The organism is Streptococcus oralis (assembly GCF_016028255.1).
Taxonomy (GTDB): Bacteria; Bacillota; Bacilli; order Lactobacillales; family Streptococcaceae; genus Streptococcus; species Streptococcus oralis_AC.
In genome coordinates this window covers 173,014-228,979 of sequence record NZ_CP065707.1, presented here as the reverse complement: position 1 = coordinate 228,979, position 55,966 = coordinate 173,014, and the positions used below count along the sequence as shown (strand labels likewise).

The 55,966-nt window shown below is 42.1% G+C and carries 70 protein-coding genes, 1 pseudogene and 1 riboswitch (2 of these 72 running past the window's edge); of the genes and pseudogenes, 70 read left to right on the top strand and 1 reads right to left on the bottom strand.

The window, feature by feature from the left end; translation table 11 throughout:
* From I6G42_RS01145 to I6G42_RS00865, 57 genes are all read left to right on the top strand, one after another.
* Positions 1–758: the 3' portion of a M24 family metallopeptidase gene (locus I6G42_RS01145; RefSeq protein ID WP_038804649.1), read on the top strand. It extends 304 nt beyond the left edge of the window; only the last 758 of its 1,062 coding nucleotides appear in the window; the start codon falls outside the window, past its left edge; its stop codon occupies positions 756–758.
* 55 nt (positions 759–813) lie between these two features.
* Positions 814–965, top strand: a riboswitch (M-box (ykoK) riboswitch).
* A gap of 195 nt (positions 966–1,160) precedes the next feature.
* Entirely contained in the window at positions 1,161–3,821 is a 2,661-nt protein-coding gene (gene mgtA, locus I6G42_RS01140) for a magnesium-translocating P-type ATPase (RefSeq protein WP_038804647.1), read from the top strand.
* Between the two features lie 134 nt (positions 3,822–3,955).
* A complete protein-coding gene (spx, locus tag I6G42_RS01135) occupies positions 3,956–4,354 on the top strand; it encodes a transcriptional regulator Spx (RefSeq protein ID WP_000591165.1) in 399 nt (132 codons plus the stop codon).
* A 63-nt stretch (positions 4,355–4,417) separates the two neighbouring features.
* Complete coding sequence (locus I6G42_RS01130) at positions 4,418–4,987, top strand: SP0191 family lipoprotein (protein WP_038804646.1); 570 nt, start codon at positions 4,418–4,420, stop codon at positions 4,985–4,987.
* Between the two features lie 87 nt (positions 4,988–5,074).
* Complete coding sequence (locus I6G42_RS01125) at positions 5,075–5,341, top strand: IreB family regulatory phosphoprotein (protein WP_000507060.1); 267 nt, start codon at positions 5,075–5,077, stop codon at positions 5,339–5,341.
* Between the two features lie 3 nt (positions 5,342–5,344).
* The gene (ruvX, locus tag I6G42_RS01120) at positions 5,345–5,764 is read left to right on the top strand and encodes a Holliday junction resolvase RuvX (RefSeq protein WP_038804645.1); all 420 of its coding nucleotides are present in this window, start codon (positions 5,345–5,347) and stop codon (positions 5,762–5,764) included.
* Between the two features lie 15 nt (positions 5,765–5,779).
* The gene (locus I6G42_RS01115; protein WP_000017624.1) at positions 5,780–6,085 is read left to right on the top strand and encodes a DUF1292 domain-containing protein; all 306 of its coding nucleotides are present in this window, start codon (positions 5,780–5,782) and stop codon (positions 6,083–6,085) included.
* A gap of 256 nt (positions 6,086–6,341) precedes the next feature.
* Complete coding sequence (locus I6G42_RS01110) at positions 6,342–7,592, top strand: bifunctional folylpolyglutamate synthase/dihydrofolate synthase (RefSeq protein ID WP_038804644.1); 1,251 nt, start codon at positions 6,342–6,344, stop codon at positions 7,590–7,592.
* A gap of 91 nt (positions 7,593–7,683) precedes the next feature.
* A complete protein-coding gene (locus I6G42_RS01105) occupies positions 7,684–8,139 on the top strand; it encodes an SP_0198 family lipoprotein (RefSeq protein ID WP_038804642.1) in 456 nt (151 codons plus the stop codon).
* A 185-nt stretch (positions 8,140–8,324) separates the two neighbouring features.
* Positions 8,325–9,476, top strand: a complete 1,152-nt coding sequence (locus I6G42_RS01100; protein WP_038804641.1) for an iron-containing alcohol dehydrogenase — start codon at positions 8,325–8,327, stop codon at positions 9,474–9,476.
* A 193-nt stretch (positions 9,477–9,669) separates the two neighbouring features.
* On the top strand, positions 9,670–11,202 hold the full coding sequence (gene cls, locus I6G42_RS01095) for a cardiolipin synthase (protein ID WP_038804640.1): 1,533 nt from the start codon (positions 9,670–9,672) through the stop codon (positions 11,200–11,202).
* Between the two features lie 74 nt (positions 11,203–11,276).
* Positions 11,277–11,420 carry a hypothetical protein gene (locus I6G42_RS01090; protein ID WP_000934190.1) on the top strand — a complete coding sequence of 48 codons (144 nt, stop codon included), beginning with the start codon at positions 11,277–11,279 and terminating at the stop codon, positions 11,418–11,420.
* A gap of 36 nt (positions 11,421–11,456) precedes the next feature.
* Positions 11,457–13,013: a damage-inducible protein CinA gene (locus tag I6G42_RS01085; protein ID WP_038804639.1), complete on the top strand. Its 1,557-nt coding sequence runs from the start codon at positions 11,457–11,459 to the stop codon at positions 13,011–13,013.
* Between the two features lie 116 nt (positions 13,014–13,129).
* A complete protein-coding gene (gene nrdD / locus I6G42_RS01080; RefSeq protein ID WP_038804802.1) occupies positions 13,130–15,337 on the top strand; it encodes an anaerobic ribonucleoside-triphosphate reductase in 2,208 nt (735 codons plus the stop codon).
* An 11-nt stretch (positions 15,338–15,348) separates the two neighbouring features.
* Positions 15,349–15,489 (top strand): hypothetical protein, encoded by a 141-nt coding sequence (locus tag I6G42_RS01075; protein ID WP_038804638.1) that lies wholly within the window; start codon positions 15,349–15,351, stop codon positions 15,487–15,489.
* A gap of 43 nt (positions 15,490–15,532) precedes the next feature.
* A complete protein-coding gene (locus I6G42_RS01070) occupies positions 15,533–16,033 on the top strand; it encodes a GNAT family N-acetyltransferase (protein ID WP_038804637.1) in 501 nt (166 codons plus the stop codon).
* Positions 16,034–16,038: 5 nt separating this feature from the next.
* The gene (gene nrdG, locus I6G42_RS01065; protein ID WP_038804636.1) at positions 16,039–16,635 is read left to right on the top strand and encodes an anaerobic ribonucleoside-triphosphate reductase activating protein; all 597 of its coding nucleotides are present in this window, start codon (positions 16,039–16,041) and stop codon (positions 16,633–16,635) included.
* Positions 16,632–17,258: a uridine kinase family protein gene (locus tag I6G42_RS01060; protein ID WP_038804635.1), complete on the top strand. Its 627-nt coding sequence runs from the start codon at positions 16,632–16,634 to the stop codon at positions 17,256–17,258. Before nrdG ends, I6G42_RS01060 begins: the two co-directional genes overlap by 4 nt.
* Before the next feature lie 266 nt (positions 17,259–17,524).
* Positions 17,525–17,833: a 30S ribosomal protein S10 gene (rpsJ, locus tag I6G42_RS01055; protein ID WP_001284513.1), complete on the top strand. Its 309-nt coding sequence runs from the start codon at positions 17,525–17,527 to the stop codon at positions 17,831–17,833.
* Positions 17,834–18,049: 216 nt separating this feature from the next.
* Positions 18,050–18,676: a 50S ribosomal protein L3 gene (rplC, locus tag I6G42_RS01050; protein ID WP_000160197.1), complete on the top strand. Its 627-nt coding sequence runs from the start codon at positions 18,050–18,052 to the stop codon at positions 18,674–18,676.
* A gap of 24 nt (positions 18,677–18,700) precedes the next feature.
* Positions 18,701–19,324, top strand: coding sequence for a 50S ribosomal protein L4 (gene rplD / locus I6G42_RS01045; protein WP_000024537.1), 624 nt, complete (start codon positions 18,701–18,703; stop codon positions 19,322–19,324).
* Complete coding sequence (locus I6G42_RS01040) at positions 19,324–19,620, top strand: 50S ribosomal protein L23 (RefSeq protein WP_001055347.1); 297 nt, start codon at positions 19,324–19,326, stop codon at positions 19,618–19,620. The genes rplD and I6G42_RS01040 overlap by 1 nt, the downstream gene beginning before the upstream one ends.
* A gap of 17 nt (positions 19,621–19,637) precedes the next feature.
* Positions 19,638–20,471 (top strand): 50S ribosomal protein L2, encoded by an 834-nt coding sequence (gene rplB / locus I6G42_RS01035; RefSeq protein ID WP_000512905.1) that lies wholly within the window; start codon positions 19,638–19,640, stop codon positions 20,469–20,471.
* Positions 20,472–20,574: 103 nt separating this feature from the next.
* Positions 20,575–20,856: a 30S ribosomal protein S19 gene (rpsS, locus tag I6G42_RS01030; RefSeq protein WP_000533766.1), complete on the top strand. Its 282-nt coding sequence runs from the start codon at positions 20,575–20,577 to the stop codon at positions 20,854–20,856.
* Between the two features lie 11 nt (positions 20,857–20,867).
* Entirely contained in the window at positions 20,868–21,212 is a 345-nt protein-coding gene (rplV, locus tag I6G42_RS01025; RefSeq protein WP_000818137.1) for a 50S ribosomal protein L22, read from the top strand.
* Between the two features lie 12 nt (positions 21,213–21,224).
* Positions 21,225–21,878: a 30S ribosomal protein S3 gene (gene rpsC, locus I6G42_RS01020; protein ID WP_000529936.1), complete on the top strand. Its 654-nt coding sequence runs from the start codon at positions 21,225–21,227 to the stop codon at positions 21,876–21,878.
* A gap of 3 nt (positions 21,879–21,881) precedes the next feature.
* On the top strand, positions 21,882–22,295 hold the full coding sequence (gene rplP / locus I6G42_RS01015) for a 50S ribosomal protein L16 (protein WP_000960948.1): 414 nt from the start codon (positions 21,882–21,884) through the stop codon (positions 22,293–22,295).
* A 9-nt stretch (positions 22,296–22,304) separates the two neighbouring features.
* On the top strand, positions 22,305–22,511 hold the full coding sequence (gene rpmC / locus I6G42_RS01010) for a 50S ribosomal protein L29 (protein WP_000772918.1): 207 nt from the start codon (positions 22,305–22,307) through the stop codon (positions 22,509–22,511).
* 24 nt (positions 22,512–22,535) lie between these two features.
* Complete coding sequence (rpsQ, locus tag I6G42_RS01005) at positions 22,536–22,796, top strand: 30S ribosomal protein S17 (RefSeq protein ID WP_000440801.1); 261 nt, start codon at positions 22,536–22,538, stop codon at positions 22,794–22,796.
* Between the two features lie 25 nt (positions 22,797–22,821).
* Positions 22,822–23,190 (top strand): 50S ribosomal protein L14, encoded by a 369-nt coding sequence (rplN, locus tag I6G42_RS01000; RefSeq protein ID WP_000616548.1) that lies wholly within the window; start codon positions 22,822–22,824, stop codon positions 23,188–23,190.
* A gap of 77 nt (positions 23,191–23,267) precedes the next feature.
* Positions 23,268–23,573, top strand: coding sequence for a 50S ribosomal protein L24 (gene rplX / locus I6G42_RS00995; RefSeq protein WP_000497691.1), 306 nt, complete (start codon positions 23,268–23,270; stop codon positions 23,571–23,573).
* Positions 23,574–23,596: 23 nt separating this feature from the next.
* Complete coding sequence (rplE, locus tag I6G42_RS00990) at positions 23,597–24,139, top strand: 50S ribosomal protein L5 (protein WP_000013542.1); 543 nt, start codon at positions 23,597–23,599, stop codon at positions 24,137–24,139.
* A 17-nt stretch (positions 24,140–24,156) separates the two neighbouring features.
* Complete coding sequence (locus I6G42_RS00985) at positions 24,157–24,342, top strand: type Z 30S ribosomal protein S14 (RefSeq protein ID WP_001085697.1); 186 nt, start codon at positions 24,157–24,159, stop codon at positions 24,340–24,342.
* Positions 24,343–24,626: 284 nt separating this feature from the next.
* Entirely contained in the window at positions 24,627–25,025 is a 399-nt protein-coding gene (gene rpsH / locus I6G42_RS00980) for a 30S ribosomal protein S8 (RefSeq protein WP_000245504.1), read from the top strand.
* Positions 25,026–25,191: 166 nt separating this feature from the next.
* The gene (locus I6G42_RS00975) at positions 25,192–25,371 is read left to right on the top strand and encodes a hypothetical protein (RefSeq protein WP_000648250.1); all 180 of its coding nucleotides are present in this window, start codon (positions 25,192–25,194) and stop codon (positions 25,369–25,371) included.
* Positions 25,372–25,433: 62 nt separating this feature from the next.
* Positions 25,434–25,970 (top strand): 50S ribosomal protein L6, encoded by a 537-nt coding sequence (gene rplF, locus I6G42_RS00970; RefSeq protein ID WP_038804634.1) that lies wholly within the window; start codon positions 25,434–25,436, stop codon positions 25,968–25,970.
* 83 nt (positions 25,971–26,053) lie between these two features.
* Positions 26,054–26,410, top strand: a complete 357-nt coding sequence (gene rplR, locus I6G42_RS00965; protein WP_000624044.1) for a 50S ribosomal protein L18 — start codon at positions 26,054–26,056, stop codon at positions 26,408–26,410.
* A gap of 17 nt (positions 26,411–26,427) precedes the next feature.
* On the top strand, positions 26,428–26,922 hold the full coding sequence (gene rpsE, locus I6G42_RS00960) for a 30S ribosomal protein S5 (protein WP_000874204.1): 495 nt from the start codon (positions 26,428–26,430) through the stop codon (positions 26,920–26,922).
* 13 nt (positions 26,923–26,935) lie between these two features.
* Positions 26,936–27,118, top strand: a complete 183-nt coding sequence (rpmD, locus tag I6G42_RS00955) for a 50S ribosomal protein L30 (RefSeq protein WP_000057241.1) — start codon at positions 26,936–26,938, stop codon at positions 27,116–27,118.
* A 144-nt stretch (positions 27,119–27,262) separates the two neighbouring features.
* A complete protein-coding gene (gene rplO / locus I6G42_RS00950) occupies positions 27,263–27,703 on the top strand; it encodes a 50S ribosomal protein L15 (RefSeq protein ID WP_000766092.1) in 441 nt (146 codons plus the stop codon).
* Positions 27,704–27,714: 11 nt separating this feature from the next.
* The gene (secY, locus tag I6G42_RS00945; protein WP_000465380.1) at positions 27,715–29,025 is read left to right on the top strand and encodes a preprotein translocase subunit SecY; all 1,311 of its coding nucleotides are present in this window, start codon (positions 27,715–27,717) and stop codon (positions 29,023–29,025) included.
* 146 nt (positions 29,026–29,171) lie between these two features.
* Positions 29,172–29,810 carry an adenylate kinase gene (locus tag I6G42_RS00940; RefSeq protein ID WP_038804633.1) on the top strand — a complete coding sequence of 213 codons (639 nt, stop codon included), beginning with the start codon at positions 29,172–29,174 and terminating at the stop codon, positions 29,808–29,810.
* Positions 29,811–29,926: 116 nt separating this feature from the next.
* On the top strand, positions 29,927–30,145 hold the full coding sequence (infA, locus tag I6G42_RS00935; RefSeq protein ID WP_001029883.1) for a translation initiation factor IF-1: 219 nt from the start codon (positions 29,927–29,929) through the stop codon (positions 30,143–30,145).
* Positions 30,146–30,169: 24 nt separating this feature from the next.
* Positions 30,170–30,286, top strand: coding sequence for a 50S ribosomal protein L36 (rpmJ, locus tag I6G42_RS00930; protein ID WP_001808836.1), 117 nt, complete (start codon positions 30,170–30,172; stop codon positions 30,284–30,286).
* 17 nt (positions 30,287–30,303) lie between these two features.
* On the top strand, positions 30,304–30,669 hold the full coding sequence (gene rpsM / locus I6G42_RS00925) for a 30S ribosomal protein S13 (RefSeq protein WP_000090781.1): 366 nt from the start codon (positions 30,304–30,306) through the stop codon (positions 30,667–30,669).
* A 17-nt stretch (positions 30,670–30,686) separates the two neighbouring features.
* Complete coding sequence (gene rpsK / locus I6G42_RS00920; RefSeq protein WP_001118385.1) at positions 30,687–31,070, top strand: 30S ribosomal protein S11; 384 nt, start codon at positions 30,687–30,689, stop codon at positions 31,068–31,070.
* A 42-nt stretch (positions 31,071–31,112) separates the two neighbouring features.
* Entirely contained in the window at positions 31,113–32,048 is a 936-nt protein-coding gene (locus tag I6G42_RS00915; protein WP_000568993.1) for a DNA-directed RNA polymerase subunit alpha, read from the top strand.
* 11 nt (positions 32,049–32,059) lie between these two features.
* Complete coding sequence (gene rplQ, locus I6G42_RS00910) at positions 32,060–32,446, top strand: 50S ribosomal protein L17 (RefSeq protein ID WP_000331495.1); 387 nt, start codon at positions 32,060–32,062, stop codon at positions 32,444–32,446.
* Between the two features lie 263 nt (positions 32,447–32,709).
* Positions 32,710–32,976, top strand: coding sequence for an ACT domain-containing protein (locus I6G42_RS00905; RefSeq protein ID WP_000644108.1), 267 nt, complete (start codon positions 32,710–32,712; stop codon positions 32,974–32,976).
* A gap of 9 nt (positions 32,977–32,985) precedes the next feature.
* Positions 32,986–34,323 (top strand): PFL family protein, encoded by a 1,338-nt coding sequence (locus tag I6G42_RS00900; protein ID WP_038804632.1) that lies wholly within the window; start codon positions 32,986–32,988, stop codon positions 34,321–34,323.
* Positions 34,324–34,557: 234 nt separating this feature from the next.
* On the top strand, positions 34,558–35,250 hold the full coding sequence (locus tag I6G42_RS00895) for a histidine phosphatase family protein (RefSeq protein ID WP_038804631.1): 693 nt from the start codon (positions 34,558–34,560) through the stop codon (positions 35,248–35,250).
* 159 nt (positions 35,251–35,409) lie between these two features.
* Entirely contained in the window at positions 35,410–37,911 is a 2,502-nt protein-coding gene (leuS, locus tag I6G42_RS00890; protein WP_038804630.1) for a leucine--tRNA ligase, read from the top strand.
* Positions 37,912–38,106: 195 nt separating this feature from the next.
* Positions 38,107–38,802 carry a GNAT family N-acetyltransferase gene (locus tag I6G42_RS00885; RefSeq protein WP_038804629.1) on the top strand — a complete coding sequence of 232 codons (696 nt, stop codon included), beginning with the start codon at positions 38,107–38,109 and terminating at the stop codon, positions 38,800–38,802.
* A gap of 11 nt (positions 38,803–38,813) precedes the next feature.
* Complete coding sequence (locus I6G42_RS00880; protein WP_038804628.1) at positions 38,814–39,230, top strand: GNAT family N-acetyltransferase; 417 nt, start codon at positions 38,814–38,816, stop codon at positions 39,228–39,230.
* 384 nt (positions 39,231–39,614) lie between these two features.
* The gene (gene ruvB / locus I6G42_RS00875; protein ID WP_080641282.1) at positions 39,615–40,613 is read left to right on the top strand and encodes a Holliday junction branch migration DNA helicase RuvB; all 999 of its coding nucleotides are present in this window, start codon (positions 39,615–39,617) and stop codon (positions 40,611–40,613) included.
* Positions 40,594–41,166 (top strand): nucleotidyltransferase family protein, encoded by a 573-nt coding sequence (locus tag I6G42_RS00870; RefSeq protein WP_038804626.1) that lies wholly within the window; start codon positions 40,594–40,596, stop codon positions 41,164–41,166. Before ruvB ends, I6G42_RS00870 begins: the two co-directional genes overlap by 20 nt.
* 431 nt (positions 41,167–41,597) lie before the next feature.
* Entirely contained in the window at positions 41,598–42,602 is a 1,005-nt protein-coding gene (locus I6G42_RS00865; protein WP_038804625.1) for a sugar transferase, read from the top strand.
* Positions 42,603–42,865: 263 nt separating this feature from the next.
* Here I6G42_RS00865 and I6G42_RS00860 read toward each other — a convergent pair whose 3' ends face one another.
* Entirely contained in the window at positions 42,866–43,279 is a 414-nt protein-coding gene (locus I6G42_RS00860; RefSeq protein ID WP_038804624.1) for an EamA family transporter, read from the bottom strand.
* Between the two features lie 215 nt (positions 43,280–43,494).
* On the opposite strand from I6G42_RS00860, the gene glmS reads away from it, so the two are divergent.
* The 13 genes and pseudogenes from glmS to I6G42_RS00795 form a co-directional block, all read left to right on the top strand.
* Positions 43,495–45,303 carry a glutamine--fructose-6-phosphate transaminase (isomerizing) gene (glmS, locus tag I6G42_RS00855; protein WP_038804623.1) on the top strand — a complete coding sequence of 603 codons (1,809 nt, stop codon included), beginning with the start codon at positions 43,495–43,497 and terminating at the stop codon, positions 45,301–45,303.
* Positions 45,304–45,414: 111 nt separating this feature from the next.
* A pseudogene (locus tag I6G42_RS00850) lies at positions 45,415–46,466 on the top strand (LLM class flavin-dependent oxidoreductase).
* Between the two features lie 218 nt (positions 46,467–46,684).
* Positions 46,685–47,689: a uroporphyrinogen decarboxylase family protein gene (locus I6G42_RS00845; protein ID WP_038804622.1), complete on the top strand. Its 1,005-nt coding sequence runs from the start codon at positions 46,685–46,687 to the stop codon at positions 47,687–47,689.
* Between the two features lie 11 nt (positions 47,690–47,700).
* Positions 47,701–47,904 (top strand): hypothetical protein, encoded by a 204-nt coding sequence (locus tag I6G42_RS00840; RefSeq protein ID WP_038804621.1) that lies wholly within the window; start codon positions 47,701–47,703, stop codon positions 47,902–47,904.
* 2 nt (positions 47,905–47,906) lie between these two features.
* Positions 47,907–48,905 carry a uroporphyrinogen decarboxylase family protein gene (locus I6G42_RS00835; protein WP_038804620.1) on the top strand — a complete coding sequence of 333 codons (999 nt, stop codon included), beginning with the start codon at positions 47,907–47,909 and terminating at the stop codon, positions 48,903–48,905.
* Between the two features lie 11 nt (positions 48,906–48,916).
* Positions 48,917–49,795, top strand: a complete 879-nt coding sequence (locus tag I6G42_RS00830; RefSeq protein WP_038804619.1) for a transporter substrate-binding domain-containing protein — start codon at positions 48,917–48,919, stop codon at positions 49,793–49,795.
* 32 nt (positions 49,796–49,827) lie between these two features.
* Positions 49,828–50,520, top strand: coding sequence for an amino acid ABC transporter permease (locus I6G42_RS00825; RefSeq protein ID WP_000255460.1), 693 nt, complete (start codon positions 49,828–49,830; stop codon positions 50,518–50,520).
* A 3-nt stretch (positions 50,521–50,523) separates the two neighbouring features.
* Positions 50,524–51,246 (top strand): amino acid ABC transporter permease, encoded by a 723-nt coding sequence (locus I6G42_RS00820; RefSeq protein ID WP_000350571.1) that lies wholly within the window; start codon positions 50,524–50,526, stop codon positions 51,244–51,246.
* Between the two features lie 9 nt (positions 51,247–51,255).
* On the top strand, positions 51,256–52,020 hold the full coding sequence (locus I6G42_RS00815; protein WP_000942258.1) for an amino acid ABC transporter ATP-binding protein: 765 nt from the start codon (positions 51,256–51,258) through the stop codon (positions 52,018–52,020).
* Between the two features lie 415 nt (positions 52,021–52,435).
* Positions 52,436–53,194 carry an isoprenyl transferase gene (locus I6G42_RS00810; RefSeq protein WP_038804618.1) on the top strand — a complete coding sequence of 253 codons (759 nt, stop codon included), beginning with the start codon at positions 52,436–52,438 and terminating at the stop codon, positions 53,192–53,194.
* 8 nt (positions 53,195–53,202) lie between these two features.
* On the top strand, positions 53,203–54,006 hold the full coding sequence (locus I6G42_RS00805; protein ID WP_038804617.1) for a phosphatidate cytidylyltransferase: 804 nt from the start codon (positions 53,203–53,205) through the stop codon (positions 54,004–54,006).
* Between the two features lie 15 nt (positions 54,007–54,021).
* A complete protein-coding gene (rseP, locus tag I6G42_RS00800; RefSeq protein WP_038804616.1) occupies positions 54,022–55,278 on the top strand; it encodes an RIP metalloprotease RseP in 1,257 nt (418 codons plus the stop codon).
* A 16-nt stretch (positions 55,279–55,294) separates the two neighbouring features.
* Positions 55,295–55,966, top strand: the 5' end (the start) of a protein-coding gene (locus I6G42_RS00795) for a proline--tRNA ligase (RefSeq protein WP_038804615.1). 1,182 nt of this gene lie beyond the right edge of the window; only the first 672 of its 1,854 coding nucleotides appear in the window; the start codon lies at positions 55,295–55,297; its stop codon lies off the right edge, out of view.

Sequence of the window (55,966 nt, the reverse complement as noted above, 5' to 3'; positions counted from 1 at the left end):
ACCACCGTATGCAGGCAGCTTTTGCAGGAATTGACTTGCTTCCACAGACTCAGTTTGTTGAAGCGCTTCGTATGATTAAAGATGAGAAAGAGATTGCGACTATTCGCAAGGCTTGTTCTATCTCAGACCAAGCTTTTCGCGATGCGCTTGATTTTATCAAACCAGGAAAAACTGAAATTGAGATTGCCAACTTCCTTGATTTCCGCATGCGGGAGCTAGGAGCGGCAGGCTTGTCTTTTGATACCATTTTAGCAAGTGGCATCAACTCTTCTAAGCCCCATGCTCATCCAATGCACAAACCGGTTGAAGCGGGAGAAGCTATTACCATGGACTTCGGCTGTCTCTACGACCACTATGTCAGTGATATGACACGGACCATCTACCTCGGTCATGTCAGTGACGAGCAGGCAGAAATATACAATACGGTTCTGAAAGCCAACCAAGCTCTGATTGATCAAGCTAAGGCTGGCTTAGGTTTCCGTGACTTTGACAAAATTCCTCGTGATATTATTATCGAGGCAGGTTATGGCGACTACTTTACACACGGTATCGGACACGGTATCGGACTGGATATCCACGAAGAACCTTACTTTAGCCAAACTTCCAAAGAAGTCATTAAATCCGGTATGGTCTTGACTGATGAACCAGGTATTTATATTGAAGGAAAATACGGCGTTCGTATTGAAGATGATATCTTAATTACAGATAACGGTTGCGAATTGTTGACTCTAGCGCCGAAGGAATTAATTGTTATTTAAGAAAATTATGATAAATCGTTGACTTTTATATTTTAAAGGTTTATACTGATAGACGAAAACGGTAGGTGAGGCTACCATAGGGATACGGATGACTACCGCAAAGCAGTGGAGACACTACTCGTTGGTCAACAGTCCTGGTCGCGAAGGCCAAGACTAAGCTCATTTCATTGCCCTATGGAGTTAAAGCTTGAACGAAAAAACAGATAATTAGTTTTTTAATCCTGCCATTTTATGGTGGGATTTTCTACTGTTTTAGAACAAGGAAAGGAGACAGACGATGCAAATTGACGATCACCCAGAACCGCACATACACAGCCAATCGCTGATTTGTGTCGTTCTGCCCTTATAAAGTGATTGGTCTCTGTGTATGAAACACATCATTCATACAGATAGGAGAAACCAATGAAAACTACAAAAGAAAGATTAGCAGTAGCTATTCACACACCTTTAAAAGAAACTCTATCTTTTTACAAGACAAGCCTAACAGGCTTGACTGAGGAGCAGGTGGAGAAAAATCGTGACCTATATGGCGAAAACACCATCACCAAGGGTCAAGAAGACAGTATCCTCAAAAAGATTTACGAATCTATCATTAATCCATTTACTATCATCTTGCTAGTTATCGCCATGATTTCCATGGTGACCAATGTCTGGTTGGCGAAGCCTGGACAAGAAGATCCGACAACCTCTATCATCATCGTCGTTCTCGTATTGATCTCTGGTGGCATACGCTTTGTCCAAGAATTACGGAGCGATAAAGCTGCGACCAATCTATCAAAAATGATTGTGAACACAGCCACAGTTATTCGCGAAGGCCAGAGTTTAGAGATCGCGATTGAGGATTTGGTCGTTGGAGATATGGTCAAGTTGAGTGCTGGAGATATGATTCCAGCAGATCTCCTTTTGATTGAATCGCGCGATTTCTTTGTCCAACAGTCAGGCTTAACAGGCGAAAGTGATTCAGTTGAAAAACTAGCCTTGTCAAAAATGAGTCAGTCAAATTTTGACAGCTTGCTAGAAGCAGAAGCGCTTGCTTTCATGGGAACCAACGTAATATCAGGAAGTGCCAAGGCTTTGATTCTAGCGGTCGGTGATGACACCATGATGGGGGAAATAGAGCAGACTCTCAATACTTATGACGAGCCCACCTCTTTCGAACGGGATATGAACAGTATCTCCTGGCTTTTAATCCGTTTGATGTTGGTCATGGTTCCCATCGTATTTCTTTCCAATGGTTTGACGGATGGAGATTGGTTAGAGGCTGGCGTATTTGCTTTGAGCGTGGGTGTCGGGCTTACACCTGAGATGCTTCCCATGATCATCACGGCCAGTCTAGCAAAAGGCTCCATTATTATGGCAAAGGAAAAAGTCGTTATCAAAAAACTCAATGCCATACAGGACCTAGGTGCTATTGATATCCTGTGTACGGATAAAACCGGAACCCTTACCCAAGACGAAATCGTCCTTGAATATCCTTTGGATATACATGGAGATTTGGATTTGTCTGTGTTGAGACGGGCCTACCTCAATTCCTATTTTCAAACCGGTTTGAAAAACTTGATGGACCGTGCTATTATCAGTAGAACTGAAAAAGAAGCTAAAGAACACGCTGTTCTACAAAATTTGGATACTAGCTTCCAAAAAATCGATGAGCTTCCATTTGATTTTGAACGTAGACGGATGAGTGTCATCGTCAAGGATGAGAACGAAGTTGTTAGTTTGGTAACCAAGGGTGCCCTAGAGGAAATGCTTGCGATTTCAACCCATGTGGAATATCAAGGTCAGATTAGTCCTTTGACGGATGATATCCGAGTGGAAATCTTAAAAGAAGTGGACCAACTCAATCAACAGGGCTTACGAGTCTTGGGAGTCGCTTATAAAACAGGTCTAAAAGAAGGTTTTGCTTACTCCGTTGAAGATGAAAAGGAAATGATTCTAACAGGATATCTTGCCTTTCTAGATCCACCAAAACCATCTGCAGCCCCTGCTATCCAAGCTTTATTAGAGTATGGTGTTCAAACCAAGATCTTGACTGGGGATAATGAGAAGGTGACCCAAGCAGTATGCGAAAAAGTTGGTTTAGACGTTGATCAAATCTTGTTGGGTTCTGATATTGATGCCATGACGGACGAAGAGTTGTCCCAAGCAGTTGAGAAGGTGACGGTCTTTGCCAAACTCTCTCCGGATCAAAAAGCACGAATCATTTTACAAATCAAATCTAATGGACATTGTGTCGGCTATATGGGAGATGGGATCAATGATGCCCCATCTATGAAAGTAGCCGATGTGGGGATTTCTGTTGATACAGCAGTAGATATTGCCAAAGAAACGGCTGATGTCATTTTGCTAGATAAGGATTTGATGGTGCTTGAAAAAGGGCTGGTTGAAGGACGGAAAGTCTATGCTAATATGACCAAATACATCAAGATGACGGTCAGCTCTAATTTCGGGAACATTTTCTCTCTGTTAGTGTCTGGTATCTTTTTACCTTTCCTTCCTATGGCTCCGATTCACTTGATTGTGTTAAACCTAGTCTACGATCTTTCTTGTATCGCCTTGCCATTTGATAATGTGGATGAAGACTTCTTGAAGCATCCTCATAAGTGGGAAGCTCAGTCCATTACTCGCTTTATGATTTGGATGGGACCGATTTCTTCTGTTTTCGATATTTTGACCTTTATCTTGCTCTATTTTGTCATTGTGCCAATGGCGACAGGCCAAGCCTATGTTCATGGAGCAGATTCTGCAAGGGGCTTTATCATCTTGTTCCAGACTGGTTGGTTCATTGAATCCATGTGGTCCCAAACCATGGTTATCCATATGCTTCGTTCAGCAAAGCTTCCTTTCTTACAAAGTCGTCCATCATGGTTTGTTCTTGGAACAACCTTGCTAGCAGCTAGCTTTGTGACCTTCCTTCCCTACTCTTCAATTGCTAGCCTGCTTCATTTAACCCCTTTGGAACCAATTTATTTCCTCTTTTTGCTTTTGATAATCGTTCTCTATATGATCAGTGTTACAGTTGTGAAACGTTTATATATCAAAAAATTTAAAAGTTGGCTATAAATTGATTTTGTCAAGAAAAAAGTACGAAAATCGCTAAAAAAGTTAAATTTTTTTAAAAATAGGTCGCAAGTCGGATGTTTTTTATGGTATAATAGACTAAACTGATAGTAACATGTAGCGAAAGGGGTAGGCACATGATTAAGATTTATACCGTCTCCAGTTGCACAAGCTGTAAGAAAGCGAAGACTTGGCTCAACGCACACCAGTTAAGTTATAAAGAACAAAACCTTGGTAAAGAAGGGATTACGAGAGAAGAACTACTCGATATTCTGACAAAGACAGATAATGGAATTGCCAGCATTGTATCATCAAAAAACCGCTATGCGAAAGCTTTAGGAGTTGACATCGAAGATTTGAGTGTCAATGAAGTACTCAACTTAATCATGGAAACACCACGGATCTTAAAAAGTCCTATTCTAGTTGACGAGAAGCGTTTGCAGGTCGGTTACAAAGAAGATGATATCCGTGCCTTTTTACCACGCTCTGTCCGTAATGTAGAAAATGCAGAAGCACGTTTGCGTGCAGCTCTATAAACATCGAGGCTGGGGTATCTCCTAGCCTTGTTCATTTTTTATCAAAAAATTATGTGAGGAATTATGAAAAAGATAGTAATTGGCGCAGCTACTCTCCTCCTGCTACTTGCAGGATGTGGCCAAAAGAAGGAAACGACATCCAGTTCAAAAAGTGAATCCGAAACACTCCAGTCTACTCTGCCCGTTTTGGAAAATGCGGAAAAGAATACGGTTGTGACCAAGACTTTGATTTTCCCTGAGTCAGGAGATGGTGTCAAGCAAACGCAAACCATTACCTATAAAGGGAAACAATTTCTAAAATTGGTTATTCGGCAAATACGGCCCTTAAGTGAGGAATTGAAATCCTTTATCGCTGACCACGGTCTTGAAGAAACTCAAAAAGCTCTTTTAGAAGCAGAAGAAAAGGATGAAATACTTCAGGAAGCGCGCAAATTGGCAGGTTTTACACTTGAAACCAAACTGCTCAGTGAGACTGAAATCCAGACCACAACGACCTATGATTTACAAGTCTTGGATGTCAAAAAGGCGTCACAGACAGATTATTTGAAAAATCTTGGCTTAGAGACTCTTTTGAAAAATGAACCAAGCCAATATATCGCAGACAGAGTGGCAAATGGTGCGACAGAACAGTAAGAAAATCCAAATAAATGGATTGACTTAATTGTAGAACGTAAGGAAATATGCTATAATAGTACTATTCTAAGGAAAGAGGGTGTTAGAATGGGATTTACTGAAGAAACTGTACGTTTTAAATTGGATGATTCCAACAAAAAAGAGATTAGCGAGACGTTGACAGATGTCTATGCTTCTTTGAATGAAAAGGGTTATAATCCGATAAATCAAATCGTCGGTTATGTATTGAGTGGAGACCCTGCCTACGTTCCTCGTTACAATAATGCACGAAATCAAATTCGTAAGTATGAGCGTGATGAAATTGTTGAAGAATTGGTGCGCTATTACCTTAAAGGACAAGGAGTCGATCTATAATCTATGAGAATTATGGGATTGGACGTCGGTTCAAAAACAGTGGGTGTTGCGATTAGCGATCCACTAGGCTTCACCGCTCAAGGACTTGAAATCATCCAGATTAATGAGGATCAGGGCCAGTTTGGTTTTGACCGTATCAAGAAATTGGTTGACAGCTATAAGGTGGAACGCTTTGTAGTAGGCTTGCCTAAAAATATGAACAATACCAGTGGTCCGCGAGTAGAAGCCAGTCAGGCCTACGGAGCAAAACTAGAGGAACTTTTTGGTTTGCCAGTAGACTATCAAGATGAGCGTTTGACGACGGTCGCTGCAGAACGTATGTTGATTGAACAAGCAGATATCAGTCGCAATAAACGCAAGAAAGTTATTGATAAGTTGGCTGCTCAGCTGATTTTGCAAAATTATTTAGATAGAAAATTTTAAGACAGAGGAGAAACTATGTCACACGATCACAACCATGACCACGAAGAACGTGAATTGATTACACTAGTAGATGAGCAAGGAAATGAAACCTTGTTTGAAATTCTTTTGACCATCGACGGGAAAGAAGAATTTGGTAAGAACTATGTTCTTCTAGTGCCAGTTAACGCAGAAGAAGATGAAAACGGTGAAGTTGAAATCCAAGCTTACTCATTCATCGAAAATGAAGACGGAACAGAAGGCGAATTGCAACCAATCCCAGAAGACTCAGAAGACGAGTGGAACATGATTGAAGAAGTCTTCAACAGCTTTATGGAGGAGTAAAAACATCCAGTGGATGTTTTTAGCCCTGCGCCAGAAATTAGAAACGTAGGAACGTCCGGGGGACGTTTTTAGCCCAGATCCTTGAAATAAGAGAGAGCTGGTGAGTCTGGGAGACATTTTTAGCTTACGTTGAAATTCATAGTAGCTAGTGATTAGCTAACCAGGTAAGAGGTCGGGATTTTTGTCCCGACCTCGCTTTTTATTTGCAATCATACTTTGATGCAGTAGTTGATTGTACTTTTGTAAGGAGACATGTATGTTTGAAGTAGAAGAATGGCTCCATAGTCGGATTGGTTTAAACTTTAGATCTGGACTTGGACGAATGCAGCGAGCAGTGGATTTGCTGGGGAATCCTGAGAAGACTTATCCTATTATCCACGTAACAGGGACTAATGGTAAAGGGTCAACTATTGCCTTCATGAGGGAGTTGTTTGTTTCTCATGGTAAAAAAGTTGGTACTTTTACCTCTCCTCATATCATCAGTATCCATGATAGAATCTGTATTAATGGGCAACCGATCGTAGATGAAGACTTTACCCGTATAGCTAACCAAGTCAAGGAGATGGAAAAAACTCTTTTGGAAACACATGACCAATTGTCTTTCTTTGAGTTGTTGACCTTGATTGCTTTGCTTTACTTTAAAGAGCAGGACGTGGATCTAGTTCTTCTAGAAGTGGGGATTGGTGGTCTGCTTGACACCACTAATGTCGTAACAGGAGAGATTGCAGTTATAACTTCGATTGGGTTAGATCATCAGGAGACCTTGGGTGAGAGTCTGGAGGAGATAGCAGGGCAGAAAGCTGGTATTTTCAAGTCTGGTAAGAAGGCAGTCATTGCCAAGCTTGCTCCAGAAGCGGAGCTTGTCTGCCAAAGTAAAGCGAGAGAGTTAGACGTAAATCTTTATCAAGCTGGACGAGACCTCACCTTGAAAACTGGAAATTTCTCAAGCAGCCTAGCAAGCTTTTCACAGCTTGAAATCGGTTTGGAAGGTGCTTATCAGCAAGAAAATGCCGCCTTGGCTTTACAAACTTTTCTTCTGTTTATGGCGTCAAGAGGTGAAGGTGTCGAAGAAGAACTTGTCAGACAGGCCTTGAAAGAAACACATTGGGCAGGTCGATTGGAACGGATTCGTCCGCATATCTACCTAGACGGGGCTCACAATCTTCCAGCTTTAAGTCGTCTGGTCGAGTTTATCCAGGGGAAAATCCAGCAAGGCTATCAAGTTCGCATCCTTTTTGGTGCCCTTAAACGCAAGGATTATCAAGGAATGTTAGGCTATCTATCTGAGCAGTTGCCTCAGGTGGAACTTAAGGTAACAGGCTTTGACTACCAAGGCTCTCTGGATGAAAAGGATGTGGCGGGTTACGATTTGATTCCTTCCTATGGCGATTTTATCAGAGAATTTGAAGAAAGAGCCAATGACCAGGATCTGCTTTTCGTGACGGGATCACTCTACTTTATCTCGGAAGTACGAGCGAGTTTAGTAGGAAGCGATGGGATTAGTTGACCGTCTAGGTTTAAGTTGCTATACTGAAGGTAGGAGGTATATCTGGAAACGATTCCAGCAAAACATTGGCACAAAAAGAAAGGAAATCGCTATGAAGACGAAAACATTCACACTTTCTATTGCTTCCCTAGCAATTCTTAGTCTTTTAGCAGCTTGTGGACCTAAGGCACAAGCCCCTACCCAGCAATCTGCACAGCAATCATCTTCTCAACAAGAATCATCTTCTAGCGCTGCTACAAGTGCTAGTCAACCACAAGCCTCCTCAAGTCAGGACACTACTGTTGCTCAACCGACTAACATCGATGGTACCTACACTGGAAAAGATGAGAATGATCAGATCACTCTTGTTGTAACAGGTAAGACTGGTACATGGACTGAGGTCGAGCCAGATGGAGATAAGGAAATCAAGCAAGTCACCTTTGAGCCAGAAAATCAACGTGTCATTATCGGTGATGATGTCAAAATTTACGCGGTTAATGGTAATCAATTGATTATCGACGATATGGACCGAGAGGCATCTGACCGAGTGGTATTAACTAAGCAATAATGATTAAGTAAAAGTTCCAATGAGATGAAAGCTATCTTTTTGGAGCTTTTTTTCTTGAAAAAAGGGCTGGCTGTTCTTTACTAACTTTTTACTTAAAACGCTTACAAATATTTGTAAAACTTCTTATAAGGTCGTATACTTATGGTAAATAATCAAATAGCGCAGAGGCGCAGGAGGAAAAGCATATGGCTACATTTTACGTTCCATCAGTTAACCTTATTGGTAAAGGTGTTGTAAATGAAGTAGGTCCGTATATCAAGGAACTGGGGTATAAGAAGGCCCTTTTGGTGACAGATAAATTCATCGAAGACAGTGATATTTTACCTAAGGTCCTAAAACCACTAGATGCTGAAGGGATTGAATATGTGATCTTTAGCGATGTGGAGCCAAATCCGACTTGCAAGAACGTCACAGACGGAGTGGCCGCCCTGAAAGAGCATGGATGTGACTTCATCATCAGTCTTGGAGGAGGATCTCCTCAGGATGCGGCTAGTTGTATCTCTATCATCGCGACAAATGGTGGAAAACCACAGGACTACGAAGGTCTTCACAAGTCTGCTGAAAAAGGGTTGCCAGTGGTTGCGATCAATACAACAGCTGGAACTTCTGCAGAAATCACCATTAACTATGTCATTACTGACGAAGAACGCAAGGTCAAGATGGTAATGGTTGATAAGAACAGCCTCGCCCTTATCTCTGTCAATGATCCAGAACTCATGCTTTCAAAACCGAAAGGATTGACAGCAGCGACAGGTATGGATGCTCTTACCCATGCTGTCGAAGCCTTGGTAACACCAGGTGCTTATAATGTGACTAAGAAACTCTCTATCGGAGCGATTGAACTCATCAAGGAGTACCTCCCTCGTGCCGTAGCAAATGGCCATGATATTGAAGCGCGTGAGGCTATGGTCAATGCCATCTTCCTCGGTGGTATGAGCTTTAACAATGCTGGCTTGGGCTATGTTCATTCTATGGCTCACCAACTCGGTGCGGTATATAACTTGCCACATGGTGTCTGCTGTGCCATGCTTCTCCCAGTTGTAGAACGTGAAAATGCCAAGCGTGTACCAGAAGCTTTCCGCAATGTAGCCAAGGCCTTGGGACTCCATGTGGAAGGGAAAACAGACCAAGAATGTGCCGCCTATGCTATCACTGAAATTGAGAAACTGTCTGAAACAGTGGGTATTCCGAAGAAACTCACTGAACTTGGTATCCAAGAAAAAGATTTTGACTTTGATTACCTTTCTAAGAATGCTTTGATTGATGCCTGTGCACCTGGAAATCCATTTATGCCAACCTTGGAAGAAACCATTGCTCTCTACAAAGAACTTTTCTAATTCATAAAGTGAAAAGAAGCTAAATAATGCTGGAAAGGACTATCATTTTGGTAGTTCTTTTTAAGTCTCTTAATATCTTAGTTAAAAATATAAAAAGGTAAACGGTTGCTATCTACCCCTGAACTGAGGTATACTAGTAGAAACATTAGTTTATCAAGCAGTTAAGGAGAATGTTAGAAAAGGAAGGGGATGTATGACAGCTAGAAAAATGCAGCTACTCATGTCCAAGTATGGTTTTAGTATTACCATCATGTTGGCAGAGTTGTTTATTGTCTTTGGTTTATTTCTCTATCTAGGGCAGATGGCACCGATTCTCTGGATTATCCTTGTCATTTTAGTGAGCTTAGCGACCATTGTATCAATTGTCAATCGGTCCATGAATCCTGAGAGTAAGGTAACATGGCTGTTAGTAGCCTTTGTGCCAGTGTTTGGGCCATTGCTCTATATCATGTTTGGAGAACGCCGTTTATCTAAAAAAGAAATGAAACAGCTAAAGCAACTCCAATCAATGGTTGACCGAGAGGACAATAGCAGAGCTCTCCGTTTGGAGTTAAAGGAAGAGGATAAGTCGGCTTACGGTGTCATCAAATCTCTCCTTAGCATGGATACGAATGCGGATGTCTATAATCGAACGGATACCCATTTTTTCCCTTCAGGGGAAAGCATGTGGCGCCAGATGTTAGAGGATCTCAAAAAAGCCGAGAAATTTATCTTTCTCGAATACTATATCATCGAAGAAGGTTTGATGTGGAATAGTATTTTGAAAATTTTGGAAGAAAAGGCAGCTCAAGGAGTAGAAGTGAAGCTTCTCTATGATGATATTGGTTGTATGGCAACCTTGCCTGGAGATTACACCATCCAACTTCGTGGTCAAGGGATTGAAGCTCACAAATTTAACAAGGTGATTCCACGCTTAACCGTCGCCTATAACAACCGTGACCACCGTAAAATCATGGTTATCGATGGTCAAATTGCCTATACAGGTGGTGTCAATCTGGCAGATGAGTATATCAACCATATCGAACGTTTTGGCTATTGGAAGGATAGCGGTATTCGCCTAGATGGACCGGCTGTTAAGGCTTTTACCAGACTCTTTTTATCAACTTGGTATATCAACCGTGGGGAAATTAGTGACTTTGACCAATACCATCTCGAAAATCAACCTAGAGATGGGATGGGGCTTTGCATTCCTTACAGTAGTGGGCCAAAGCCTATCTACCGAGCTCAGGTAGGAAAAACGGTCTATCAAAACCTTATCAATCAAGCTACAGATTACGTCTATATCACGACTCCCTATCTGATTGCGGACTACGATCTAACTGAAAGTATCAAAAATGCAGCTCTGAGAGGGGTAGATGTGCGAATTGTGACGCCGTGTATCCCAGATAAGAAGGTTATTCAGTTAGTTACTCGGGGAGCCTATCCAGATTTGCTATCTGCAGGGGTTCGTATTTATGAGTACAGTCCCGGATTTCTTCATAGCAAGCAAATGCTTGTCGATGGAGAGGTGGCTACTGTGGGAACCATCAATTTTGACTATCGGAGCTTGCTCCACCACTATGAAAATGGCGTTTTGCTTTATAAAACGCAGTCTATCATCGATATTGAGAGGGACTTCAAAGAGATTTTTAAAGTTTCTCAAGAAATCTATCCTCACACCATCAAAACAAGCTGGTATCAAAGCTTGATCAAGGAAATTGTCCAGTTGTTTGCGCCTATGCTCTAACTACCAACCAAGATCTGGCCCAAGGCTGGATCTTATTTTTGTCTTTTTGCGAATAGATAAGCAGGAGGATGAAAATGCTAAATCAAAAAGAATATGATTTTATCCTAGAGTTTCAAACAAGCAGTTTACACCGTTTTCGAGAGATTGAACGCTATGCTGAGCTAGATAAGAAGTTAAGGAAATATCAATCCTTAGCTGACATTCCTGTAAGATTTTGATATACTAAAACAGATAAACTTACTAGGAGAAATTGAATGAACGTATACGAGGAAAAAGACGAACAGCTAGAAGAATTTCGATACCAGTATCGGGAACGGCTGGATCAAGAGTCTGAATTTGGACTGGAGCGAGGTAAGAAGAAACGAACTCCGCTTCCGTTTTTTAGTATGGCAATTTGGAGTCTGGCTGCTACAGCTGTTTCTGTCATGTTGCCTCTGATCTTTGGTTTGGTGAGCCCCCAACAGATGCAAGATCTTTATACTGGTTGGGCGCTACATCAGAGTGGGCAGATTTACACGGATTATTATGGTTCAAATGGACTGCTTTATTACGTACTAATCTATCTCTCTCAAGGGAGTATTCTTTTTGCTTTGGTGGAGTGGTTGGCCTTGTTCGGAGCTGGTGTTTTTCTATTCAAGTCCGCAGATACCTTGACAGGTCAGGGAGAGCAGGCTAGACAGCTTTTGCTGGTTTTTTATCTGCTTGTGGGCAGTCTGGGATTTGGTGGTAGCTATGCAGTGGCTGTGGCCTTGCCTTTTCTATTTTATAGTTTTAGCCTAGTGGCTGACTATCTGGATGATCCAAGTAACGATAAAGGTTTCTTGCGAGTTGGGATGAGTTTAGCATTAGCTTTCTTCCTATCACCTATTCCCACAGCCTTGTTTGCAGCCACACTTGCCCTGAGTTTGTTTGGATTTAATATTGCCAAGCGTAAATTTGCTCATGGTTTGTATCAATTTTTCGCATCAGCTCTAGGATTTTCTCTCCTTTTTTATCCAATTGGCTATTATACTGTATTAACAGGAACTTTTGGTGATGCGATTAGCCATACTTTGTATCCAATAGATACGCTTAGTCTATTTTCAAATGCCAATCTTATGGAGAATGCTGCTTTCTATGGTTTGCTATCCATCGGTATTGGGATTCTGACATTGATCTTTTCAGGATTGTTTCAATCTAAACCGGCCAAACAATCTGCTGTCTCAATAGGCGCTATTTTAGGATTATTAGTAACTCTTGCTTTGTTAATTTTTTCAAAGGAACCTTTGCATGGCTCACGTTTGGCAGCGATTTTGCCCTTTCTGACATTGTTATTGTTAACCAACATCAAAGAAGGAAGCCCTGATCGTATCAGTCGTAGTAGACGAAGAGTCCGCTCTTCATCACTCTTTGGTCGCTACCTCAAGGGAAATTTCTATCTACCATTAGTTGCGATAGTCTATTTACTTTTCCTACCTGTTTTGAGTCGCTATATTTCGCATCCAAGTACTTATCAGGAACGCGAGCAGCTTGCTAGCTTGGTCAAACAGCAAACGAGTTCTGAGGATCGTGTCTATGCTTGGGATAATCGGCCAGATTTCTACCGCGCAAGTGAACGCTTGACACCAAGCTCTCTAGTAACACCAACACTCTATACTGCAAGCGACGAGAATAAAACGAAACTAGTCAATGACTTGAAAGAAAATCAACCGAAGATGATTTTGGTCAATCAAAAGGTTGCCTTGTGGTCGGATGTAGAGAGCCTACTTAGTGAAAAATACGAGCTTGTTCAGACGGATAGTAAGGAATTCAAGCTTTATAAATCTAAATAACAAATCAATATCTTGTGTATTTTTAAAAATTTTAGAATTTTTAACACAAGATATTGATTTTTCTTTTTAGAGTGGTATAATATCATTTAAGAAGAAAAATAGAAAAGAGCATGGATATGATTGTATTAGAAGAAAACCTTGCAACCGTTCCCACTTTGTTCGTTGAAAAACGAGATGGTAGACGTGTAGTGTTTGATGTAGACAAGATTGACAAGGCTCTCCACAAGGCGGCCGACAAAGTCATGGATGTGACACCCTTGGTCGAAAAACGTCTAAATGGACTGCTTGAGCGTATTGTTGCGGAAATTCACAGTCGTTTCCCTCAAGGTGTCAAGATTTACGAGATTCAAAATATCGTAGAGCATGAACTCCTTGAAGCCAAAGAATATGCGCTAGCTGAGGAGTATATCACTTATCGGACACAAAGGGATTTTGAGCGCTCAAAAGCGACAGATATCAACTTTAGCATTCATAAACTTCTCAATAAAGATCAGGCAGTTGTCAATGAAAACGCCAATAAAGACAGTGATGTCTTTAACACCCAGCGTGATTTGACAGCAGGGATTGTTGGGAAATCAATCGGGCTGCAAATGCTTCCTAAGCACGTAGCCAATGCTCACCAAAAGGGGGATATCCACTATCATGACTTGGACTACAGCCCCTACACTCCGATGACCAACTGCTGTTTGATTGATTTTAAAGGCATGCTGGAAAATGGTTTTAAGATTGGAAATGCTGAGGTAGAGAGTCCTAAGTCTATCCAGACTGCGACAGCTCAAATTTCACAAATCATCGCCAACGTTGCTTCTAGCCAGTACGGAGGCTGCTCAGCTGACCGTATCGATGAGGTCTTGGCTCCTTATGCGGAGAAGAATTACCAAAAACACCTCAAGGATGCGGAAGAGTGGGTCTTGCCTGAGAAACGGGAAGATTACGCATGGAAGAAAACGCAGAAAGATATCTACGATGCCATGCAATCTCTCGAGTATGAAATCAACACCCTCTTCACTTCAAATGGGCAAACACCTTTTACTTCACTAGGTTTTGGTCTAGGAACCAGTCGTTTTGAGCGTGAAATTCAAAAGGCTATCTTGACTATTCGGATCAAGGGGCTTGGTTCAGAACACCGTACAGCTATCTTTCCTAAACTCATCTTTACGCTGAAAAGAGGCCTTAACTTGGAAGAAGGGACTCCGAACTATGACATCAAACAGTTGGCTCTCGAGTGTGCAACCAAGCGGATGTACCCAGATGTCTTGTCCTACGATAAGATTATCGAGCTGACAGGTTCTTTCAAGGTGCCTATGGGTTGCCGCTCTTTCCTTCAAGGATGGAAGGATGAGAATGGTGTAGAGGTCAATTCGGGTCGGATGAATCTAGGTGTTGTGACAGTCAATCTGCCTCGTATCGCCCTCGAATCCGAAGGCGACATGAACAAGTTCTGGGAAATTTTTAACGAACGAATGAACATCGCAGAAGATGCTCTGGTTTATCGCGTTGAACGGACCAAGGAAGCAACACCCGCAAATGCTCCGATCCTTTATCAGTATGGAGCCTTCGGTCGCCGTCTCGGAAAAGAAGAAAGTGTAGATCAACTCTTTAAGAATCGCCGTGCGACAGTTTCGCTGGGCTACATTGGTTTGTACGAAGTGGCTACAGTCTTCTTTGGAAACAGCTGGGAAAGCAATCCTGAAGCCAAGGAATTCACACTGGATATTATTCGCGATATGAAACGTCGTGTGGAAGAGTGGTCTGACCAATATGGTTACCATTTCTCTATCTACTCCACACCGTCTGAAAGTCTGACAGACCGCTTTTGTCGCTTGGATACAGAGAAGTTTGGTTCTATTCCTGACATCACAGATAAGGAATACTACACCAACTCGTTCCACTATGACGTCCGTAAAAATCCAACACCGTTTGAAAAATTAGACTTTGAGAAAGTTTATCCAGAAGCAGGTGCGTCAGGTGGTTTCATTCATTATTGTGAGTATCCGGTTCTTCAACAAAATCCAAAAGCCCTGGAAGCTGTTTGGGACTATGCCTATGACCGAGTTGGCTATCTAGGAACCAATACCCCGATTGATCGTTGCTACAAGTGTGACTTTGAAGGGGATTTTGAACCAACTGAGCGAGGCTTTGCTTGTCCAAACTGTGGCAATAGCGACCCTAAAACAGTAGACGTGGTCAAACGTACGTGTGGTTATCTGGGAAATCCGCAAGCGCGTCCGATGGTCAATGGACGTCACAAGGAAATCGCTGCGCGTGTCAAACACATGAATGGCTCTACTATCAAAACAGCTGGACATGAAGTAACAAATTAGAAGGAAACGCAATGGGGAAATACCAATTAGACGATAAGGGACGCGCACAAGTGACCCGTTATCACGAGAAACACTCGAAAGGTGGAATAGGTAAAAAAGAACGCTTGCTCAACCTCAGAGAACAGTTTTTAAACAAGAACAAGAAAAAATAAAAGTGAGAGTTGCCTCTCGCTTTTCTCTTAATTGGAGGTAAAAATGATACTACGCAGACCAACATTGGCAGATAAAGAAACAGTTTTAGAGATGATGGCAGAGTTTGAACAGACCCAATCAGCCCACGATGGTGGGTTTTGGAACGCCAACAATTTTGTTTACGAAGAGTGGCTAGAAGAAAATCTTCAAGCGGAAGCGGGACTCAATATTCCTGAAAACTGGGTTCCTGCTATCCAGCTGGTTAGTTTTGACGTAGCAGGCCAGGCTCTTGGCTTTCTCAACCTTCGTCTCCGATTAAATGACTACTTACTAGAAAATGGGGGCCATATTGGCTACTCCATTCGTCCATCTGAAAGAGGTAAGGGTTATGCGAAAGAATCCCTCCGACAAGGTCTACAAGTTGCTAAGGGAAAGAATATTAAACGAGCTTTAGTGACTTGTAGCACAGAAAATCCAGCAAGCCGAGCTGTTATCTTAGCTAATGGTGGGGAGTTGGAGGATGTTCGAAATGGAACGGAGCGCTATTGGATAGACTTGGAGTAGACAGCATGACATGGAATACACCAAAACCAGGTGAATGGAAAAGTGAGGAGCTTAGTAAAGGGCGAATCATTGATTACAAGGCTTTTAACTTTGTCGATGGAGAAGGTGTGCGCAACTCTCTCTATGTCGCAGGCTGTATGTTCCACTGTGAGGGATGCTATAATGTTGCGACTTGGTCTTTCAATGCAGGGATTCCTTATACACCAGAGTTGGAAGAACAGATTATGACAGATCTTGCCCAGCCTTATGTTCAAGGTTTGACCTTGCTAGGAGGAGAGCCTTTTCTCAATACAGGTATCCTCCTACCTCTCGTTAAGCGTATTCGAAAGGAATTGCCAGACAAAGACATCTGGTCCTGGACGGGCTACACTTGGGAAGAAATGATGCTGGAGACTCCAGACAAATTGGAACTCTTGTCGCTGATTGACATCCTTGTCGATGGACGGTATGATAAAAGCAAGCGAAATCTCATGCTCCAGTTTCGAGGTTCGTCCAATCAACGAATTATCGATGTGCAAAAATCTCTCAAACAAGGTCAAATAGTGATTTGGGACAAGCTTAATGACGGAAAAGAAAGCTATGAACAGGTGAAGAGAGAATGAAGAAAAATGACCTGATAGAACAACTGGTTTCAGAGATCGAAACGGGAAGAATTAGGACGCTAGGGATCTACGGTCATGGGGCTTCAGGTAAATCAACCTTTGCACAGGAATTGTACCAAGCTTTAGATTCTACTACAGTAAATTTACTAGAAACAGACCCCTATATCACTTCAGAACGTCACCTGGTAGTACCAAAGCAAGCGCCAGATCAAAAGGTGACAGCTTGTCTGCCAGTGGCGCATGAACTGGCAAGTTTGCAGAGAGATATTCTAGCCTTGCAGGCGGGTATGGATATCTTGACAATTGAGGAACCTTGGAAGGCTAGCGAGGTCTTGTCTGGAGCAAAACCGATTTTGATTGTTGAAGGGATGTCTGTGGGTTTTCTACCCAAGGAACTCTTTGACAAAACCATCTGTTTCTACACAGATGAAGAAACAGAGTTAAAGAGGCGCTTAGCTCGAGATACGACTATGAGAAATAGCGATGCATCTTTTGTATTAGCTAGCCATCAGATGAGACGGGAGCAGTATCAGCGATACTATAGAGAAAACGAGTCTAAAGCGGACATTTTAGTGGATCAATCAGAAGATAAATTCAATGTCAAGATGACACATATTATATAGGAGAAAAGATATATTTTTATAGTTGTAAAATCAGTAATCATAGGAAGATGAAAAGAGAAAACAGTTTCATCCTAAAAAAACGAAAAAAAGCTCACAAATCCCTTGCAATCGCAGGGGCTTTGTGTTATTCTATTATGGTGCTGTAAATTACAGCTTTAGCTGTGATGCAAGAGGTTGCGACACGCTCGGTTGCATTGCCACGCAACGCGCGTCGGTTTTCTTGTGGAGCTAGCCTATTATCTTAAATAGACGAAAAGGAGAAAAAGATGGCAAACAAAAAAATCCGTATCCGTTTGAAAGCTTACGAACACCGTACGCTTGATACAGCGGCTGCAAAAATCGTAGAATCAGCTACTCGTACAGGTGCACAAGTTGCGGGTCCAATCCCACTTCCAACTGAGCGTAGCCTCTACACAATCATTCGTGCGACTCACAAATACAAAGACTCTCGCGAACAATTTGAAATGCGTACACACAAACGTTTGATCGATATCGTTAACCCAACCCAAAAAACAGTTGATGCTTTGATGAAATTGGATCTTCCAAGTGGTGTAAACGTAGAAATCAAACTTTAATCTAAAATATAAAAGAGCAGAGGCTGGTGTTTCAATTTAATTGAACACGGGCTAAACTCGGTGTGAAAAAGATAAACTTCCTAGTGTCTGTTAGACACTGCGTCAGTTTCCTATTTTCACTTTGAGTTTGACGCCCTTTGTATCTTAGACTTGAGCATAAAAAACGCTCGTTAAAAACTTTTTGAATAAAAAATATAGAAAAGGAACTATTTTCTCATGACAAAAGGAATCTTAGGGAAAAAAGTGGGAATGACTCAAATCTTCACTGAAGCTGGCGAATTGATCCCTGTAACAGTTATTGAAGCAACTCCAAACGTTGTTCTTCAAGTTAAAACTGTAGAAACAGACGGATACAACGCTATCCAAGTTGGTTTCGATGACAAACGTGAAGTATTGAGCAACAAACCTGCTAAAGGACATGTAGCGAAAGCTAACACGGCTCCTAAGCGCTTCATTCGTGAATTCAAAAACGTTGAAGGCTTGGAAGTTGGTGCTGAAATCACAGTTGAAACATTCGCAGCTGGAGACGTAGTTGACGTAACTGGTACTTCTAAAGGTAAAGGTTTCCAAGGTGTTATCAAACGCCACGGACAATCACGTGGGCCAATGGCTCACGGTTCTCGTTACCACCGTCGTCCAGGTTCTATGGGACCTGTTGCACCTAACCGCGTATTCAAAGGTAAAAACCTTGCAGGACGTATGGGTGGCGACCGCGTAACAATTCAAAACCTTGAAGTTGTACAAGTTGTTCCAGAAAAGAACGTTATCCTTATCAAAGGTAACGTACCAGGTGCTAAGAAATCTCTTATCACTATCAAATCAGCAGTTAAAGCTGGTAAATAATAAAGAAAGGGGAAATCAGTCACAATGGCAAACGTAACATTATTTGACCAAACTGGTAAAGAAGCTGGCCAAGTTGTTCTTAACGATGCAGTATTTGGTATCGAACCAAATGAATCAGTTGTGTTTGATGTGATCATCAGCCAACGCGCAAGCCTTCGTCAAGGAACACACGCTGTTAAAAACCGCTCTGCAGTATCAGGTGGTGGACGCAAACCATGGCGTCAAAAAGGAACTGGACGTGCTCGTCAAGGTTCTATCCGCTCACCACAATGGCGTGGTGGTGGTGTTGTCTTCGGACCAACTCCACGTTCATACGGCTACAAACTTCCACAAAAAGTTCGTCGCCTAGCTCTTAAATCAGTTTACTCTGAAAAAGTTGCTGAAAACAAATTCGTAGCTGTAGACGCTCTTTCATTTACAGCTCCAAAAACTGCTGAATTTGCAAAAGTTCTTGCAGCATTGAGCATCGATTCAAAAGTTCTTGTTATCCTTGAAGAAGGAAATGAATTCGCAGCTCTTTCAGCTCGTAACCTTCCAAATGTGAAAGTTGCAACTGCTACAACTGCAAGTGTTCTTGACATCGCAAATAGCGACAAACTTCTTGTCACACAAGCAGCTATCTCTAAAATCGAGGAGGTTCTTGCATAATGAATTTGTATGATGTTATCAAAAAACCTGTCATCACTGAAAGCTCAATGGCTCAACTTGAAGCAGGAAAATATGTATTTGAAGTTGACACTCGTGCACACAAACTTTTGATCAAGCAAGCTGTTGAAGCTGCTTTCGAAGGTGTTAAAGTTGCCAACGTTAACACAATCAACGTAAAACCAAAAGCAAAACGTGTTGGACGTTACACTGGTTTTACTAACAAAACTAAAAAAGCTATCATCACACTTACAGCTGATTCAAAAGCAATCGAGTTGTTCGCTGCTGAAGCTGAATAATCTAAGGAGGAAATATCGTGGGAATTCGTGTTTATAAACCAACAACAAACGGTCGCCGTAATATGACTTCTTTGGATTTCGCTGAAATCACAACAAGCACTCCTGAAAAATCATTGCTTGTTGCTTTGAAGAACAAGGCTGGTCGTAACAACAACGGTCGTATCACTGTTCGTCACCAAGGTGGTGGACACAAACGTTTCTACCGTTTGGTTGACTTCAAACGTAACAAAGACAACGTTGAAGCAGTTGTTAAAACAATCGAGTACGATCCAAACCGTTCTGCAAACATCGCTCTTGTACACTACACTGACGGTGTGAAAGCATACATCATCGCTCCAAAAGGTCTTGAAGTTGGTCAACGTATCGTTTCAGGTCCTGAAGCAGATATCAAAGTCGGAAACGCTCTTCCACTTGCAAACATCCCAGTTGGTACTTTGATCCACAACATCGAGTTGAAACCAGGTCGTGGTGGAGAATTGGTCCGTGCAGCTGGAGCTTCTGCTCAAGTATTAGGTCAAGAAGGTAAATACGTTCTTGTTCGTCTTCAATCTGGCGAAGTTCGTATGATTCTTGGAACTTGTCGTGCTACAGTTGGTGTTGTCGGAAACGAACAACATGGACTTGTGAACCTTGGTAAAGCAGGACGTAGCCGTTGGAAAGGTATCCGCCCAACAGTTCGTGGTTCTGTAATGAACCCTAACGATCACCCACACGGTGGTGGTGAAGGTAAAGCACCAGTTGGTCGTAAAGCACCATCTACTCCATGGGGCAAACCTGCTCTTGGTCTTAAAACTCGTAACAAGAAAGCGAAATCTGACAAACTTATCGTTCGTCGTCGCAACGAGAAATAATAGTAAACTAGTCGCTTAAGCATCTAGTAAATCCGCCAGCTCGGTAGCGCTCCATGTGAGCGCAAGCCGCTGTGGTACAACATTTAAAGGAGAAAATATAAAAATGGGACGCAGTCTTAAAAAAGGACCTTTCGTCGATGAGCATTTGATGAAAAAAGTTGAAGCTCAAGCTAACGACGAAAAGAAAAAAGTTATCAAAACTTGGTCACGTCGTTCAACGATCTTCCCAAGTTTCATTGGTTACACTATTGCAGTTTATGACGGACGTAAACACGTACCTGTTTACATCCAAGAAGACATGGTAGGTCACAAACTTGGTGAATTTGCACCAACTCGTACTTACAAAGGTCACGCTGCAGACGATAAGAAAACACGTAGAAAATAAGGAGAACATAAATGGCAGAAATTACTTCAGCTAAAGCAATGGCTCGTACAGTACGTGTTTCACCTCGTAAATCACGTCTTGTTCTTGACAACATCCGTGGTAAAAGCGTAGCCGATGCTATTGCAATCTTGACATTCACACCAAACAAAGCTGCTGAAATCATCTTGAAAGTTTTGAACTCAGCTGTAGCTAACGCTGAAAACAACTTTGGTTTGGACAAAGCTAACTTGGTAGTATCTGAAGCATTCGCAAACGAAGGACCAACTATGAAACGTTTCCGTCCACGTGCGAAAGGTTCAGCTTCACCAATCAACAAACGTACAGCTCACATCACTGTAGCTGTTGCAGAAAAATAAGGAGGTAAAATCGTGGGTCAAAAAGTACATCCAATTGGTATGCGTGTCGGCATCATCCGTGATTGGGATGCCAAATGGTATGCTGAAAAAGAATACGCGGATTACCTTCATGAAGATCTTGCAATCCGTAAATTCGTTCAAAAAGAGCTTGCTGACGCAGCGGTTTCAACTATCGAAATTGAACGCGCAGTAAACAAAGTTAACGTTTCACTTCACACTGCTAAACCAGGTATGGTTATCGGTAAAGGTGGTGCTAACGTTGATGCACTCCGTGCAAAACTTAACAAATTGACTGGAAAACAAGTACACATCAACATCATCGAAATCAAACAACCTGATTTAGATGCTCACCTTGTAGGTGAAGGAATTGCTCGTCAATTGGAGCAACGTGTCGCTTTCCGTCGTGCACAAAAACAAGCAATCCAACGTGCAATGCGTGCTGGAGCTAAAGGAATCAAAACTCAAGTATCAGGTCGTTTGAACGGTGCAGATATCGCCCGTGCTGAAGGATACTCTGAAGGAACTGTTCCACTTCACACACTTCGTGCAGATATCGATTACGCTTGGGAAGAAGCAGATACTACATACGGTAAACTTGGTGTTAAAGTATGGATCTACCGTGGTGAAGTTCTTCCAGCTCGTAAAAACACTAAAGGAGGTAAATAACCAATGTTAGTACCTAAACGTGTTAAACACCGTCGTGAATTCCGTGGAAAAATGCGCGGTGAAGCAAAAGGTGGAAAAGAAGTAGCTTTCGGTGAATACGGTCTTCAAGCTACAACTAGCCACTGGATCACTAACCGCCAAATCGAAGCTGCTCGTATCGCCATGACTCGTTACATGAAACGTGGTGGTAAAGTTTGGATTAAAATCTTCCCACACAAATCATACACTGCTAAAGCTATCGGTGTGCGTATGGGATCTGGTAAAGGGGCACCTGAAGGTTGGGTAGCACCAGTTAAACGTGGTAAAGTGATGTTTGAAGTTGCTGGTGTATCTGAAGAGATCGCTCGCGAAGCGCTTCGTCTTGCTAGCCACAAATTGCCAGTTAAATGTAAATTCGTAAAACGTGAAGCAGAATAAGGAGAAGGCATGAAACTTAATGAAGTAAAAGAATTTGTTAAAGAACTTCGTGGTCTTTCTCAAGAAGAACTCGCGAAGCGCGAAAACGAATTGAAAAAAGAATTGTTTGAACTTCGTTTCCAAGCTGCTACTGGTCAATTGGAACAAACAGCTCGCTTGAAAGAAGTTAAAAAACAAATCGCTCGTATCAAAACAGTTCAATCTGAAGCGAAATAATAGACTAGGGAAGGAGAAATTTCAATGGAACGCAATAATCGTAAAGTTCTTGTTGGACGTGTTGTATCTGACAAAATGGACAAGACAATCACAGTTGTAGTTGAAACAAAACGTAACCACCCAGTCTATGGTAAACGTATTAACTACTCTAAAAAATACAAAGCACATGATGAAAACAATGTTGCCAAAGAAGGCGATATCGTACGTATCATGGAAACTCGTCCGCTTTCAGCTACAAAACGTTTCCGTCTTGTAGAAGTTGTTGAAGAAGCGGTCATCATCTAATCAAGCCTGAAAGGAGAAAACTGAAATGATTCAAACAGAAACTCGTTTGAAAGTCGCAGACAACAGCGGTGCACGTGAAATCTTGACTATCAAAGTTCTTGGTGGTTCTAAACGTAAATTTGCGAACATCGGTGATGTCATTGTGGCATCTGTAAAACAAGCTACTCCTGGTGGTGCGGTTAAAAAAGGTGACGTTGTAAAAGCTGTTATCGTTCGTACTAAATCAGGTGCTCGTCGTGCTGATGGTTCATACATCAAGTTTGACGAAAACGCAGCAGTTATCATCCGTGAAGACAAAACTCCTCGCGGAACACGTATCTTTGGCCCAGTTGCACGTGAATTGCGTGAAGGTGGCTTCATGAAGATCGTGTCACTTGCTCCAGAAGTACTTTAATTTTTAGAAACAAACTAGTCCCCTAGCTTCAAGCTAGGGTGCCCTTATGGGCGTAAGAAAAATCAAGGAGAAATCTAATGTTTGTAAAAAAAGGCGACAAAGTTCGCGTAATCGCTGGTAAAGATAAGGGAACAGAAGCTGTTGTCCTTACTGCTCTTCCAAAAGTAAACAAAGTTATCGTTGAAGGTGTTAACATCGTTAAGAAACACCAACGTCCAACTAACGAGCTTCCTCAAGGTGGTATCATCGAGAAAGAAGCAGCTATCCACGTATCAAATGTTCAAGTATTGGATAAAAATGGTGTAGCTGGTCGTGTTGGTTACAAATTTGTAGACGGTAAAAAAGTTCGCTACAACAAAAAATCAGGCGAAGTGCTTGATTAATCACGAAGGAAAGGAGAAGTATAATGGCAAATCGTTTAAAAGAAAAATATCTTAATGAAGTAGTTCCTGCTTTGACAGAACAATTTAACTACTCATCAGTGATGGCTGTGCCTAAAGTAGATAAGATCGTTTTGAACATGGGTGTTGGTGAAGCTGTATCAAACGCTAAAAGTCTTGAAAAAGCTGCTGAAGAATTAGCACTTATCTCAGGTCAAAAACCACTTATCACTAAAGCTAAAAAATCAATCGCCGGCTTCCGTCTTCGTGAAGGTGTTGCGATCGGTGCAAAAGTTACCCTTCGTGGTGAACGTATGTACGAATTCTTGGATAAATTGGTTTCAGTTTCACTTCCACGTGTACGTGACTTCCACGGTGTTCCAACAAAATCATTTGATGGACGCGGAAACTACACACTTGGTGTGAAAGAACAATTGATCTTCCCAGAAATCAACTTCGATGACGTTGACAAAACTCGTGGTCTTGACATCGTTATCGTAACAACTGCTAACACTGACGAAGAGTCACGTGCATTGCTTACAGGCCTTGGAATGCCTTTTGCAAAATAATATAGGAGGTAAATCTAATGGCTAAAAAATCAATGATTGCTAAGAACAAACGTCCAGCGAAGTTCTCTACTCAAGCTTATACTCGTTGTGAAAAATGTGGTCGTCCACATTCAGTTTACCGCAAATTTAAACTTTGCCGTGTTTGCTTCCGTGAATTAGCTTACAAAGGACAAATCCCTGGTGTAACAAAAGCATCTTGGTAATTTAAGATATCAAGGGCGTCAAAACTCCAAGTGAAAATAGGAAACTTGACGAAGAAACTGAAGTTTCTAGGAAAGTTTATCTTTTTCACACAGAGTTTAGCCCGGGTTCAGTTGGGCTTGCCAATTTGAACACGAGCTACAGCTTTGGCAAAAAAGACCAATTTTCTTTGGAGCATCGCTCCTGCATCAAATTGCCTATTTTTGCTCTTGCTGTTACGCTCTTTGTATCATGTATTAACTAGCAAGTGCAACTTGCAAACTACTAGTAAGAGGAGAAAAATAAAATGGTTATGACTGACCCAATCGCAGACTTCCTAACTCGTATTCGTAACGCTAACCAAGCTAAACACGAAGTACTTGAAGTACCTGCATCAAACATCAAAAAAGGAATTGCTGAAATCCTTAAACGCGAAGGTTTTGTAAAAAACGTTGAAATCATCGAAGATGACAAACAAGGCATCATCCGTGTATTCCTTAAATACGGACCAAACGGTGAAAAAGTTATCACTAACTTGAAACGTGTTTCTAAACCAGGACTTCGTGTCTACAAAAAACGTGAAGATCTTCCAAAAGTTCTTAACGGACTTGGAATTGCTATCCTTTCAACTTCTGAAGGTTTGCTTACTGATAAAGAAGCGCGCCAAAAGAATGTTGGTGGAGAAGTTATCGCTTACGTTTGGTAAAATCAAGATACAAAGAGCGTCATGGGCAATGTGAAAATAGGAAATCTGACAAAGAGTGTTAACACTCTAGGAAGATTTGTCTTTTTCACACAGACCATAGCTCGTGTTCAATTTAGCTGATTTACTGATCAGCTAAATAGAGAATAAATTAGTTTAGGAGAAAAAGATGAAAGCTACTGAATTGAATGAAAAACTTATTGTTGCAGAAGACGCTTTGGCTGAATTGTCAAAAGATGACCTTGTATCTCTTTTATGTGAAATTGGTTATAGTCCTGCGGCTATTGATGTATTGACAGAATATCAGGAGTTTGTCAAAGCTTTTCGAAAGAAACTAGGTTTGCTCTAATCCGAATGCCCCCCGTGAAAACTGGCTGTAATGGCCTGACAATCTAACAGGAGAAAATAAACATGTCACGTATTGGTAATAAAGTTATCGTGTTGCCTGCTGGTGTTGAACTCACTAACAATGACAACGTAGTAACTGTAAAAGGACCTAAAGGAGAGCTTACTCGTGAGTTCTCAAAAGATATTGAAATCCGTGTGGAAGGTACTGAAGTAACTCTTCACCGTCCAAACGATTCAAAAGAAATGAAAACAATCCACGGAACTACTCGTGCCCTTTTGAACAACATGGTTGTTGGTGTATCAGAAGGATTCAAGAAAGAACTTGAAATGCGTGGGGTTGGTTACCGTGCACAACTTCAAGGAAACAAACTTGTCTTGGCTGTTGGTAAATCTCATCCAGACGAAGTTGAAGCTCCAGAAGGAATTACTTTTGAACTTCCAAACCCAACAACAATCGTTGTTAGCGGAATTTCAAAAGAAGTAGTTGGTCAAACAGCTGCTTACGTACGTAGCCTTCGCTCACCAGAACCATATAAAGGTAAAGGTATCCGTTACGTTGGCGAATACGTTCGTCTTAAAGAAGGTAAAACAGGTAAATAATGTTGAGTGGTTGATCTTCAACCACCGACCTATTTTCCAACTTTGTGCATAGCACACGATTTAAAACTAAAGAGGTGAAAACTGTGATTTCTAAACCAGATAAAAACAAACTCCGCCAAAAACGCCACCGTCGCGTTCGCGGAAAACTCTCTGGAACTGCTGATCGCCCACGTTTGAACGTATTCCGTTCTAATACAGGCATCTACGCTCAAGTGATTGATGACGTAGCGGGTGTAACGCTCGCAAGTGCTTCAACTCTTGACAAAGAAGTTTCAAAAGGAACTAAAACTGAACAAGCCGTTGCTGTCGGTAAACTCGTTGCAGAACGTGCAAACGCTAAAGGTATTTCAGAAGTGGTGTTCGACCGCGGTGGATATCTATATCACGGACGTGTGAAAGCTTTGGCTGATGCAGCTCGTGAAAACGGATTGAAATTCTAATAGGAGGACACTAGAAAATGGCATTTAAAGACAATGCAGTTGAATTAGAAGAACGCGTAGTTGCTGTCAACCGTGTTACAAAAGTTGTTAAAGGTGGACGTCGTCTTCGTTTCGCAGCTCTTGTTGTTGTTGGTGACCACAACGGTCGCGTAGGATTTGGTACTGGTAAAGCTCAAGAAGTTCCAGAAGCAATCCGTAAAGCAGTAGAAGATGCTAAGAAAAACTTGATTGAAGTTCCTATGGTTGGAACAACAATCCCACACGAAGTTCTTTCAGAATTTGGTGGAGCTAAAGTATTGTTGAAACCTGCTGTAGAAGGTTCTGGAGTTGCCGCTGGTGGTGCAGTTCGTGCCGTTGTGGAATTGGCAGGTGTGGCAGATATTACATCTAAATCACTTGGTTCTAACACTCCAATCAACATTGTTCGTGCAACTGTTGAAGGTTTGAAACAATTGAAACGCGCTGAAGAAGTTGCTGCCCTTCGTGGTATTTCAGTTTCTGATTTGGCATAAGAAAGGGGATAAAATGGCTCAAATTAAAATTACTTTGACTAAGTCTCCAATCGGACGCATTCCATCACAACGTAAAACTGTTGTAGCACTTGGACTTGGCAAATTGAACAGCTCTGTTATCAAAGAAGACAACGCTGCTATCCGTGGTATGATCACAGCAGTATCTCACTTGGTAACAGTTGAAGAAGTAAACTAATGAATTTTTAGGGGATGTAGCAATACTCATCCCCTAAAACTAGATATAGTCATCTAAGATGACGAATGTATAGGCGAGTTGATAAGGGAGACAACCTTTTCTCTCTTATCGGCGCTAGCATTTTACAAAAGAGGAGAAAAAATAATGAAACTTCATGAATTGAAACCTGCAGAAGGTTCTCGTAAAGTACGTAACCGTGTTGGTCGTGGTACTTCATCAGGTAACGGTAAAACATCTGGTCGCGGTCAAAAAGGTCAAAAAGCTCGTAGCGGTGGCGGAGTTCGCCTTGGTTTTGAGGGTGGACAAACTCCATTGTTCCGTCGTCTTCCAAAACGTGGATTCACTAACATCAACGCTAAAGAATACGCAATTGTAAATCTTGATCAATTGAACGTTTTTGAAGATGGTACTGAAGTTACTCCAGTTGTTCTTATCGAAGCAGGAATTGTAAAGGCTGAAAAATCAGGCGTTAAAATTCTTGGTAACGGTGAGTTGACTAAGAAGTTGACTGTGAAAGCAGCTAAATTCTCAAAAACAGCTGAAGAAGCTATCACTGCTAAAGGTGGTTCAGTAGAAGTCATCTAGAGAGGTGACCTATGTTTTTTAAATTATTAAAAGAGGCCCTCAAGGTTAAGAAAGTACGATCAAAAATTCTCTTTACGATTTTTATCATACTTGTCTTCCGTATCGGGACTAGTATTACTGTACCAGGTGTGAATGCAAAAAGTCTGGAAGCTTTGAGTGGATTATCCTTCTTAAACATGCTTAGTTTAGTTTCAGGGAATGCCATGAAGAACTTCTCGGTTTTTGCACTCGGTGTGAGTCCGTATATCACAGCTTCCATCGTTGTTCAATTGCTACAAATGGATATTGTTCCAAAGTTTGTAGAGTGGGGCAAGCAGGGGGAAGTAGGACGGAGAAAGATAAACCAAGCGACTCGTTATATTGCGCTTGTACTTGCGTTTGTGCAATCAATCGGAATCACTGCTGGTTTTAATACTCTATCTGGTGCAAAATTATTAACGACAGATCTAACCCCTCAAGTCTTTGTTACGATTGGTATTATCCTGACTGCAGGTACTATGATTGTTACTTGGCTAGGGGAGCAAATCACTGATAAGGGATATGGTAACGGGGTGTCTATGATTATCTTTGCAGGGATTGTGGCTTCAATTCCAGAGATGATTCATGGTATCTATGAGGACTATTTTGTCAATATTCCAAGTGATCGGTTGACGTCATCTATTATATTTGTCGTTATTCTCATTATCGCTGTCTTGTTGATTGTTTACTTTACAACATATGTACAACAGGCAGAATATAAAATTCCAATCCAATATACAAAAGTTGCTCAAGGTGCTCCATCCAGTTCTTACCTTCCTTTGAAGGTCAATCCTGCTGGTGTTATCCCAGTTATCTTTGCAAGTTCCATTACAGCAGCACCTGCGGCTATTCTTCAGTTTGTCAGCGCTACAGGTCATGATTGGGCTTGGGTACGTACAGCACAGGAAATGTTATCTACAACATCTCCAACAGGTGTTGCCATGTATGCACTGCTGATTATTCTCTTTACATTCTTCTATACATTTGTACAGATCAATCCAGAGAAAGCAGCAGAAAACTTGCAAAAGAGCGGAGCCTATATCCATGGTGTCCGTCCAGGTAAAGGAACGGAAGAGTTTATGTCGAAACTTCTTCGTCGTCTTGCAACCGTCGGTTCCCTTTTCCTTGGTGTGATTTCAATCTTGCCGATTGTAGCAAAAGATGTCTTTGGACTCTCAGAAGCGGTTGCTTTTGGGGGAACTAGTCTTTTGATCATTATTTCGACAGGTATCGAAGGAATCAAACAGCTAGAAGGTTACCTATTGAAACGTAAGTATGTTGGTTTCATGGACAAAACAGAATAAAAGCAAGACTACTTTTGCTTAGAGAGTGGAGTATGAAGGTCTATCTATAAGAGAGACTTTCGTCTCCCCTCTTCTATTTTGTTTTTAAATAGGAGTTGAAACTAGCTTTTTGCTTCTATTTAAATACAAAATAAGGAGATCAGATCATGAATCTTTTGATTATGGGATTACCTGGAGCAGGTAAGGGAACGCAAGCAGCTAAAATTGTGGAACAATTCCACGTGGCACACATTTCAACTGGAGATATGTTCCGTGCTGCTATGGCAAATCAAACTGAAATGGGTCTACTTGCAAAGTCATACATTGACAAAGGTGAGTTGGTTCCAGATGAAGTTACAAATGGAATTGTTAAAGAACGCCTTTCACAGGATGATATCAAAGAAACAGGTTTCTTGTTGGATGGTTACCCACGCACAATTGAACAAGCCCATGCTTTAGACAAAACATTGGCTGAACTTGGTATTGAACTTGAAGGTGTGATTAATATCGAAGTGAACCCAGATTGTCTCTTGGAACGTTTGAGTGGCCGTATTATCCACCGCGAAACAGGTGAAACCTTCCACAAAGTTTTCAACCCACCAGTTGACTACAAAGAAGAAGATTATTACCAACGTGAGGATGACAAACCTGAGACAGTGAAGCGTCGTTTGGATGTCAATATCGCTCAAGGTGAACCAATCATTGCTCACTACCGTGCTAAAGGTTTGGTCCACGATATCGAAGGAAATCAAGATATCAATGATGTGTTTAAAGACATCGAAAAAGTATTGACAAATTTGAAATAAAGCGTTTTTCACACTTGCAAAAAATCGTTACAAATGTTATACTGAGATAGTCTGACTTATAATTGTTGTCTCTGTGTTTAGAGGCATCAAATCGAAATTTATGGAGGTGCTTTTGCGTGGCAAAAGACGATGTGATTGAAGTTGAAGGCAAAGTAGTCGATACAATGCCTAACGCAATGTTTACGGTTGAACTTGAAAATGGACATCAGATTTTAGCAACAGTTTCTGGTAAAATTCGTAAAAACTATATTCGTATTTTAGCGGGAGATCGTGTTACTGTCGAGATGAGTCCATATGACTTGACACGTGGACGTATCACTTACCGCTTTAAATAATCGAAAAACTTGGAGGGATAAGAAATGAAAGTAAGACCATCGGTCAAACCAATTTGCGAATACTGTAAAGTAATTCGTCGTAATGGTCGTGTTATGGTAATTTGCCCAGCAAATCCAAAACACAAACAACGTCAAGGATAAGATAGAAAGGAGAAAACATGGCTCGTATTGCTGGAGTTGACATTCCAAATGACAAACGTGTAGTAATCTCATTGACTTACGTTTATGGTATCGGACTTGCAACATCTAAGAAAATTTTGGCTGCTGCTGGAATCTCAGAAGATGTTCGTGTACGTGACCTTACATCAGATCAAGAAGATGCTATCCGTCGTGAAGTGGATGCAATCAAAGTTGAAGGTGACCTTCGTCGTGAAGTAAACTTGAACATCAAACGTTTGATGGAAATCGGTTCTTACCGTGGTATTCGTCACCGTCGTGGACTTCCTGTCCGTGGACAAAACACTAAAAACAACGCTCGCACTCGTAAAGGTAAAGCTGTTGCGATTGCTGGTAAGAAAAAATAATATAGGAGGTAAAAGTCTTGGCTAAACCAACACGTAAACGTCGTGTGAAAAAGAATATCGAATCTGGTATTGCTCATATTCACGCTACATTTAATAACACTATTGTTATGATTACTGATGTGCATGGTAATGCAATTGCTTGGTCATCAGCAGGTGCTCTTGGTTTCAAAGGTTCTCGTAAATCTACACCATTCGCTGCTCAAATGGCTTCTGAAGCTGCTGCTAAATCTGCACAAGAACACGGTCTTAAATCAGTTGAAGTTACTGTAAAAGGTCCAGGTTCTGGTCGTGAGTCAGCTATTCGTGCGCTTGCTGCCGCTGGTCTTGAAGTAACAGCAATTCGTGATGTGACTCCAGTGCCACACAATGGTGCTCGTCCTCCAAAACGTCGCCGTGTATAATCATTGCATTACACTGCTTTTCGTTTAAGAGGGAGTAACTAAATGATCGAGTTTGAAAAACCAAATATAACAAAAATTGATGAAAATAAAGATTATGGCAAGTTTGTAATCGAACCGCTTGAACGTGGCTACGGTACAACTCTTGGTAACTCTCTTCGTCGTGTACTACTAGCTTCTCTACCAGGAGCAGCAGTGACATCTATCAACATTGAAGGTGTCTTGCATGAGTTCGACACAGTTCCAGGTGTTCGTGAAGACGTGATGCAAATCATTCTGAACATTAAAGGGATTGCAGTGAAATCATACGTTGAAGACGAAAAAATCATTGAGCTTGACGTTGAAGGTCCTGCTGAAATTACAGCTGGAGACATTTTGACTGACAGTGATATTGAGATTGTAAATCCAGATCATTATCTCTTTACAATCGGTGAAGGTTCTTCTCTAAAAGCGACAATGACTGTTAACAGTGGTCGTGGATATGTACCTGCTGATGAAAACAAAAAAGATAATGCACCAGTTGGAACACTTGCTGTAGATTCTATTTATACACCAGTTACAAAAGTCAACTATCAAGTAGAGCCTGCTCGTGTAGGTAGCAACGATGGTTTTGACAAATTAACCCTTGAAATCTTGACTAATGGAACAATTATTCCAGAAGATGCTTTAGGGCTTTCAGCACGAATCTTGACAGAACATCTTGATTTGTTTACAAATCTTACTGAGATTGCTAAGTCAACTGAAGTGATGAAAGAAGCTGATACTGAATCTGACGATCGTATTTTGGATCGTACGATTGAGGAACTGGACTTGTCTGTGCGTTCATACAACTGTTTGAAACGTGCCGGTATCAACACTGTGCATGATTTGACAGAAAAATCTGAAGCAGAGATGATGAAAGTACGAAATCTTGGACGCAAGAGTTTGGAAGAAGTGAAACTCAAACTCATTGACTTGGGTCTTGGATTAAAAGATAAATAAAGGAGGAATACATGGCTTACCGTAAACTAGGACGCACTAGCTCACAACGTAAAGCAATGCTTCGCGATTTGACAACTGACCTTTTGATCAACGAATCAATCGTGACAACTGAAGCTCGTGCTAAAGAAATCCGTAAAACTGTTGAAAAAATGATTACTCTAGGTAAACGTGGTGATTTGCATGCACGTCGTCAAGCAGCTGCTTTCGTACGTAATGAAATCGCATCTGAAAACTATGATGAAGCAACTGATAAGTACACTTCTACTACAGTACTTCAAAAATTGTTCTCAGAAATCGCGCCTCGTTATGCTGAACGTAACGGTGGATACACTCGTATCCTTAAAACTGAACCACGTCGTGGTGATGCTGCACCAATGGCGATCATCGAATTAGTATAAAATCATCAATTTTGTTGAGTGTTATGATGATGGAGTCTTGTGCTCTTAGTCTAGCTCTGGTCTACCGCTGGGACTTCGGTCCTAGCGGGAACACTCATCATCATTTGATAGGGTAGACGCTTGTTTACGAAATTGTTTTTTGTTTAAGAACAACTTCGTAAGCAGGCGTTTTTTAGTATTTTCTATGGAAATATGCTATACTAGGGAAAAAGAAAATCAAAAACGTTCAGGTTTTCTAAAAATCGTAGAAATGGGGTATAAGGATGAAGGCTATTATTACAGTGGTTGGTAAGGATAAGGCTGGAATTGTCGCAGGTGTGTCTACTAAGATTGCAGAGTTGGGATTGAATATTGACGATATTTCTCAAACAGTCTTGGATGAATATTTTACCATGATGGCAGTCGTATCAAGTGATGAAAAACAAGATTTTACCTCTCTCAGAAATGAGTTTGAAACTTTCGGTCAGACCTTGAATGTTAAAATCAATATTCAAAGTGCAGCGATTTTTGATGCTATGTACAATATCTAGGAGGTTATCATGGATATTAGACAAGTTACTGAAACCATTGCCATGATCGAAGAGCAGAACTTTGATATCAGAACCATTACCATGGGCATTTCCCTTTTGGACTGTATTGATCCAGACATCGAACGTGCTGCTGAAAAAATTTACCAAAAAATCACAACTAAAGCTACAAATCTAGTGGCTGTAGGAGATGAAATTGCTGCAGAACTTGGGATTCCTATTGTTAATAAACGAGTATCGGTGACTCCGATTTCTCTGATTGGGGCGGCAACTGATGCGACGAACTATGTCGTTTTGGCAAAGGCACTTGACAAGGCTGCCAAGGAGATTGGTGTTGACTTTATCGGTGGTTTTTCGGCCTTGGTACAAAAGGGCTACCAAAAAGGAGATGAGATTCTCATCAATTCTATCCCGCGTGCTCTAGCTGAGACAGACAAGGTTTGTTCGTCTGTCAATATCGGCTCGACCAAGTCAGGTATCAACATGACTGCGGTCGCTGATATGGGACGCATCATCAAGGAAACAGCTGCGCTATCAGATATGGGTGCGGCCAAGTTAGTCGTATTTGCTAATGCTGTTGAGGATAATCCTTTTATGGCGGGAGCCTTCCACGGTGTCGGTGAAGCAGATGTTATCATCAATGTCGGGGTTTCGGGTCCGGGAGTTGTCAAGCGTGCCTTAGAAAAAGTTCGTGGACAGAGCTTTGATGTAGTAGCGGAAACAGTCAAGAAAACAGCCTTCAAGATTACTCGTATCGGTCAATTGGTTGGGCAAATGGCGAGTGAACGCCTTGGTGTTGACTTTGGAATTGTCGACCTAAGTTTGGCACCTACTCCTGCGGTTGGTGATTCTGTGGCACGTGTCCTTGAGGAAATGGGTCTAGAAACAGTTGGAACACACGGGACAACTGCTGCACTGGCTCTCTTGAACGATCAGGTCAAGAAAGGTGGTGTTATGGCTTGTAACCAGGTCGGTGGCTTGTCAGGTGCTTTTATCCCTGTCTCTGAAGATGAGGGGATGATTGCCGCGGTGCAAAATGGCTCTCTGAATTTAGAAAAACTAGAAGCCATGACGGCTATCTGTTCTGTTGGACTGGATATGATTGCCATTCCAGAAGATACGCCTGCTGAAACCATTGCGGCTATGATTGCGGATGAGGCAGCAATTGGTGTCATTAACATGAAGACAACGGCCGTCCGTATTATTCCAAAGGGAAAAGAAGGCGATATGATTGAGTTTGGTGGCTTGCTAGGGACAGCTCCAGTTATGAAGGTTAACGGGGCTTCGTCTGTTGATTTCATCTCTCGCGGTGGGCAAATCCCAGCTCCAATCCATAGTTTTAAAAATTAATAAAAAAGAGAGAAGATTTAAGTTGGGTTTAAGGATGACTGTGTATACTATAATCATTAAATAAAGATCTCCTAACTTTATTTAATTAGAATCCTAAACTTTTTCATAATAATCTCCTAGGAAAGCTACCGTTAGGGTAGCTTTTCTTGTGGGAAAATTACGAGAGCGGACTTTACTGTTGAAAGCCGAATATTTCTTTGATCCATGATATAATAGAAAAATGGAGGATAGAAAATGTCTAAAGTAAGATTGTACTTGGTTCGTCATGGAAAAACGATGTTTAACACGATTGGACGTGCGCAAGGATGGAGTGATACACCTCTAACAGCAGAAGGTGAGTTGGGAATTCATGAGTTAGGAATTGGCTTGAGAGAGTCTGGTTTGCAGTTTGACCGAGCTTATTCTAGCGATTCAGGGCGCACTATTCAAACCATGGGAATTATCCTGGAAGAACTTGGCTTGCAGGGGAAAATTCCTTATCGAATGGATAAGCGAATCCGTGAGTGGTGTTTTGGTAGTTTTGATGGAGCCTATGATGGGGACCTCTTTATGGGGTTGATTCCGAGAATTTTCAATGTTGACCATGTTCATCAGTTGTCCTATGCAGAACTAGCAGAAGGTCTAGTTGAGGTTGATACAGCTGGCTGGGCGGAAGGTTGGGAAAAACTCAGTAGTCGAATCAAGGAAGGCTTTGAAGCGATTGCCAAAGAAATGGAAGAACAAGGTGGGGGCAATGCTCTCGTCGTAAGCCATGGAATGACCATTGGTACGATGGTTTACCTCATCAATGGCATGCACCCACATGGCTTGGATAATGGTAGCGTGACCATTCTTGAATATGAGAACGGCCAGTTTACGGTCCAAGTTGTCGGCGACCGTAGTTATCGGGAGCTGGGACGTGAGAAGATGGAAGAAACAAATAGTTAATAGAAGTTAGCTCCGATTAGGAGCTAATTTTTTTACTGTTAAATAAGTTAGATTGGCGACTCAGTATTTCTTGTTATCCAAGTCTAAAAGAGCATTTCTCGTCTTTCAAATTCCCCCAAAAATGGTATAATAGTAACATCATAAAATTGGAGAAATAGCATGAGTTTTTACAATCATAAGGAAATTGAGCCTAAGTGGCAAAAATACTGGGCTCAACATCACACATTTAAGACAGGAACAGATGCCTCAAAACCGAAGTTTTATGCTCTGGACATGTTCCCATATCCATCAGGAGCTGGATTGCACGTAGGACACCCAGAAGGTTACACAGCAACGGATATTCTCAGCCGTTACAAACGTGCGCAAGGCTACAATGTCCTTCACCCAATGGGTTGGGATGCCTTTGGATTGCCTGCAGAGCAATACGCTATGGATACGGGGAATGACCCAGCAGAATTTACAGCGGAAAACATTGCCAACTTCAAACGTCAAATCAATGCGCTTGGATTCTCTTACGACTGGGATCGTGAAGTCAACACAACAGATCCAAACTATTACAAGTGGACTCAGTGGATCTTCACCAAGCTCTACGAAAAAGGCTTGGCCTATGAAGCAGAAGTGCCAGTAAACTGGGTTGAGGAACTAGGAACAGCCATTGCTAACGAAGAAGTCCTTCCAGATGGGACATCTGAGCGTGGTGGCTATCCCGTTGTCCGCAAACCGATGCGCCAATGGATGCTTAAAATCACTGCTTATGCGGAGCGTCTGCTTAATGATTTGGACGAGTTGGATTGGCCAGAGTCTATCAAGGACATGCAACGCAACTGGATTGGGAAATCAACTGGTGCCAATGTAACCTTCAAAGTGAAAGGAACAGACAAGGAATTCACCGTCTTTACCACTCGTCCTGACACTCTTTTCGGTGCGACTTTCACTGTCTTAGCTCCTGAGCATGAACTGGTAGATGTCATCACAAGCCCAGAGCAAGCTGATGCAGTTGCGGACTATAAACACCAAGCTAGCCTCAAGTCAGACTTGGCTCGTACTGACCTTGCCAAGGAAAAAACTGGTGTTTGGACTGGTGCTTATGCCATCAATCCTGTCAATGGCAAGGAAATCCCAATCTGGATTGCAGACTATGTTCTTGCTAGCTATGGGACAGGTGCTGTTATGGCTGTGCCTGCCCATGACCAACGTGACTGGGAATTTGCTAAACAATTTGACCTTCCAATCGTAGAAGTGCTTGAAGGTGGAACCGTTGAAGAAGCTGCTTACACAGAAGATGGGCTTCACGTCAATTCAGACTTCCTAGATGGATTGAATAAAGAAGACGCTATTGCTAAGATTGTGGCTTGGTTGGAAGAAAAAGGCTGCGGTCAAGAAAAAGTCACCTACCGTCTCCGCGACTGGCTCTTTAGCCGTCAGCGCTACTGGGGTGAGCCAATTCCAATTATTCATTGGGAAGATGGGACTTCAACAGCTGTCCCTGAAAGTGACTTGCCACTTGTCTTGCCAGTAACCAAGGATATCCGCCCTTCAGGTACAGGGGAGAGTCCATTGGCTAACTTGACTGACTGGTTGGAAGTGACGCGTGAAGATGGCGTCAAAGGTCGTCGTGAAACAAACACTATGCCACAATGGGCAGGTTCAAGCTGGTACTACCTCCGCTATATCGACCCACATAACACAGAAAAATTGGCCGATGAGGATCTCCTCAAACAATGGTTACCAGTAGATATCTACGTGGGTGGGGCAGAGCATGCTGTACTTCACTTGCTTTATGCTCGTTTCTGGCACAAATTCCTCTATGATCTCGGTGTTGTTCCAACCAAAGAGCCATTCCAAAAACTCTTTAATCAAGGGATGATTTTGGGAACAAGCTACCGTGACCACCGTGGGGCTCTTGTGGCGACTGACAAGGTTGAAAAACGTGACGGATCTTTCTTCCATGTGGAAACAGGGGAAGAGTTGGAGCAAGCGCCAGCTAAGATGTCTAAATCGCTCAAGAACGTTGTCAACCCAGACGATGTGGTGGAACAATACGGTGCCGATACCCTTCGTGTCTATGAAATGTTCATGGGACCGCTTGACGCTTCGATTGCTTGGTCAGAAGAAGGTCTGGAAGGAAGCCGTAAGTTCCTTGACCGTGTTTACCGTTTGATTACAAGTAAAGAAATTGTTGCGGAAAATAATGGCGCTCTCGACAAGGTTTACAATGAAACGGTCAAATCTGTCACTGAGCAAATCGAATCCATGAAATTCAACACAGCCATTGCCCAACTTATGGTCTTTGTCAACGCTGCTAACAAGGAAGATAAGCTTTATGTAGACTACGCCAAAGGCTTTATCCAATTGATTGCCCCATTTGCACCTCACTTGGCAGAAGAACTCTGGCAAACAGTTGCTGCAACAGGTGAGTCCATCTCTTACGTAGCTTGGCCAACATGGGACGAAAGCAAATTGGTTGAAGACGAAATCGAAATCGTCGTCCAAATCAAAGGTAAAGTTCGTGCCAAACTCATGGTCGCTAAAGACCTGTCACGTGAAGAATTGCAAGAAATTGCTCTCGCTGACGAAAAAGTCAAAGCGGAGATTGATGGCAAGGAAATCGTGAAGGTGATTGCAGTACCTAATAAATTGGTTAATATCGTCGTTAAATAACGAGTTTATTAGCCCTATCTGCCACCTTCAATAGTCCACTGGACCATTGAAACCAACTAAATTGGTTAATATCGTTGTGAAATAAGATAGGAATCCTTCAGAGTAGAATCTGGAGGATTTTTTGAATCTTGATATGAAAGTATGATATACTATGTGCAACTGTAAAGTTTGAAAAGTGAATCAAGGAGAAAAACGATGCCAGTAAACGAATATGGTCAGATGATTGGTGAGTCAATGGAAGGTTATACACCAGGTGAATTGCCTGCCATTGATTTCTTAGAAGGGCGCTACGCTCGGATAGAAGCTCTTTCAGTGGAAAAGCATGCGGAGGATTTGCTAGCTGTCTATGGTCCAGATACGCCTCGGGAGATGTGGACCTACCTCTTTCAGGAGCCGATGGCAGATATGGCGGGACTGGTCACCGTCTTAAATCAGATGTTGGCTCGTAAGGATCGTTTTTACTATGCGATTATAGACAAGGCAACTGGTAAGGCCTTGGGAACTTTTTCTCTCATGCGCATTGACCAGAATAACCGAGTAATAGAAGTGGGTGCCGTCACCTTTTCACCAGCACTTAAGGGGACGAGGATAGGAACAGAAGCCCAGTATCTCTTGGCTCGCTATGTTTTTGAGGAACTCAACTATCGTCGCTATGAGTGGAAATGCGACGCTCTAAATCTTCCATCAAGACGAGCTGCGGAACGTTTGGGCTTTGTCTATGAAGGAACCTTCCGTCAGGCAGTCGTTTATAAGGGGCGTACGAGGGATACGGATTGGCTCTCTATGATTGATAAGGACTGGCCTCAAGTCAAAGCTCGTTTGGAAGCATGGCTGGCTCCTAAAAATTTTGACAAGAATGGACGGCAGTACAAGAGTTTGAGAGAAATCTAAGAGGTGTTGACATGATTACCGTTAGAAAGCAAGAATTAGTAAATATAAATGATGTTTTGCATCTCTATCAGGCAGTCGGTTGGACAAATTATACCCATCAACCTCAGATGCTGGAGAAGGCCTTGTCTCACTCATTAGCGATTTATCTGGCACTTGATGGCAATGCCGTGGTGGGCTTGGTTCGTTTGGTCGGAGATGGTTTTTCGTCGATTTTTGTTCAGGATTTGATCGTTTTGCCTACTTATCAGCACCAAGGAATTGGCAGTGCCTTGATGAAAGAGGCTTTAGCTGATTACAAAGATGCCTATCAAGTCCAACTAGTGACCGAACAGACAGAAAAAACCTTGGGATTCTATCGTTCTCTGGGTTTTGAAACCTTATCTACTTATGATTGCACAGGAATGATTTGGGTTAATCGAAAAAAATAAAAATAATTATTTTTATTAAGTAAAGTTTAAGTCTCCTCGTGTATTATATAGTTATTAGATAAAGACCTCCTAACTTTATTTAATGAAATCCCAAACTTTTCTTTTTCATCATAATCTCCTAAAGAAGTCACCCAATCAGGTGGCTTTTTTGTTGCTTGAGAAAGGAAATTCCATTTGGAAAAAATTTTTTAAAAGATAATAAATCAGAGAAAAAGTTAAGATAATTTTAAGTCTCCTCATGTATCATATAGTCATTAGATAAAGACCTCCTAACTTTATTTAATGAAATCCTAATCCTTTCTTTTTCATAATAATCTCCCTAAAGAAGCCACCCAATCAGGTGGCTTTTTTGTTTGTAACTTGGATTTTTGATATAATAGAGGCATGAGTAGAATTTTAGATAATGAGATAATGGGGGATGAGGAGTTAGTTGAACGTACGCTCCGTCCTCAATACTTACGTGAATATATCGGGCAGGATAAGGTTAAGGACCAGCTCCAAATCTTTATCGAGGCTGCCAAAATGCGTGATGAGGCGCTGGACCATGTTCTTTTGTTTGGCCCTCCAGGACTTGGGAAAACAACCATGGCTTTTGTCATTGCCAATGAACTAGGAGTCAATCTCAAGCAAACTTCTGGCCCTGTCATTGAAAAAGCAGGTGACTTGGTAGCGATTTTGAATGACTTGGAGCCTGGGGACGTCCTTTTTATTGACGAGATTCATCGCTTGCCCATGTCGGTGGAAGAGGTGCTTTATAGTGCCATGGAGGACTTCTACATTGATATCATGATCGGGGCTGGTGAAGGCAGTCGCAGTGTCCATCTGGACTTGCCGCCTTTTACCTTGATTGGTGCGACGACCCGTGCGGGCATGCTTTCTAATCCTCTGAGAGCGCGTTTCGGGATTACAGGTCATATGGAATACTATGCCCACGCTGACTTGACGGAAATTGTCGAGCGGACGGCAGATATTTTTGAGATGGAAATCACTCATGAAGCAGCTGCTGAGCTGGCCTTGCGCAGTCGAGGAACTCCTCGTATCGCCAATCGTCTCCTCAAGCGCGTGCGCGACTTTGCCCAGATTATGGGGGATGGCTTAATTGATGATGTCATTACTGATAAGGCCTTGACCATGCTGGATGTAGACCATGAAGGGTTAGACTATGTGGACCAAAAAATCCTTCGTACTATGATTGAGATGTACGGTGGTGGTCCTGTCGGTCTAGGAACTCTTTCTGTTAATATTGCCGAGGAGCGTGAGACGGTGGAGGACATGTACGAGCCCTACCTCATCCAAAAAGGTTTTATCATGCGGACACGGTCTGGACGGGTTGCAACGACTAAGGCCTACGAGCATTTGGGCTATGAGTACAATGAAAAATGAGCAAGAAATCCTAGATAGTGTTAGAGAAAATCCTGATATGATGGCTATTCTGACTATCATCCGTAACCTTGGTCTGCAAGACTCGTGGTTGGCGGCGGGCTCTGTCAGAAATTTTATCTGGAATCTCTTGTCAGACAAATCAGCTTTTGACTGTGAAACAGATGTAGATGTGATTTTCTTTGATCCAGCTATCTCTTACGAAGATACGTTGGGCATAGAGAGCAAGCTGAAAGAGGATTTCCCCCAGTATCAGTGGGAGTTGAAAAATCAGATCTATATGCATCTGCACAGTCCCCACACTGCGCCCTACACAAGTTCTCGTGATGCTATGAGTAAGTATCCAGAACGCTGCACGGCGGTAGGCCTTCGCTTGAATGAAGATTCTACTTTAGACCTCTTTGCCCCCTATGGACTCGAGGATATTTTGAACTTTCAAGTTTCCCCGACTCCTCATTTCCTAGATAATGAAGACCGAATGAAGCTCTATCAAGAGCGCTTGTCCAAGAAAAATTGGCAAGAAAAATGGAAAAACCTCACTTTCTCAAATCTTTGAAAAGAAGTTAGTGACTTGATCACATAAGAATTCTATATGTGAGCTTGTAGCCATCACAAGATAAACAGAGAAAACTAAAGGTGCAAAAAATTATATATTTAACAGGAACAACTCATTCAATCTATCATAGCTAACAAAGATACCGAATTTGTGAGATTAAGTGAGAAAAATATTTACTAGGTCTATCCTTATCGTTCTTGGAAGATAAGAATCAATGAAAATCTTATATAGATTTGTACTTAAAGGATTAAAACTGACAACTAGAAAATTAGTCTTCTCGAATAGTATGCTGGATCAGCATTATTCTAAAAAGATGAGATTCCTAGAAGTAGCTAACTCAAGCTTGAAAATTGGCATATAAACGCTTTTGAAAAGCCGTAAATTATGATACAATGTTTAGAGAAATTACTGAGACGAGGATTTAGAAAACAATGAAAGTACATTTCACAAATTTATTTGGGCAAGCATCAACGAGTGTTGCCTTGATGGCGCAGAACAATGTCATGAAAATTGTTCGAGACTTTGGAGTTAACGAACTGGGGATATATTTTTATGATGCAAGCCATGAACCGTGGGAAGAACTGAACTCGCGGATGGATGGAATTGTCGCGGGGGTATCTTATGGAGATGTCGTTTTTTTCCAATCTCCTTCATGGAATAGTGTTGAATGGGACAATCACTTGGTAGAAAAGTTAAAGCTTTCTCATGTAAAAATGGTGATGTTTATCCATGATGTTCAGCCACTAATGTTTGAGAGCAATTATTATCTTATGAAGGCCCACATTGACATGTACAACAAGTGTGATGTGGTGGTAGTACCATCCGAACAAATGTACCAGAAACTCGTTTCAGAAGGATTAACCGTCAAGAACTACGTTGTTCAAAAACTTTGGGATCTTCCTCATGGTTTGGAACTCTATACTCCAAAATTTGAGAAAAAATTAATCTTCTCAGGAGACCCATCTCGTTTTCCACATATTGTTGACTGGAAACACAGTACCCCCCTTCATGTTTATGCTACGAGAGCAGAGGGAGTAGATTATTCCAAAGTTCATCTTGAAGGTTGGCGAACTCAGCAGGAATTATTGTTGGAGTTGTCTAAAGGAGGAGGATTTGGTCTAGTATGGGGAAATTCCGAAAATCCTGCGGAAGAGCGTGACTACTACAAAGAAAATGTTTCTTATAAGTTGACAACTTATCTGGCCGCGGGTATTCCGGTGGTTGTGCCAGACTATCTTTCTAATGCGGACTATATCCGTGAGAAAGGTTTGGGCTTTGTTGTGTCCAGTTTGGAAGAAGCTAGCCGCATGGTTCAGGAATGTACGGCAGAAGAGTATGATCAAATGGTCACAAGAGCAAAATATACAGCTTACTTAATAAAAAATGGTTATTTCACAAAGAAATTGTTTATTGATTCCATGATGCTCTTAGATTAGTCAAAAGTAGGTCATCGGTTTACCACATTCAGATTTAGAAAGGAAAAATTTCAAGTCGAAGTTAGCCAGCTGAGATAATTAGTTTTTATATTAACTGTAATGGGTTGATGAAAAAATTCATCTTGGAGGGAACCAATTTGGTTCTCTCTTTTTTGATAGACGCTTAAAGCTGATTCCCTGTACTTATAAATTTAGACGTAACAAAATACCCCCCAAAACTATCTAACTTTTTTGGGGGAGGTCATATATGGAGGGGGAGAGGATTACAAAATCATCACCAAGGTCCCAATCGTAATCAGAATACAGCCAATGATTGTTTTAAACGTCAGGACATCCTGTAGCAAGAAAAAGGCTAAAACGAGTGTAATGACGAGACTAAACTTATCGACAGCAGATACCTCAGTTGCATTACCCATCTGCAAGGCCTTGTAGTAGCAGAGCCAGGAGGCACCTGTTGCCAAACCAGATAGGATGAGAAAGAACCAACTTTTTCTACTGATGTTGACAATTTCAGTCTGACTATTGGTCAGGAAAACCATAGCCCAAGCCATAAGGATGACGACGACCGTACGAATAGCTGTTGCTAGATTGGACGGAACTCCCTCAATCCCAATTTTGGCTAAAATAGAAGTTAAGGCTGCAAAGACAGCAGATAAAAGTGCGAAGAAAATCCACATGGTAACTACCTCCTCTCTCTATTATAAGTAATCGAATCCTACTTGTCAGTTCTCAAGTGAAATCGTGTTCTAATGGTATTTTAAAAAACTATACCAATTTTTATGCTTGACAAGAAAGAAAAACAAGTATATACTGTCTTTGCTGGTTCTGTAAAAGGAAAATCAGACTATACCAATTTAAGGGGAAAGCACAGCTGGTCTGTGTCGTATATACTATGTGTGGAATTGTCGGTGTTGTTGGAAACACAAATGCAACTGATATTTTGATTCAAGGACTTGAGAAACTCGAATACCGTGGCTATGATTCTGCGGGGATTTTTGTCCTAGGTGGTGCTGAAAATCACCTAGTCAAGGCTGTTGGCCGAATTGCAGAATTGTCTGCTAAAACTACTGGCGTTGAGGGAACAACTGGTATCGGGCATACTCGTTGGGCAACTCATGGGAAACCAACGGAAGACAATGCTCACCCACACCGCTCTGAGACAGGACGTTTTGTCTTGGTGCACAATGGGGTGATTGAAAACTACCTTGAAATCAAGGAAGAATACCTTGCAGGTCACCACTTCAAGGGGCAAACAGATACGGAAATCGCAGTGCACTTGATTGGAAAATTTGCGGAAGAAGATGGTCTTTCAGTTCTTGAAGCCTTCAAAAAAGCTCTTCACATCATCCGTGGTTCTTATGCTTTTGCCTTGATTGACTCTGAAAATCCAGATGTCATCTATGTGGCGAAAAATAAATCACCACTTTTGATTGGTCTTGGGGAAGGCTATAACATGGTCTGCTCAGATGCCATGGCTATGATTCGTGAAACCAACCAATACATGGAAATCCATGACCAAGAGTTGGTTATCGTGAAAGCTGATAGCGTTGAAGTTCAAGATTATGATGGCAACAGTCGTGAGCGCGCTAGCTACACTGCGGAACTTGACTTGTCTGATATCGGTAAGGGAACTTATCCTTACTACATGCTCAAGGAAATCGATGAGCAACCGACAGTTATGCGTAAGTTGATCCAAGCTTACACAGATGAGGCTGGTCAAGTAGTCGTAGACCCGTCTATCATCAAGGCTGTTCAAGAGGCAGACCGTATCTACATCCTTGCAGCTGGGACATCTTACCACGCAGGATTTGCTTCTAAAAAGATGCTAGAAGAATTGACAGATACACCAGTTGAACTTGGTATCTCATCTGAGTGGGGCTATGGGATGCCACTTCTCAGCAAGAAACCACTCTTTATCTTTATCAGCCAGTCTGGTGAAACAGCTGACAGCCGTCAAGTTTTGGTTAAAGCTAATGAAATGGGCATTCCAAGCTTGACAGTGACAAACGTGCCAGGTTCAACTCTTTCTCGTGAAGCCAACCATACTATGCTTCTTCACGCGGGTCCTGAAATTGCCGTGGCATCAACCAAGGCCTACACAGCACAAATCGCAGCTCTTGCCTTCCTTGCAAAAGCTGTCGGAGAAGCAAATGGCAATGCCAAAGCCCAAGCCTTTGACCTGGTTCATGAGTTGTCAATCGTAGCTCAGTCTATCGAATCAACTCTTTCAGAAAAAGAATTAATTGATAGTAAGGTTCGTGAGCTTCTTGAAACAACTCGCAATGCCTTTTACATCGGACGTGGTCAGGACTACTATGTTGCCATGGAAGCCAGTCTCAAACTCAAAGAGATTTCTTACATTCAATGTGAAGGTTTTGCGGCAGGAGAACTCAAGCATGGAACCATTGCTTTGATTGAAGAAGGAACGCCTGTTTTGGCCCTCTTATCAGATCCAGTCCTTGCCAACCATACTCGTGGAAATATCCAAGAGGTCGCAGCACGTGGTGCCAAAGTGCTTACAATCGCAGAAGAAAATGTTGCTAAAGAGACAGACGATATCGTCCTTACGACCGTACACCCTTACCTCTCACCAATCTCAATGGTGGTACCAACGCAATTGGTCGCTTACTTTGCAACACTTCACCGTGGCCTTGATGTGGACAAACCACGTAATCTTGCTAAGTCAGTAACTGTGGAATAAGCTAAGAAAGTCTAGTTGAACTAGGCTTTTTTCTAATGAGCAAATTCATTGAAAATAAAACTAATTAGTGATAAAATATCCTGAAACTAAAAGAGATAGCGAGGAAATAAGATGGTAGAATTAGGAATTTCAACATTTGGTGAAACAACAGCTTTGGAAGGGACTGGACAGACTTACAGTCATGCGAACGCATTCGTCAGTTGGTGGCGGAGATTGAACTGGCTGACAAGGTTGGTTTGGATGTGTATGGGATTGGGGAGCATCATCGGGAGGACTTTGCGGTATCGGCGCCAGAGCTTGTTCTTGCAGCTGGTGCGGTTAATACCAAGAAAATTCGTTTGACCAGTGCAGTCAGCATTCTCTCGAGTATGGATCCGATTCGCTTGTTCCAACAATATGCCACCATCGACGCCTTGTCAAATGGCCGTGCAGAGATTATGGCTGGGCGTGGTTCATTCACCGAATCCTTCCCCCTGTTTGGCTATAACTTGAAAGATTACGAAGCTCTCTTTGATGAAAAGTTAGATCTGCTTCAGTTGGCAAATGAAAGCACCCAAGTGAACTGGCAGGGGCAATTGACCCAAAGCATTGCTGGAAAAGAAGTTTATCCCCGTCCGGTTCAGAGGAAATTGCCATTGTGGGTGGCGACAGGTGGTCATGTAGAGTCAACAGTGAAGATTGCTCAGGCGGGGCTGCCGATTGTCTATGCCATTATCGGTGGTAATCCGCGCTACTTCAAGAAATTGATTCAAGCTTATCGTGAGATTGGTAGGGAAGCCGGTTATGCGGATAAAGGCCTGAAAGTGGGCGCTCATTCTTGGGGCTGGATTGCTGAGGATGGCGAACAGGCTGTAAAAGATTATTTCCATCCGACCAAGCAAGTGGTGGATGCGATTTCCAAGGAACGTCCACACTGGCAGGAGTTGACCTATGAGCAATATTTGGAGCAAGTTGGTCCAAATGGTGCCATGTTTGTGGGAAATCCAGACCAGGTGGCAGAAAAATTGATTCGCATGATTGAGGATTTAGACTTGGACCGTTTCATGCTCCATCTACCGCTTGGTTCCATGCCTCATGATCAAGTTTTGAGAGCTATTGAACTCTTTGGCACACAAGTGGCGCCCAAAATACGTGCTTACTTTGCCATGAAAGAGGGATTATAAAAAAATCCAATCGGCTTGATAGAAAATCTATATCAACTCCTTTTTGAAAAATAGATGAAAATAAAGTGAATCTTTGAAAGGCTAGTAACATCAAGCTTTTCAGGGATTTTTTTCTTTATAGATATAAAAATTCCCAATCAAGTCTATAGTCAATATATATTGGGAAAAGGAAAAAAGGAGTGGTAAGATGGTTTCAATCCAAATGGAAGGAGAGAGGTATGGCAAGTAAAAGAGATTTAGTCTTTAGAGCGATTCGAGGCGATGAAGTGGAAAGAGTTCCTGTGGGATTTTGGTTTCATTTTGTAACACTCGAAGAAAAGGGGCAAGGATTAAATAATCCACGTATCTTTCAAAAAAGTGTTGATGGACATCGCAACTATGTGGAAAGGATTCGTCCTGATTTTGTCAAAATTATGAGTGACGGTTTTTTCCTTTATCCAAGTAATGTCTATAATCCTAAGATTGCAAGCATTCAGGAGCTGACTTCTATTGAGTCGATTAGTGAGGATCACCCATGGATTCAGCAACAGGTGGAAGTGGTACAAGCAATTCGAGAGACCTTTACCGAAGAGATTGCTTCTTTCTACAATATCTTTTCGCCTATCTCCTACCTCAAGCGCTGGTTCCGTACAGAAACTTCTCGAGGAGATAAGGAAGTGGCTGATCTATTGCTAGAAAATCCTGAGCAATTCAGAGCGATTCTAGATGTGATTGCAGGAGATATTGCTATCCTAACTCAGAAAATCATCCAGCAAGGCGGTGTCGACGGGATTTACCTCAGCACCCAGGAAATTCAAGATGAGCGCATCACACCAGCGCTCTACCAAACCTATATCGAACCGAGCAATATAGTGATTTTGGAAGCAGCCAATCAGGTTGGTGGGATCAATATCCTCCATATTTGTGGTTTTGAAGGTGCGAGCAATGATGTGACGATATTTAAGGACTATCCAGCTCAAGTGGTCAACTGGGCGACCCACCATGAGGGTGTTAGTTTGACACAGGGTCAAGAGTTGTTTCCAGGTAAGGCCGTTTTAGGTGGATTTGAAAATGGCAAGAAAAGCTTGCTTTATCAAGGTTCCAAGGCAGAATTGCAAAATGAAACAAGGCGGTTGCTGGCTGAAGCGGGTAGTAAAGGCATTCTTCTGGGAGCTGACTGTACTGTTCCAGATGACTTTGACTTAGAGAGGTTAGACTGGATTCGGCAGGCAGCTGTTCTCTAAAAGGAGGAGCTATGAAAAGTAAAAGATGGGGCATCTTCATTGCAGTTATCAGTTTGCTGGCCTTGGTTGCCATAAGCGTTGTAAAAAATGAGCATTGTAAAAATGGAGAAAGATGTCGTGGAGTTCAGGATTTTTCCAAGTCCAGTCTCCCCTTTCTACGCTCGAATGATATCGCAAGCAGTTTATTAGTTGAAAAAGTAAGAAATGGAGAATAAGAATGTCAGAAAAAAGAGAATGGGTTTTAAAAGCATTTAAAGGTGAGAAGGTTGATCGTGTGCCAGTTGGCTTTTGGCACCATTTCACATCCGAAGACGAATGGCTACACGGTTTCTCAAATCCAGCCATTATCAAGAAGAATATCGAGGGGCATAAGCGCTTTATACGAGAAGTTCAGCCAGACTTTATCAAACTCATGAGTGATGGCTACTTTGCTTATCCAAATCCAGCGATTGCTCAAGGAAAATCACTTCAAGAATTGGCGACCATTCAACCACTCGGACCAGAGCACGCTTGGATAAAAGAGCAGGTGGACTTGGTTAAGAAAATTAAGCAAGAGTTTACAGAAGATATCGTTGCGATTTACAATATTTTTGCTCCTGTGACCTATCTCAAGTGGCTACTAGGGGAAGTGTCTGGTGGCGATGACCTCATTGCAGATTTTCTGGTGGAAGATCCTGAAGCTCTGAAGAAGGTGTTGGATGTGATTGCAGAAGATATTGCGAGTCTCAGCCGAGCTGTCATCGAAGAGGCTGGTGCTGACGGAATCTACCTCAGCGTGCAGAGTATCCAAGATCAACGAGTGTTGGCAGCAGATTATCAAGCCGTCATTGCCCCTAGCGAGATAACGGTTCTGGAAGCAGCTAGTGCTGTTGGTGGCGTCACAGTTCTTCATATCTGTGGCTACGAGGGAGCGCGAAATGATATTCACCTTTTTGCAGACTATCCAGCCCAAGTCTTTAACTGGGCTGTAGGACCAGAGGGAATCACTCTCAAGGAAGGTCGTGAGATTTTCAAGGGACGTACGGTTCTTGGAGGATTCGAAAATGGCAAGACAGGCTTACTGTATACTGGTAGCAAGGATGCCATTCAGGCTAAGGCAAAGAAACTAGTTGCAGAAGCTGGGGAACAGGGCTTGGTACTTGGGGCAGATTGTACTATTCCAAGTGATATCGCAGTTGAACGTATCCAGTGGGTGAGAGAAGCGCTTGAAAACTAAAGGAGAAAAAGATGAGTAAAAAAGCATGGATTATCGGTGGTGTAGCAGTTGTTGCAGTAATTGGGGCAACGATTATCGGGAGAAGTTTAGCTGGCGCTCCGGCCAAGGAGGGAGAAACGGCTTCATCTGCTGAAGTCATAACCTTGAAGGTTGCCCATACACAAAACTACATACCTTATGACTTTGTCAATGAAAAAGGGGAATCAGATGGTTATGAAGTAGCTGTTTTGAAGGCTGTTGATGAGAAGTTGGCAAACTATAAATTTGAATATACGGGTACCAGTGATGACGACCTCTTGATTGGTCTGGAATCAGGCAAGTATGACATCGGAACCAAGGGAGCTTGGTACACAGACGAACGAGCTAAAAAGTTTGTCATTCCATCGGAACCAGTCGGAGCGAGCATCATCGGATTTACTGTCAGAAAAGAAGATGAACAGAAATACAAAACCATTGATGACTTTGCTAAGAATAAAGGGAAATTGGTTCCTATCTCTCCACAGAATGCTCAATGGAATGTTATCACCAGCTACAATGAAAAACATCAGGATGCACCGATTGAGCTGACAGCAGCAGAATCCTTTAAGGTGGCAGATGCCTATGCCTGGGTCTTAGAAGGACGTTATGACGCCTTCTTTGATATCAAACTGTCCTTTGAAAAAGCAGTTACCGCAGAAGATGGCCCTTACCACCAATATGCGGATAAACTCAGCTGGTTCCCATACAAGGGTATTCCAACTTATCCCTTGATTCACCGTGATGAAAAGGGTGAGAAATTCGCTAAAGAATACGAAAAAGCAATCAAAGAGTTGAAAGAAGATGGCACGCTTGCTAAGCTATCTCAGCAATACTTTAAAGAAGATGTCTTTAGTTACGTAGACAAAGACTAGACCAGAAATTCCAAGACTAGAAAGGGTTTTGCATGGTTTCTTATGATTTTTCCAAGGTCTTTCAGTTTTTACCGACCTTATGGCAGGCACTTCCTATGACCTTGTCCATTCTCTTTTTTACCACTCTTCTTGGTTCCCTTTTTGGAGGTCTCTTGGCCTGGGCACAAGTAGGAGAAGACAAGAGTTTTGCAGCGATTTCCAAAGGCTATATCTTTACCCTTCGTTGTACACCGCCGATTGTCTTGCTTTTTCTAGTCTTTTATGGCTTGCCAGAATTTCTGAAATGGTGGCTTGGTTTGGATATCAACAACTGGTCTAAAACTATTTTTGTTCTCTTGACGATGATTCTCTTGTTTGCGGCTATCGTTGCCGAGGTTTTCAAGGCGGCCTATCAAGCTATTCCAAAGGGGCAGACAGAGGCAGGGCTTAGTATTGGTCTGACTCCAAGTCAAACTTTTTGGAGAATCATTTTTCCCCAAGCTTTTCAAGTTGCTCTTCCCAACATAACAACCGCTATTCTCAATCTCATGCGGGATGCTGCCTTGGCCTATACGATTGGTTTCGTTGATGTTATGGGGGCAGGCAATCTCTTGATCAGTCGCAATTTAGGGAACTACTCACTGGAAACCTATACGGCAGTTGCGCTTCTTTACTGGGGGATTGCTTTGGTTATTTCTAGCTTGAGTCGTTTGCTTGAGAAGTCTTTGGAAACAAAAGGGAGGTAAGAAATGGACATAGACTATATTGTAAAGACCTTTCTGGAGACCTTGAAAGGTGTGCCAATCACCTTGGTCATCATGATTGTGGCCATGGTCTTAAGTTTTTTACCTGCTCTATTTTTAGCCTTGGGGCAGATTTACAAGATTCGAGGGGTGAGGAGTTTTTCTCTGGTCTATCTGGCGTTTATCCGAGCGACTCCTCCGATTTTATTGATTCTCTTCTTTTATAGTTTGTTTCCAAGTCTGCTGAATCAATTTTTCAAAAGCATAGGAAGTGACTTTGATATTTTCAAACTTGATCCTCTCTACTATGCCTTTATCATTTATAGTTTGATGACAGTCGGGAGTTTGTCGGAGATTTTGCGTTCAGCTATTTTGACGGTGGACAAGGGACAACTAGAGGCGGCGCATGCGATTGGACTGACTACGACCCAGGCCTATCTAAGGATTGTTTTTCCTCAAGCCTTGCGCTCAGCCTTGCCTAACTTGGCCAATCTGGTGATCAATATCGTCAAAGGGACCTCCCTGGTCTTTGTTATGACTATCAAGGATATCACTGCTATTGCCCGTGTGGAAGCGTCCTACGGTTACCAGTATTTTGAGTCTTATTTTGTGATCTTTTTGCAGTATATTTTGATCTGTGGTTTGATTCAGTGGGGCTTCTTCCTACTGGAGAAAGGCTATGTGAAAAAAGAAAAGAGAGCAAAAGCATCTAGCGCACGTTTTGTATAGGAGGATAGGATGTTACAAGTAGAACATATCGCAAAAACATTTGGTGAGAGGCAGGTTCTGGAGGATGTCAATCTTCAGGTCAACCAAGGGGATGTCGTCGTTATTTTAGGACCATCAGGTTCGGGGAAAACGACCTTTCTCCGTTGCCTCAACCACTTAGAAAAAGCTGACAGTGGCACGTTGACCTTGGCAGGAAAGACCTATGACTTAGCTAAATTAAGCAAGAAAGACATTCTAGAAATTCGCCAAAAAACAGCCTTTGTTTTCCAACACTACAATCTATTTGCAAACAAAACTGCTCTGGAAAATATTCTAGAAGGCCTAATCGTGGCTCGTAAAGTTCCCAAGGAAGAAGCGCTTAAACGTGCAGAATCTGCCTTGGAAAAAGTTGGTTTACTTGCTTATAAGGACTACTACCCTTCACAACTATCTGGAGGACAACAACAACGAATAGGAATTGCGCGTGCCATTGCCGTCAAGCCCGAGGTCATTTTGCTAGATGAACCAACATCTGCACTAGACCCTGAGTTGGTTGGAGATGTTTTGGATGTTCTGAAACAGTTGGCGGGAGAAGGTGTGACCATGGTGGTCGTCACGCATGAGATGGGATTTGCTAGGGATGTCGCTAACCACGTTATTTTCATGGACGGAGGCCGTATCGTAGAGGAGAATAATCCACATGACTTCTTTAGTCGTCCGCAGGAAGAACGAACCAAGCAGTTTCTGGCTCGTATCTTATCAGATGCTAGCTATAGTGTAGAATATATGATTTGATGGATAAGTGCATTATGAAAGTAACTTATGAGGCAAAGTTCCAATCTATAAACTATGGAAAAAGGTGTCAGCTTGAAATGACTTTCAGAAAAAGCTAGGTTTTAGACTTAGATTGGCTATTTGAGATGATTTGAGGTACTTTTCGTACACTCAAGTGGGCAATCTTATTTTAGATTTTTCATTTCTCAAAAAACTTAAGAAAAATTTAAGCTAGGAGGTGTATACTAAGTTCATAAGTTAAGAGAAACTTAACTTAAACTCCTAAAACTTTTTCATAATAATCTCCCTATAAAACTAAGTCGCCCAATTAGGCGGCTTAATTTTTGTCTTTACGGAGAGCTAATAACTTAGCAATAGAAGAAAATAGGGAAATATGGTATAATGAAACGATAGATTTTTGAATAGGAATAAGAACATGTTTGGATTTTTTAAGAAAGATAAAGCTGTAGAAGTCGAGGTTCCAACACAGGTTCCTGCTCATATTGGCATCATCATGGATGGGAATGGTCGTTGGGCTAAAAAACGGATGCAACCACGGGTTTTTGGTCATAAGGCGGGAATGGAAGCCCTCCAAAAGGTAACCAAGGCAGCTAACAAGATGGGAGTTAAGGTCATCACGGTTTATGCCTTTTCAACGGAAAATTGGACACGCCCAGATCAAGAGGTCAAGTTTATCATGAATTTGCCAGTCGAATTTTATGATAACTACGTCCCTGAATTGCACGCAAATAACGTTAAGATTCAGATGATTGGGGAGACAGACCGTCTGCCTAAGCCGACTTTTGAAGCTTTGAAAAAAGCAGAGGAATTGACCAAGAACAATACAGGCTTGATTCTCAATTTTGCGCTTAACTATGGTGGTCGTGCTGAAATTACGCAGGCTTTTAAGAGCTTGGCTCAGGAAGTTCTAGATGCCAAAATCAATCCTGGTGATATTACAGAAGATATGATAGGGGATTATCTTTTCACACAGCGCCTGCCAAAGGATTTGCGAGATCCTGATTTGATTATCCGCACGAGTGGCGAGTTGCGTTTGAGTAATTTCTTGCCATGGCAAGCAGCCTATAGTGAGCTTTACTTTACGGATACCTTGTGGCCTGATTTTGATGAGACATCTTTGCAGGAGGCTATTACGGCCTATAATCGTCGCAATCGCCGTTTTGGAGGAGTTTAGGAGAAGATATGACCCAAGATTTACAAAAGAGAACATTGTTTGCTGGATTGGCCCTGGCTATTTTCCTTCCCATTTTGTTTGTGGGAGGACTCTTGTTGCAGGTAGGGATTGGTTTGTTAGCCATGCTGGCTGTCCATGAACTCTTGCAGATGAAGGGGCTAAAGACCATGACCATTGAGGGGGCTTTGACCCTCTTTGCGACCTTTGCCCTCACAATTCCTTTAGAAAACTATCTGACATTCCTGCCAGTTGACGGGAATGTGGTTGCCTACAGTGTTTTGATTACAATTATGCTAGGGACGACCGTTTTCAGTAAAAACTATACGATTGAAGATGCTGCCTTTCCAATTGCTGTGAGCTTTTATGTTGGTTTTGGTTTTAATGCCTTACTAGATGCTCGGGTGGCAGGTTTTGACAAGGTGCTTCTGGCCCTCTTTATCGTTTGGGCGACAGATAGTGCGGCTTACCTGATAGGGATGAATTTTGGCAAGCATAAGTTGGCACCAAGAGTTTCTCCTAATAAGAGTATTGAGGGCTTTATCGGTGGGATTCTAGGTGCGGTACTGGTAACAGCAATCTTCATGCTAGTAGACAGCACAGTTGCTCTCCCTTATGGGATTTATAGAATGAGCCTCTTTGCCGTCTTCTTCAGTGTGGCGGGTCAGTTTGGTGACTTGATTGAGAGTGCCATGAAACGCCATTTCGGTGTCAAGGATTCTGGCAAATTTATCCCTGGACATGGCGGTGTGTTGGATCGTTTTGACAGTATGCTAGTTGTCTTTCCTATCATGCACTTGTTTGGCCTGTTTTAAAGAAAGGAATATTGAATGATTGGATTGCTAACCTTTATCCTGGTTTTTGGGATTATCGTGGTGGTGCATGAGTTTGGACATTTTTATTTTGCCAAGAAATCAGGCATTCTAGTTCGTGAATTTGCTATTGGTATGGGCCCCAAGATTTTTGCCCATATCGGTAAGGATGGCACTGCTTATACCATTCGGATCCTTCCTTTAGGAGGATATGTTCGTATGGCTGGTTGGGGCGATGATGCGACGGAAATCAAGACAGGAACCCCAGTCAGTTTAACACTTGCTGATGATGGTAAGGTCAAACGGATTAACCTCTCAGGGAAGAAGTTGGATCAAACGGCTCTTCCTATGCAGGTAACCCAGTTTGACTTTGAAGACAAGCTCTTCATTAAAGGCTTGGTCTTGGAAGAAGAAAAGACCTTTGCTGTGGATCATGATGCAACGGTTGTTGAAGAAGATGGTACTGAAGTACGCATCGCTCCTCTGGATGTACAGTATCAAAATGCTTCTATCTGGGGCAAGCTCATCACCAACTTTGCAGGTCCCATGAATAACTTTATCTTAGGTGTTGTTGTTTTTTGGATCTTGATCTTTTTGCAGGGCGGTGTTAGAGATACTCAGACCAATCTCTTTCATGTCATGCCAGAGGGAGCTTTGGCAAAGGTAGGCGTAGCTGAGACCGCCCAAATTACCAAGGTCGGCTCACATGAGATTAAGAATTGGCAAGACTTGACCCAGTCTGTGGAAGCAGATACCAAGGACAAGACCGCCCCGACCTTGGATGTGACCATTTCTGAAAATGGTAGCGAAAAGCAAGTCACTGTGACGCCAGAAGAAAATCAAGGACGTTACATTCTCGGGGTTCAACCGGGGGTCAAGTCAGACTTTCTATCCATGTTTGTTGGTGGATTTACGACCGCTGCTGACTCAGGGCTCCGTATCCTTTCGGCTCTGAAAAACTTGATTTTCCATCCAGATTTGAACAAACTCGGTGGTCCCGTTGCCATTTTTAAGGCAAGTAGCGATGCTGCTAAAAATGGAATTGAGAATATCCTCTATTTCCTAGCTATGATTTCCATCAATATCGGAATTTTTAATTTGATTCCGATTCCGGCTTTGGATGGTGGAAAGATTGTGCTCAATATCCTAGAGGCTATCCGCCGGAAACCCCTTAAACAAGAAATTGAAACCTATGTCACCATGGCTGGTGTAGTTATCATGGTTGTCTTGATGCTAGCTGTGACCTGGAATGACATTATGCGACTCTTCTTTTAGATAATCGAGGAATATTATGAAACAAAGTAAAATGCTAATCCCTACGCTTCGCGAAATGCCAAGCGATGCTCAAGTTATCAGCCACGCCCTTATGTTGCGTGCTGGCTATGTTCGTCAAGTTTCTGCAGGTGTTTATTCTTACCTACCACTTGCTAACCGTGTGATTGAAAAGGCTAAGAATATCATGCGCCAAGAGTTTGATAAGATTGGTGCGGTAGAAATGCTAGCTCCGGCCCTTCTTAGTGCCGATCTTTGGCGTGAATCAGGTCGTTATGAAACCTATGGTGAAGACCTTTATAAATTGAAAAACCGTGAAAAATCGGACTTTATCCTAGGTCCGACACACGAAGAGACTTTTACAGCTATTGTTCGTGACTCTGTCAAGTCTTACAAGCAATTGCCACTCAACCTTTACCAAATCCAGCCCAAGTACCGTGATGAAAAACGTCCACGTAACGGACTTCTCCGCACGCGTGAATTTATCATGAAAGATGGATATAGTTTCCATGCTAATTATGATAGTTTGGATGTAACATATGACGAGTACAAGGCGGCCTACGAACGAATTTTCACTCGTAGTGGTTTGGATTTCAAGGCCATCATCGGTGACGGTGGCGCCATGGGTGGTAAGGATAGCCAAGAATTTATGGCGATTACACCAGCCCGTACAGACCTCGATCGCTGGGTT

Bases quoted from the DNA above. Each gene is read 5' to 3' on its own strand.
- nrdD (WP_038804802.1), top strand. From the start codon at position 13,130: ATGATTGTATTAGAAGAAAACCTTGCAACCGTTCCCACTTTGTTCGTT.
- rplC (WP_000160197.1), top strand. From the start codon at position 18,050: ATGACAAAAGGAATCTTAGGGAAAAAAGTGGGAATGACTCAAATCTTC.
- rplQ (WP_000331495.1), top strand. From the start codon at position 32,060: ATGGCTTACCGTAAACTAGGACGCACTAGCTCACAACGTAAAGCAATG.
- I6G42_RS00815 (WP_000942258.1), top strand. From the start codon at position 51,256: ATGTTACAAGTAGAACATATCGCAAAAACATTTGGTGAGAGGCAGGTT.
- I6G42_RS00975 (WP_000648250.1), top strand. From the start codon at position 25,192: ATGAAAGCTACTGAATTGAATGAAAAACTTATTGTTGCAGAAGACGCT.
- I6G42_RS00820 (WP_000350571.1), top strand. From the start codon at position 50,524: ATGGACATAGACTATATTGTAAAGACCTTTCTGGAGACCTTGAAAGGT.
- I6G42_RS01105 (WP_038804642.1), top strand. From the start codon at position 7,684: ATGAAGACGAAAACATTCACACTTTCTATTGCTTCCCTAGCAATTCTT.
- secY (WP_000465380.1), top strand. From the start codon at position 27,715: ATGTTTTTTAAATTATTAAAAGAGGCCCTCAAGGTTAAGAAAGTACGA.
- I6G42_RS00860 (WP_038804624.1), bottom strand. From the start codon at position 43,279: ATGTGGATTTTCTTCGCACTTTTATCTGCTGTCTTTGCAGCCTTAACT.
- nrdG (WP_038804636.1), top strand. From the start codon at position 16,039: ATGACATGGAATACACCAAAACCAGGTGAATGGAAAAGTGAGGAGCTT.
- leuS (WP_038804630.1), top strand. From the start codon at position 35,410: ATGAGTTTTTACAATCATAAGGAAATTGAGCCTAAGTGGCAAAAATAC.
- I6G42_RS01110 (WP_038804644.1), top strand. From the start codon at position 6,342: ATGTTTGAAGTAGAAGAATGGCTCCATAGTCGGATTGGTTTAAACTTT.
- rplO (WP_000766092.1), top strand. From the start codon at position 27,263: ATGAAACTTCATGAATTGAAACCTGCAGAAGGTTCTCGTAAAGTACGT.
- I6G42_RS00985 (WP_001085697.1), top strand. From the start codon at position 24,157: ATGGCTAAAAAATCAATGATTGCTAAGAACAAACGTCCAGCGAAGTTC.
- rplX (WP_000497691.1), top strand. From the start codon at position 23,268: ATGTTTGTAAAAAAAGGCGACAAAGTTCGCGTAATCGCTGGTAAAGAT.
- I6G42_RS01085 (WP_038804639.1), top strand. From the start codon at position 11,457: ATGAACGTATACGAGGAAAAAGACGAACAGCTAGAAGAATTTCGATAC.
- rpsH (WP_000245504.1), top strand. From the start codon at position 24,627: ATGGTTATGACTGACCCAATCGCAGACTTCCTAACTCGTATTCGTAAC.
- I6G42_RS00810 (WP_038804618.1), top strand. From the start codon at position 52,436: ATGTTTGGATTTTTTAAGAAAGATAAAGCTGTAGAAGTCGAGGTTCCA.
- mgtA (WP_038804647.1), top strand. From the start codon at position 1,161: ATGAAAACTACAAAAGAAAGATTAGCAGTAGCTATTCACACACCTTTA.
- I6G42_RS01100 (WP_038804641.1), top strand. From the start codon at position 8,325: ATGGCTACATTTTACGTTCCATCAGTTAACCTTATTGGTAAAGGTGTT.
- rpsS (WP_000533766.1), top strand. From the start codon at position 20,575: ATGGGACGCAGTCTTAAAAAAGGACCTTTCGTCGATGAGCATTTGATG.
- spx (WP_000591165.1), top strand. From the start codon at position 3,956: ATGATTAAGATTTATACCGTCTCCAGTTGCACAAGCTGTAAGAAAGCG.
- I6G42_RS01090 (WP_000934190.1), top strand. From the start codon at position 11,277: ATGCTAAATCAAAAAGAATATGATTTTATCCTAGAGTTTCAAACAAGC.
- I6G42_RS00805 (WP_038804617.1), top strand. From the start codon at position 53,203: ATGACCCAAGATTTACAAAAGAGAACATTGTTTGCTGGATTGGCCCTG.
- ruvX (WP_038804645.1), top strand. From the start codon at position 5,345: ATGAGAATTATGGGATTGGACGTCGGTTCAAAAACAGTGGGTGTTGCG.
- I6G42_RS00830 (WP_038804619.1), top strand. From the start codon at position 48,917: ATGAGTAAAAAAGCATGGATTATCGGTGGTGTAGCAGTTGTTGCAGTA.
- rpsE (WP_000874204.1), top strand. From the start codon at position 26,428: ATGGCATTTAAAGACAATGCAGTTGAATTAGAAGAACGCGTAGTTGCT.
- I6G42_RS01125 (WP_000507060.1), top strand. From the start codon at position 5,075: ATGGGATTTACTGAAGAAACTGTACGTTTTAAATTGGATGATTCCAAC.
- rpsQ (WP_000440801.1), top strand. From the start codon at position 22,536: ATGGAACGCAATAATCGTAAAGTTCTTGTTGGACGTGTTGTATCTGAC.
- rpmJ (WP_001808836.1), top strand. From the start codon at position 30,170: ATGAAAGTAAGACCATCGGTCAAACCAATTTGCGAATACTGTAAAGTA.
- cls (WP_038804640.1), top strand. From the start codon at position 9,670: ATGACAGCTAGAAAAATGCAGCTACTCATGTCCAAGTATGGTTTTAGT.
- rpsJ (WP_001284513.1), top strand. From the start codon at position 17,525: ATGGCAAACAAAAAAATCCGTATCCGTTTGAAAGCTTACGAACACCGT.
- rplE (WP_000013542.1), top strand. From the start codon at position 23,597: ATGGCAAATCGTTTAAAAGAAAAATATCTTAATGAAGTAGTTCCTGCT.
- I6G42_RS01040 (WP_001055347.1), top strand. From the start codon at position 19,324: ATGAATTTGTATGATGTTATCAAAAAACCTGTCATCACTGAAAGCTCA.
- rpmD (WP_000057241.1), top strand. From the start codon at position 26,936: ATGGCTCAAATTAAAATTACTTTGACTAAGTCTCCAATCGGACGCATT.
- rplP (WP_000960948.1), top strand. From the start codon at position 21,882: ATGTTAGTACCTAAACGTGTTAAACACCGTCGTGAATTCCGTGGAAAA.
- rplF (WP_038804634.1), top strand. From the start codon at position 25,434: ATGTCACGTATTGGTAATAAAGTTATCGTGTTGCCTGCTGGTGTTGAA.
- rpmC (WP_000772918.1), top strand. From the start codon at position 22,305: ATGAAACTTAATGAAGTAAAAGAATTTGTTAAAGAACTTCGTGGTCTT.
- I6G42_RS01060 (WP_038804635.1), top strand. From the start codon at position 16,632: ATGAAGAAAAATGACCTGATAGAACAACTGGTTTCAGAGATCGAAACG.
- I6G42_RS00840 (WP_038804621.1), top strand. From the start codon at position 47,701: ATGAAAAGTAAAAGATGGGGCATCTTCATTGCAGTTATCAGTTTGCTG.
- rplN (WP_000616548.1), top strand. From the start codon at position 22,822: ATGATTCAAACAGAAACTCGTTTGAAAGTCGCAGACAACAGCGGTGCA.
- I6G42_RS01070 (WP_038804637.1), top strand. From the start codon at position 15,533: ATGATACTACGCAGACCAACATTGGCAGATAAAGAAACAGTTTTAGAG.
- I6G42_RS00915 (WP_000568993.1), top strand. From the start codon at position 31,113: ATGATCGAGTTTGAAAAACCAAATATAACAAAAATTGATGAAAATAAA.
- I6G42_RS00835 (WP_038804620.1), top strand. From the start codon at position 47,907: ATGTCAGAAAAAAGAGAATGGGTTTTAAAAGCATTTAAAGGTGAGAAG.
- ruvB (WP_080641282.1), top strand. From the start codon at position 39,615: ATGAGTAGAATTTTAGATAATGAGATAATGGGGGATGAGGAGTTAGTT.
- I6G42_RS00825 (WP_000255460.1), top strand. From the start codon at position 49,828: ATGGTTTCTTATGATTTTTCCAAGGTCTTTCAGTTTTTACCGACCTTA.
- rplD (WP_000024537.1), top strand. From the start codon at position 18,701: ATGGCAAACGTAACATTATTTGACCAAACTGGTAAAGAAGCTGGCCAA.
- rpsM (WP_000090781.1), top strand. From the start codon at position 30,304: ATGGCTCGTATTGCTGGAGTTGACATTCCAAATGACAAACGTGTAGTA.
- rplV (WP_000818137.1), top strand. From the start codon at position 20,868: ATGGCAGAAATTACTTCAGCTAAAGCAATGGCTCGTACAGTACGTGTT.
- I6G42_RS00885 (WP_038804629.1), top strand. From the start codon at position 38,107: ATGCCAGTAAACGAATATGGTCAGATGATTGGTGAGTCAATGGAAGGT.
- I6G42_RS01075 (WP_038804638.1), top strand. From the start codon at position 15,349: ATGGGGAAATACCAATTAGACGATAAGGGACGCGCACAAGTGACCCGT.
- I6G42_RS00845 (WP_038804622.1), top strand. From the start codon at position 46,685: ATGGCAAGTAAAAGAGATTTAGTCTTTAGAGCGATTCGAGGCGATGAA.
- I6G42_RS00895 (WP_038804631.1), top strand. From the start codon at position 34,558: ATGTCTAAAGTAAGATTGTACTTGGTTCGTCATGGAAAAACGATGTTT.
- I6G42_RS00900 (WP_038804632.1), top strand. From the start codon at position 32,986: ATGGATATTAGACAAGTTACTGAAACCATTGCCATGATCGAAGAGCAG.
- rseP (WP_038804616.1), top strand. From the start codon at position 54,022: ATGATTGGATTGCTAACCTTTATCCTGGTTTTTGGGATTATCGTGGTG.
- I6G42_RS00940 (WP_038804633.1), top strand. From the start codon at position 29,172: ATGAATCTTTTGATTATGGGATTACCTGGAGCAGGTAAGGGAACGCAA.
- I6G42_RS00880 (WP_038804628.1), top strand. From the start codon at position 38,814: ATGATTACCGTTAGAAAGCAAGAATTAGTAAATATAAATGATGTTTTG.
- I6G42_RS01115 (WP_000017624.1), top strand. From the start codon at position 5,780: ATGTCACACGATCACAACCATGACCACGAAGAACGTGAATTGATTACA.
- glmS (WP_038804623.1), top strand. From the start codon at position 43,495: ATGTGTGGAATTGTCGGTGTTGTTGGAAACACAAATGCAACTGATATT.
- I6G42_RS01130 (WP_038804646.1), top strand. From the start codon at position 4,418: ATGAAAAAGATAGTAATTGGCGCAGCTACTCTCCTCCTGCTACTTGCA.
- I6G42_RS00905 (WP_000644108.1), top strand. From the start codon at position 32,710: ATGAAGGCTATTATTACAGTGGTTGGTAAGGATAAGGCTGGAATTGTC.
- I6G42_RS00870 (WP_038804626.1), top strand. From the start codon at position 40,594: ATGAGTACAATGAAAAATGAGCAAGAAATCCTAGATAGTGTTAGAGAA.
- I6G42_RS00865 (WP_038804625.1), top strand. From the start codon at position 41,598: ATGAAAGTACATTTCACAAATTTATTTGGGCAAGCATCAACGAGTGTT.